General features: G+C 71.9%; 44 protein-coding genes and 3 tRNA genes. 20 read left to right on the top strand and 27 right to left on the bottom strand.

All coding sequences use genetic code 11. The features are described from left to right. Positions 1–43 precede the first annotated feature (43 nt). The 8 genes from ACFV88_RS34215 to ACFV88_RS34180 form a co-directional block, all read right to left on the bottom strand. Positions 44–1,099 carry a UDP-N-acetylmuramate dehydrogenase gene (locus ACFV88_RS34215; protein ID WP_385496053.1) on the bottom strand — a complete coding sequence of 352 codons (1,056 nt, stop codon included), beginning with the start codon at positions 1,097–1,099 and terminating at the stop codon, positions 44–46. Between the two features lie 68 nt (positions 1,100–1,167). After that, positions 1,168–2,613 (bottom strand): MFS transporter, encoded by a 1,446-nt coding sequence (locus tag ACFV88_RS34210; RefSeq protein WP_385496052.1) that lies wholly within the window; start codon positions 2,611–2,613, stop codon positions 1,168–1,170. A gap of 167 nt (positions 2,614–2,780) precedes the next feature. Beyond that, a complete protein-coding gene (locus ACFV88_RS34205; protein WP_385496051.1) occupies positions 2,781–3,353 on the bottom strand; it encodes a TetR/AcrR family transcriptional regulator in 573 nt (190 codons plus the stop codon). 119 nt (positions 3,354–3,472) lie between these two features. Then, positions 3,473–3,910 (bottom strand): MaoC family dehydratase, encoded by a 438-nt coding sequence (locus ACFV88_RS34200; RefSeq protein WP_385496050.1) that lies wholly within the window; start codon positions 3,908–3,910, stop codon positions 3,473–3,475. A gap of 2 nt (positions 3,911–3,912) precedes the next feature. Next, positions 3,913–4,365, bottom strand: a complete 453-nt coding sequence (locus ACFV88_RS34195; RefSeq protein ID WP_385496049.1) for a MaoC family dehydratase N-terminal domain-containing protein — start codon at positions 4,363–4,365, stop codon at positions 3,913–3,915. Between the two features lie 128 nt (positions 4,366–4,493). Next, entirely contained in the window at positions 4,494–4,658 is a 165-nt protein-coding gene (rpmG, locus tag ACFV88_RS34190) for a 50S ribosomal protein L33 (protein ID WP_003948671.1), read from the bottom strand. A 90-nt stretch (positions 4,659–4,748) separates the two neighbouring features. Next, a tRNA-Met gene (locus tag ACFV88_RS34185) sits at positions 4,749–4,821 on the bottom strand. 49 nt (positions 4,822–4,870) lie between these two features. Next, positions 4,871–4,943: transfer RNA gene (locus ACFV88_RS34180), tRNA-Thr, on the bottom strand. A gap of 378 nt (positions 4,944–5,321) precedes the next feature. Here ACFV88_RS34180 and ACFV88_RS34175 point away from each other — a divergent pair. Together ACFV88_RS34175 and ACFV88_RS34170 are read left to right on the top strand one after the other, a co-directional pair. Next, positions 5,322–6,587: an amidohydrolase family protein gene (locus tag ACFV88_RS34175; protein WP_385496048.1), complete on the top strand. Its 1,266-nt coding sequence runs from the start codon at positions 5,322–5,324 to the stop codon at positions 6,585–6,587. Positions 6,588–6,695: 108 nt separating this feature from the next. Beyond that, positions 6,696–7,352, top strand: a complete 657-nt coding sequence (locus tag ACFV88_RS34170) for an NAD(P)H-binding protein (protein ID WP_385496047.1) — start codon at positions 6,696–6,698, stop codon at positions 7,350–7,352. 111 nt (positions 7,353–7,463) lie between these two features. Here the strand turns inward: ACFV88_RS34170 and ACFV88_RS34165 are convergent, their stop codons facing one another. Beyond that, a complete protein-coding gene (locus tag ACFV88_RS34165) occupies positions 7,464–7,676 on the bottom strand; it encodes a hypothetical protein (RefSeq protein WP_385496046.1) in 213 nt (70 codons plus the stop codon). 404 nt (positions 7,677–8,080) lie between these two features. Here ACFV88_RS34165 and ACFV88_RS34160 point away from each other — a divergent pair, with 404 nt between their 5' ends. The 3 genes from ACFV88_RS34160 (at position 8,081) to ACFV88_RS34150 (ending at position 10,321) form a co-directional block, all read left to right on the top strand. Further along, positions 8,081–8,740, top strand: coding sequence for a DUF4360 domain-containing protein (locus tag ACFV88_RS34160; protein WP_385496045.1), 660 nt, complete (start codon positions 8,081–8,083; stop codon positions 8,738–8,740). A gap of 262 nt (positions 8,741–9,002) precedes the next feature. After that, complete coding sequence (locus ACFV88_RS34155) at positions 9,003–9,662, top strand: DUF4360 domain-containing protein (RefSeq protein ID WP_385496044.1); 660 nt, start codon at positions 9,003–9,005, stop codon at positions 9,660–9,662. Positions 9,663–9,850: 188 nt separating this feature from the next. After that, a complete protein-coding gene (locus ACFV88_RS34150) occupies positions 9,851–10,321 on the top strand; it encodes a hypothetical protein (protein WP_385496043.1) in 471 nt (156 codons plus the stop codon). Between the two features lie 118 nt (positions 10,322–10,439). On the opposite strand, the gene ACFV88_RS34145 is transcribed toward ACFV88_RS34150, so the two are convergent. Then, positions 10,440–10,521, bottom strand: a tRNA-Tyr gene (locus ACFV88_RS34145). A gap of 187 nt (positions 10,522–10,708) precedes the next feature. Between ACFV88_RS34145 and ACFV88_RS34140 the strand changes: the two genes are divergently transcribed. Continuing rightward, the gene (locus ACFV88_RS34140) at positions 10,709–11,197 is read left to right on the top strand and encodes a YajQ family cyclic di-GMP-binding protein (RefSeq protein ID WP_385496041.1); all 489 of its coding nucleotides are present in this window, start codon (positions 10,709–10,711) and stop codon (positions 11,195–11,197) included. Positions 11,198–11,355: 158 nt separating this feature from the next. Further along, the gene (locus ACFV88_RS34135) at positions 11,356–11,814 is read left to right on the top strand and encodes an NUDIX domain-containing protein (RefSeq protein WP_385496040.1); all 459 of its coding nucleotides are present in this window, start codon (positions 11,356–11,358) and stop codon (positions 11,812–11,814) included. A 72-nt stretch (positions 11,815–11,886) separates the two neighbouring features. On the opposite strand, the gene ACFV88_RS34130 is transcribed toward ACFV88_RS34135, so the two are convergent. From ACFV88_RS34130 to ACFV88_RS34075, 12 genes are all read right to left on the bottom strand, one after another. Continuing rightward, the gene (locus ACFV88_RS34130) at positions 11,887–12,282 is read right to left on the bottom strand and encodes a YccF domain-containing protein (RefSeq protein WP_385496039.1); all 396 of its coding nucleotides are present in this window, start codon (positions 12,280–12,282) and stop codon (positions 11,887–11,889) included. After that, the gene (gene htpX / locus ACFV88_RS34125) at positions 12,279–13,142 is read right to left on the bottom strand and encodes a zinc metalloprotease HtpX (RefSeq protein WP_385496038.1); all 864 of its coding nucleotides are present in this window, start codon (positions 13,140–13,142) and stop codon (positions 12,279–12,281) included. Before htpX ends, ACFV88_RS34130 begins: the two co-directional genes overlap by 4 nt. A 273-nt stretch (positions 13,143–13,415) precedes the next feature. After that, positions 13,416–15,134, bottom strand: coding sequence for an NADH-quinone oxidoreductase subunit N (locus ACFV88_RS34120; protein WP_385496037.1), 1,719 nt, complete (start codon positions 15,132–15,134; stop codon positions 13,416–13,418). Further along, entirely contained in the window at positions 15,131–16,741 is a 1,611-nt protein-coding gene (locus ACFV88_RS34115; RefSeq protein WP_385496036.1) for a NuoM family protein, read from the bottom strand. Before ACFV88_RS34115 ends, ACFV88_RS34120 begins: the two co-directional genes overlap by 4 nt. Before the next feature lie 6 nt (positions 16,742–16,747). Then, positions 16,748–18,739 (bottom strand): NADH-quinone oxidoreductase subunit L, encoded by a 1,992-nt coding sequence (locus ACFV88_RS34110; RefSeq protein ID WP_385496035.1) that lies wholly within the window; start codon positions 18,737–18,739, stop codon positions 16,748–16,750. Beyond that, positions 18,736–19,137, bottom strand: a complete 402-nt coding sequence (nuoK, locus tag ACFV88_RS34105; protein WP_385496034.1) for an NADH-quinone oxidoreductase subunit NuoK — start codon at positions 19,135–19,137, stop codon at positions 18,736–18,738. Before nuoK ends, ACFV88_RS34110 begins: the two co-directional genes overlap by 4 nt. After that, positions 19,137–19,832, bottom strand: coding sequence for an NADH-quinone oxidoreductase subunit J (locus ACFV88_RS34100; RefSeq protein ID WP_385496033.1), 696 nt, complete (start codon positions 19,830–19,832; stop codon positions 19,137–19,139). The genes nuoK and ACFV88_RS34100 overlap by 1 nt, the downstream gene beginning before the upstream one ends. Next, on the bottom strand, positions 19,829–20,527 hold the full coding sequence (locus ACFV88_RS34095; protein WP_385496032.1) for a NuoI/complex I 23 kDa subunit family protein: 699 nt from the start codon (positions 20,525–20,527) through the stop codon (positions 19,829–19,831). Before ACFV88_RS34095 ends, ACFV88_RS34100 begins: the two co-directional genes overlap by 4 nt. Before the next feature lie 3 nt (positions 20,528–20,530). Next, a complete protein-coding gene (locus ACFV88_RS34090) occupies positions 20,531–21,496 on the bottom strand; it encodes an NADH-quinone oxidoreductase subunit H (RefSeq protein WP_385496031.1) in 966 nt (321 codons plus the stop codon). Then, a complete protein-coding gene (locus tag ACFV88_RS34085) occupies positions 21,493–22,935 on the bottom strand; it encodes an NADH-quinone oxidoreductase subunit C (RefSeq protein ID WP_385496030.1) in 1,443 nt (480 codons plus the stop codon). Before ACFV88_RS34085 ends, ACFV88_RS34090 begins: the two co-directional genes overlap by 4 nt. Beyond that, positions 22,932–23,627: an NADH-quinone oxidoreductase subunit B gene (locus ACFV88_RS34080; protein ID WP_385496029.1), complete on the bottom strand. Its 696-nt coding sequence runs from the start codon at positions 23,625–23,627 to the stop codon at positions 22,932–22,934. The genes ACFV88_RS34085 and ACFV88_RS34080 overlap by 4 nt, the downstream gene beginning before the upstream one ends. After that, the gene (locus ACFV88_RS34075; RefSeq protein ID WP_385496028.1) at positions 23,618–24,019 is read right to left on the bottom strand and encodes an NADH-quinone oxidoreductase subunit A; all 402 of its coding nucleotides are present in this window, start codon (positions 24,017–24,019) and stop codon (positions 23,618–23,620) included. The genes ACFV88_RS34080 and ACFV88_RS34075 overlap by 10 nt, the downstream gene beginning before the upstream one ends. A 360-nt stretch (positions 24,020–24,379) precedes the next feature. Here ACFV88_RS34075 and ACFV88_RS34070 point away from each other — a divergent pair, with 360 nt between their 5' ends. The 6 genes from ACFV88_RS34070 to rarD all read left to right on the top strand — a co-directional run bounded on the left by ACFV88_RS34070 (position 24,380) and on the right by rarD (position 32,448). Beyond that, positions 24,380–25,633, top strand: a complete 1,254-nt coding sequence (locus ACFV88_RS34070) for a sensor histidine kinase (RefSeq protein ID WP_385496027.1) — start codon at positions 24,380–24,382, stop codon at positions 25,631–25,633. A gap of 176 nt (positions 25,634–25,809) precedes the next feature. Continuing rightward, positions 25,810–27,162: a sensor histidine kinase gene (locus ACFV88_RS34065; RefSeq protein WP_385496026.1), complete on the top strand. Its 1,353-nt coding sequence runs from the start codon at positions 25,810–25,812 to the stop codon at positions 27,160–27,162. 130 nt (positions 27,163–27,292) lie between these two features. Continuing rightward, the gene (locus ACFV88_RS34060; RefSeq protein WP_385496056.1) at positions 27,293–27,952 is read left to right on the top strand and encodes a LuxR C-terminal-related transcriptional regulator; all 660 of its coding nucleotides are present in this window, start codon (positions 27,293–27,295) and stop codon (positions 27,950–27,952) included. A gap of 233 nt (positions 27,953–28,185) precedes the next feature. Continuing rightward, positions 28,186–30,141 (top strand): 2-oxoacid:acceptor oxidoreductase subunit alpha, encoded by a 1,956-nt coding sequence (locus tag ACFV88_RS34055; protein ID WP_385496024.1) that lies wholly within the window; start codon positions 28,186–28,188, stop codon positions 30,139–30,141. After that, positions 30,134–31,213, top strand: coding sequence for a 2-oxoacid:ferredoxin oxidoreductase subunit beta (locus ACFV88_RS34050; RefSeq protein ID WP_385496023.1), 1,080 nt, complete (start codon positions 30,134–30,136; stop codon positions 31,211–31,213). The genes ACFV88_RS34055 and ACFV88_RS34050 overlap by 8 nt, the downstream gene beginning before the upstream one ends. A gap of 356 nt (positions 31,214–31,569) precedes the next feature. Beyond that, complete coding sequence (gene rarD, locus ACFV88_RS34045) at positions 31,570–32,448, top strand: EamA family transporter RarD (protein ID WP_385496055.1); 879 nt, start codon at positions 31,570–31,572, stop codon at positions 32,446–32,448. Here rarD and ACFV88_RS34040 read toward each other — a convergent pair. Then, a complete protein-coding gene (locus ACFV88_RS34040) occupies positions 32,445–33,890 on the bottom strand; it encodes an MFS transporter (protein WP_385496022.1) in 1,446 nt (481 codons plus the stop codon). The genes rarD and ACFV88_RS34040 overlap by 4 nt on opposite strands. A 121-nt stretch (positions 33,891–34,011) precedes the next feature. Between ACFV88_RS34040 and ACFV88_RS34035 the strand changes: the two genes are divergently transcribed. Beyond that, positions 34,012–34,461: a winged helix-turn-helix transcriptional regulator gene (locus tag ACFV88_RS34035; RefSeq protein WP_385496021.1), complete on the top strand. Its 450-nt coding sequence runs from the start codon at positions 34,012–34,014 to the stop codon at positions 34,459–34,461. Positions 34,462–34,529: 68 nt separating this feature from the next. Here ACFV88_RS34035 and ACFV88_RS34030 read toward each other — a convergent pair whose 3' ends face one another. Then, positions 34,530–35,231: a CGNR zinc finger domain-containing protein gene (locus ACFV88_RS34030; protein WP_385496054.1), complete on the bottom strand. Its 702-nt coding sequence runs from the start codon at positions 35,229–35,231 to the stop codon at positions 34,530–34,532. A gap of 24 nt (positions 35,232–35,255) precedes the next feature. On the opposite strand from ACFV88_RS34030, the gene ACFV88_RS34025 reads away from it, so the two are divergent. The 5 genes from ACFV88_RS34025 (at position 35,256) to ACFV88_RS34005 (ending at position 40,873) form a co-directional block, all read left to right on the top strand. Continuing rightward, positions 35,256–35,714 (top strand): VOC family protein, encoded by a 459-nt coding sequence (locus ACFV88_RS34025; RefSeq protein ID WP_385496020.1) that lies wholly within the window; start codon positions 35,256–35,258, stop codon positions 35,712–35,714. Between the two features lie 151 nt (positions 35,715–35,865). Then, complete coding sequence (locus tag ACFV88_RS34020; protein WP_385496019.1) at positions 35,866–36,822, top strand: M28 family metallopeptidase; 957 nt, start codon at positions 35,866–35,868, stop codon at positions 36,820–36,822. Between the two features lie 206 nt (positions 36,823–37,028). After that, complete coding sequence (locus ACFV88_RS34015; protein WP_385496018.1) at positions 37,029–38,096, top strand: iron ABC transporter substrate-binding protein; 1,068 nt, start codon at positions 37,029–37,031, stop codon at positions 38,094–38,096. 31 nt (positions 38,097–38,127) lie between these two features. Next, the gene (locus ACFV88_RS34010) at positions 38,128–39,765 is read left to right on the top strand and encodes an ABC transporter permease (RefSeq protein ID WP_385496017.1); all 1,638 of its coding nucleotides are present in this window, start codon (positions 38,128–38,130) and stop codon (positions 39,763–39,765) included. 25 nt (positions 39,766–39,790) lie between these two features. After that, positions 39,791–40,873, top strand: a complete 1,083-nt coding sequence (locus tag ACFV88_RS34005; RefSeq protein WP_385496016.1) for an ABC transporter ATP-binding protein — start codon at positions 39,791–39,793, stop codon at positions 40,871–40,873. Positions 40,874–40,900: 27 nt separating this feature from the next. On the opposite strand, the gene ACFV88_RS34000 is transcribed toward ACFV88_RS34005, so the two are convergent. Genes ACFV88_RS34000 through ACFV88_RS33990 form a run of 3 tightly spaced genes read right to left on the bottom strand, consistent with a single transcriptional unit; the run spans position 40,901 to position 43,819 of the window. Further along, positions 40,901–41,842 (bottom strand): ABC transporter permease, encoded by a 942-nt coding sequence (locus ACFV88_RS34000; protein WP_385496014.1) that lies wholly within the window; start codon positions 41,840–41,842, stop codon positions 40,901–40,903. Next, entirely contained in the window at positions 41,829–42,815 is a 987-nt protein-coding gene (locus ACFV88_RS33995; RefSeq protein WP_385496013.1) for an ABC transporter ATP-binding protein, read from the bottom strand. Before ACFV88_RS33995 ends, ACFV88_RS34000 begins: the two co-directional genes overlap by 14 nt. Positions 42,816–42,874: 59 nt before the next feature. Next, complete coding sequence (locus tag ACFV88_RS33990; RefSeq protein WP_385496012.1) at positions 42,875–43,819, bottom strand: alpha/beta fold hydrolase; 945 nt, start codon at positions 43,817–43,819, stop codon at positions 42,875–42,877. 196 nt (positions 43,820–44,015) lie between these two features. On the opposite strand from ACFV88_RS33990, the gene ACFV88_RS33985 reads away from it, so the two are divergent. Next, positions 44,016–44,963, top strand: coding sequence for a helix-turn-helix transcriptional regulator (locus ACFV88_RS33985; protein ID WP_385496011.1), 948 nt, complete (start codon positions 44,016–44,018; stop codon positions 44,961–44,963). The last annotated feature ends 91 nt before the right edge of the window (positions 44,964–45,054 follow it).

Genomic DNA, 45,054 nt, shown 5'->3' with positions numbered 1-45,054 from the left:
GCCCTCGACCGGGCCCGCACCTCCCGTTTCTGCGTGCGGGGAGCTAGAGCCGGACGCCGACCAGCACGGGTTCGTTGACCAGGGTGACGCCGAACGCGTCCCGGACCCCGGCGACCACCTCGCGGGCCAGCGTCAGCAGGTCCTCGGTGGTGGCCGCGCCCCGGTTGGTGAGGGCGAGGGTGTGCTTCCCGGAGATCCGGGCGGCGCCGCTCCCGTACCCCTTGGTGAAGCCGGCGCGGTCGATCAGCCAGGCCGCGGAGGTCTTGGTGCGGCCCTCGCCCGTCGGGAACGCGGGCGGGGCGGCGTCGGGGCCGAGTCGCTCGGCGACGCGCTCGCGGAAGGCGGCGAACTCGGCCGCGTCGAGGATCGGGTTGGTGAAGAACGATCCTGCGGACCAGGTGTCGTGGTCCTCGGGGTCCAGCACCATGCCCTTGCCCGCCCGCAGTTTGAGCACGGTCTCGCGGGCCCGCTCCAGCGGCACCCGGTCGCCGACCTCGACGCCGAGCACCCGGGCGGTCTCGCCGTACCGGATCGGCGCCGACAGTCCGTCCGCGTCCTCCAGGTCGAAGCGGACGCGCAGGACGACGTACCGGTCCGGCTCGGCCTTGAAGCGGCTGTGCCGGTAGGAGAACCCGCACTCCTCGCCGGTGAGGGTGACCGTCTCGCGGGCGCGGCGGTCGTAGGCGACGACTTCGCTGATGACGGAGGCGACCTCCTGGCCGTAGGCGCCCACGTTCTGGATCGGGGTGGCGCCGACGGAGCCGGGGATGCCGGCCAGGCACTCGATCCCGGCGTGTCCCGCTTCCACCACCCGGGCCACGGCGTCGGTCCAGACCTCGCCCGCGGCGAGCTCCCACCGGGTGCCGTCCCGTTCGCAGCCGCGGGTCGCGATGCGCAGGGCGGTCCCCTCGAAGCCGCGGTCACCGATCACCAGGTTGCTGCCGCCGCCGATGAGGAGCAGCGGGGTGCCGGTGTCGTCGGCGGCCCGGACCGCGTCGACCACCTCGGCGTCCGTGGTCGCGGTGAGCAGCGTGGCGGCGGGCCCGCCGAGCCGGAACGTCGTCAGCGGGGCGAGCGGGGTGTCGTGGGTCTGGAGCACCCGACCAGACTACGGGGCGACGGGTGCGGTCCCCGGCCGTCGGCCGGGGACCGCAGGGTGTCGGGGGGTCAGGCCAGCACCTTGTCCTGCCCGGACGGGCCGGTGGCGTCGACCGGCTCGGTCTCGTCCGGGGCCTCGGCCGGGCGGCGCGGGATGATGAGCACGGCGATCGCTGCCAGGGCCACCGCGCCGGACCCGAGCCACAGTGCGGGGACGAGTCCGTCGACGAACCGCTGTCCGCTCTCGTAGCCGCCCCGGGCGGAGAAGACCGAGGCCAGCACGGCGACGCCGAGCGCTCCGCCGAGTTCCCGCAGTGCGTTGTTGGCGCCGGAGGCGATGCCCCGCTCCTCGACGCGCACGCTGGACATCACCAGGTGCGCGGCGGGCGCGAAGTACATGGCCATGCCGACCCCGCCGACGATCAGGGCGGGCAGGTGCGCCGCGTAGGAGGCGTCCGGGCCGACGGCGAACGCGAACAGGGCGAGTCCGACGGCCTGGAGGAAGAGTCCGGTGGCGACGACGGGACGTCCCCCGATCCGGTCGGAGAGGTACCCGGCGATCGGTGCGACGAACAGCGGCATCGCGGTCCACGGCAGCATGCGCAGGCCCGTCTCGGTCGGCGAGTAGCCGCAGACCCCCTGGAAGTACTGGCTGAGCAGGAAGATGGAGCCGAACATCCCGAGGAACATCAGCAGGCTCGCGGCGTTGATGCCGGAGAACGCCCGGCTGCGGAAGAGGCGCATCGGCAGCATGGGGCGGTCGGTGCGCTGCTCGTAGCGGACGAAGGCGATGAGCAGCACCGTTCCGGAGATCAGCCCGGTGAGGACGGCCGGGTCGGTCCAGCTGTGCGAGTTGACGGTGACGAGCGAGTAGACGATCCCGAAGAGGCCGAGGCTGGCGAGCAGGGTGCCGGGGATGTCGATGCGGGCGCCGGGTGCGTAGGACTCGGCCAGCCGCATCCGGGACAGCGGCAGCAAGGCGAGGCCGATCGGGACGTTCAGCCAGAAGATCCACTGCCAGGCAACGTGTTCGGTGAGTCCGCCGCCCACCAACGGGCCGAGTGCGACGGCGAGCCCGTTGACCGCGCCCCACACCCCGAGCGCCATGCCGCGGCGGGCCACCGGGACGGCGGCGATGAGCAGGGTCAGGGTGAGCGGCATCATGATCGCGGCGCCGATGCCCTGGACGGCTCGGGCGCCGATGAGCGAGTCGATGCCGGGGGCGAGGGCCGCGGCGGCGGAGGCCCCGGTGAAGACGGTGAGCCCGACGATGAACAGCCGGCGTCGTCCGAAGCGGTCGCCGAGCGCGGCGCCGAGCATCAGGAGCACGGCGAAGGTCAGCGTGTAGGCGCTGACGGTCCACTCCAGCTCTTCGAGCCCGCCGCCGAGGTCCTCGCGGATCGAGGGCAGTGCGGTGGTGACGACGAGGTTGTCGAGCGCCGCCATGAACCCGGCGGTGCTGGTGATCACGAGCGTCCACACGGTGCCGCCGCGCCGGGCGGTCTGCTGGTCCATTGGTCTCCCCTGGTTCCTCTGTACCCATGTGTCGGTGTGGGTGTCGGTCTGACATTGATCGGGTAGTTATTGATCACTAATTTCTCTGGACGGAGGCGTGCCGCCCCTCCCCCCAGAGGGCCCGCGCCGACTCCCCCGACCGCGCACGCCGGGGCGGTCGGCGCGGATCAGTCGGTGGACCCCTCCGGACCGCTGGGCGGAACGTGCAGGCCGTCCCAGATCCGGTGGTCGGGCGGGAAGCCCATCAGGGCCACGGAGTTGATCAGGGTGCCGTGCGCCATGAAGTGCGTGACGCTCTGCCCCGCGGAGTCGCCGAGCAGTGTGCTGACGGTGTCCCAGAGGCCCATCCAGCCCTCGCGGACCGCCTCACCGAACTCCGTGTCCCCCTCCGCCTCGGCCGCACCGACCGAGACGTAGATCTGCATGATCATGTGGAGCTGTTCCGGATCGTCCGTGATCAGCCGGTAGTACTCGGCGGCCATCGCCTTGAGCGCGGCATCGCCCTCCAGCCCCTCGGCGGCGACCTCGAAGCGGCGCTTGACGTTCGCCATGCACCGCATGGCCGCCGCACGGAAGATCGCCTTCTTGCCGGGGAAGAGCCGGAAGAGGTACGGCTGCGAGACGCCCACCCGCTTGGCGATCGCCTCCGTGGAGGTGCCGAAGTAGCCGCCCCGGGAGAACTCGGTGACGGCCGCCGCGATGACGGCCTCGCGGCGTTCTTCTGCGCTCATCCTGACCATGGAGGGGAAGTTAGTACTCAATCACTAAGTTGGCAAGCGGGGTGCGGGGGTGCATGCGGAACAGGTCCGGGCCGCCGTCCGGGAGGGGACGGCGGCCCGGGGTGCCGGGGGTGCGCCGGTCAGGGCAGGCGCACGACCGCGCGGGACATGCCGAGGACCTTCAGGCCCGCGGAGGTGGCGGTGAGGTCGACGCGGACCAGGCCGTCGTCCAGTTTGGCACCCACCTTGGCGCTGACCTCGATGGTCGCGCCCTCGTCGTCGTCGGGGACGACGACCGGCTTGGTGAAGCGGACGCCGTACTCGACGACCGCGCCCGGGTCCCCGGTCCAGTCGGTGACGACCCGGACCGCCTCGGCCATGGTGAACATGCCGTGCGCGATCACGTCCGGCAGGCCCACGCCCTTGGCGAAGCGCTCGTTCCAGTGGATCGGGTTGAAGTCGCCGGAGGCACCCGCGTAGCGCACGAGGGTGGCGCGGGTCACCGTGAAGGTGGCCGCGGGCAGTTCCGTACCGACCTCGACGTCCTCGTAGGACGGTGCCGTGGTGTTCGCCGTCATCGTCACGCCTCCTCGGCCGCGCGGGACACGAGCTTGGTCCAGGCGGTGACCACGTGCTCGCCGGTCTCGTCGTGGACCTCGCCCCGGATGTCCAGGATGTCGTTGCCCGCGAGGGACTTGATGCCCTCGATGGTGCTCGTGACCGTCAGCCGGTCCCCGGCCCGCACCGGCCGCCGGTAGGTGAAGCGCTGGTCGCCGTGGACGACCCGGCTGTAGTCGAGGCCGAGCTGAGGATCGGCGATGACCTGGCCGGCGGCCTTGAAGGTGATCGCGAAGACGAAGGTCGGCGGGGCGATCACGTCCGGGTGGCCGAGTGCCTTCGCTGCCTCGGGGTCGACGTACGCGGGGTGCGGGTCCCCGATCGCCTCCGCGAACTCCCGGATCTTCTCCCGGCCCACCTCGTACGGTTCGGTGGGCGGGTAGCTCCGCCCCACGAAGGACTGATCGAGCGCCATGGGCGCGGCACCTCCTGGTCTTCCGTCACACGGGCCGACCCCGTGGGCCGCACCGGTGAACCTGGGCTGGAAAACGCCGCGAGGCCGCCCCCGGAACGTGGGGACGGCCTCGCGAACGAGCCTGAAAACTATCGCGTTTCGCGATGCGCGGTGTGCGCATTGCAACGCGGGCAGTGCTTCTTCATCTCCAGTCGATCCGGGTTGTTACGCCGGTTCTTCTTGGTGATGTAGTTCCGCTCCTTGCACTCCACGCAGGCCAGCGTGATCTTCGGGCGGACGTCGGTGGCAGCCACGTGAGTGCTCCTTGACGAACGGATTGAATGGCATTAACACAGGAAAGAGTAGCCGACTGAAGGACCGACCCCGCAATCGGCTACTGTTAGTAGCGGTGACCGGACTTGAACCGGTGACACAGCGATTATGAGCCGCTTGCTCTACCGACTGAGCTACACCGCTGTGATGCGCTGTGGAACCCCGCCCGAGAGCGGGGAACCTCACACACCAGAGCCCCAAAACGGAATCGAACCGTTGACCTTCTCCTTACCATGGAGACGCTCTGCCGACTGAGCTATTGGGGCGAGCGATGAAGACATTACACGGTCGCCCGCCGTTCGCCCAAATCCGTTTCCCGGCGCGCGCAAGAGGGCGGAGAGCCGTTTCCGCCGGGCCCACCACCGCCCCCAAAACGCGCGCCCCACCGGTCGCCCGACATCTCCCCCACCCCCTTGCCCACCGGCTCCCCCGCTGGTCACAGCCGTGCACGCACCGTCGCTCCGCCCTGCCGCGCCGGCGCCCGGCGAAGCGCCACAGCCGACGAAGGCGCACCGTCCGGGGCCGGTTTCACCGGGCGCACCACAATCAGTACGACTATTGCGCTCCTCCCCGGAGCTTTCCGGCTGCCACCCTAGGCTCGACTCACGCTGTGTGATCACGACGGCCGAGCACTCAGGAGAGCGATGCCCGACAGCCAGCCGCAGCAGCCGTCCGCCGGCTCTCCCCGGCCCTCCGGCGACGAGGGCGGCGCGGCCGACGGCACGGGACTGCTGCTGTGTGACGCCCGTCTCGCGGACGGCAGGACCGTGGACGTGCGGATCGTCGGCGGCCGGATCGAAGCCGTCGGCACCGCGGGCAGCCTCACCGCGTACGCCTCCACCCGGATCGACCTGGACGGGTACCTGCTGTTGCCGGCGCCCGCCGAACCCCACGCCCACGGGGACACCGCCCTGTCGGCCGACGCCGAGGGTCCCGTCTCGTACGACCCCCACGACGTCCAACGGCGGGCCACCGAAGCCGCGCTGCTCCAACTCGGCCACGGGGCGACGGCCCTGCGGACCCATGTGCGCATCGGGGACGTGCCCGGGCTGGGGGCGCTGGAGGGGGCGCTCCGGGCCCGGCGGGCCCTGCGGGGGCTGGCCGACCTGTCCGTGGTGGCGATGCCCCGCCTGCTGACCGGGGCGGCGGGCGCGGACGGGCTCGCCCTGCTGCGCGACGCGATCGGGATGGGGGCCTTGGTGGTGGGGGGCTGCCCGGACGTCGACCCCGACCCGCCGGGGTACGTCCAGACCGTGCTGGAACTCGCCGCGGAGTACGGGTGCGCCGTCGACCTCCACACCGACGGGGACGACCCCGCCCGGCTCGCCCGGCTCGCGGCGATGGCCGGGGGGCTGCGGCCCGCGGTCACCCTCGGACCCTGCGGCGGACTCGCGCGGCTGCCCGCGGAGGCGGCGGGGCGGGTCGCGGACCGGCTGGCGGCGGCCGGGGTCACGGTGGTCTGCCTGCCGCAGGGCGGCTGCGTGGGCGCGGAGCGCCGGGAGACGGCGCCGGTGCGGCTGCTGCGGGCCGCGGGGGTGCGGGTGGCGGCGGGGAGCGGGGCGCTGCGGGACGTGGGCAACCCGGTGGGGCGGGGGGACCCGTTGGAGGCCGCGTACCTGTTGGCCTCGCGGTACGGGGTGCGGCCCGAGGACGCGTACGCCACCGTGTGCGGGGCGGCCCGCGGGGTGCTCGGACTGCCCGAGGTGCGGGTGGAGGCCGGATTCCCCGCGGAGTTGCTCGCGGTGCGGGGGGAACGGCTGGGGGCGGTGCTGTCGTTGGGGTACAGCCGTGTCGTGGTGCACCGGGGGCGGGTGGTCGCCCGGACGAGTGCGGTGCGGGAGTACTGCGACTCGGCCGTGGCTGCGGCCCTGGACCTCCCCCGGCAGGGACGGCCGCCCGCCCGGGGCTGAACCGCGCGGCGGTCGGCGGTCGGCGGTGGATTGCAGATCGCGGGCCGTGGGTCGCGGGGCGCGGATCGCGGGCGTGCTCCGCGTGGGAGGTGGGCGTACCGTCGGGGTATGCGCATTGTCATTGCCGGAGGACACGGTCAGATCGCGTTGCGGCTGGAGCGGTTGCTCGCCCGACGGGGGGACGAGGCGGTGGGGCTCATCCGACGCGCCGAGCAGGCGGACGACCTGCGGGCGGCCGGTGCGGAGCCCGTCGTCTGCGACCTGGAGTCGGCCACCGTCGACGAGGTCGCCGCGCACCTCGCGGGGGCCGACGCGGCGGTGTTCGCCGCGGGCGCCGGCCCGGGCAGCGGCACCGCCCGCAAGGACACGGTGGACCGGGGCGCGGCGGTGCTCCTCGCGGATGCGGCCGAACGCGCCGGAGTCCGCCGCTTCGTGATCGTCTCCTCGCTGAGCGCGGACCCCGCGCACCCCGGCGACGAGGTGTTCGACGTGTACCTGCGGGCGAAGGGCGCGGCCGACGCCGAGGTGCGGTCCCGGCGCGGTCTGGACGTGACGGTCCTACGGCCCGGCCGGTTGACGGACGACGCCGGGACGGGGCTCGTCCGACTGGAGGCGTCGACCGGACGCGGCGCGGTGCCGCGGGACGATGTCGCCGCGGTCCTCGCGGAGTTGCTGGAGACCCCGGCGACGGCGGGGCTGACCCTGGACCTGATCTCGGGACAGGTGCCCGTGTCCGTCGCGGTGAAGGCCGTCGCCGGCAACTAGGGCCCCTGGCGGGCGGGGTGACGGAGCGTCACCCCGGTGCTCGGGGTGACGGCGCTGCGCTCGGCGGGGGCGTCGCCCGTCGGTGAGGCGTCCCCGTCGATGGGGGCGCGCTCAGAAGAGGGGGAGCTGTCCGGGGAACTCCGGGAGCGCATAGCCGTCCAGATGAGGTTGCGCCGCCCCGAGTGGGGCGTCTCGGCGCGAGCCCGGGCAGGACAGCAGGGAACCGGCACCGCGCGCCCCCGGCGGGTCGTGCCGGGCGAAGCGGCCCGCCACAACGGCGATTTCGCGGCGACACTCGGGGCAGGTTCTGCGGCGCGAGGACATCCCACCAGTGTGCCCCGGACCACCGACAACAGCGCCCGGCACACCCGTGCGTCATGTGCCCCCGAAGGCTGCGCGACGGCTCCCCCGAGGGCCGATGTTGGCCGAGATCCGCCGCCGGGCCGGTGCGGGCGGATTCCCCTCGCCCTCGCGTTTGCGCAGATGGGGGTCGTCGGCCTGACTCACGGTCAATGGTTGACATGTGCACGACTCACGTGGTTCTCACTTCCTCATACGGCTCCAATGCCCGGTGTGCATGCTGCGTGCCGCACACCCCCGAGGCCGACGTCGACGCGCCGGCCCGGCCGACCGTCCCGTGCCCAGCGGGCGGTCACGACCACCCCCCACCCGCGCGGCGGCGCACGCTCCACGCGCCGTCGCGGGGCCAGGCATTGGACAGGAGAACCATGGCTCGTGCTCTGCTCGCCTCCGGTGTGGCGGCTGCCGCGCTCCTCGTGGCGGCGCTGCCCGCCCAAGGCGCCAGCGCATCCGTTTCGACCATCGAGGCCCCCCCGGACAAGATCGTGATCGAGGTCGCGACGGTCAACGGCTCGGGGTGTCCGGCGGGCACCGCCGCCGTCGCCGTGTCGCCCGACAACACGGCCTTCACGGTGACGTACAGCGACTACCTGGCCAAGGTCGGAGGCACCTCGCTCCCGACGGACTTCCGGAAGAACTGTCAGCTCAACCTGATCGTGCACGTGCCGCACGGGTTCACCTACGCGATCATGAGCACCGACTACCGCGGCTTCGCCTCCCTGGAGCCCGGATCGTCCGGCGTCGAGAAGGCCTCGTACTACTTCCAGGGCTCGCCGGCCACCGCGTTCCGTACGCACACCTTCTACGGTCCCCTCGTCGAGGACTGGCAGGCGACCGACACCACGGAGTGGCCGAACCTCGTCTGGGCGCCGTGCGGGGTCAAGCGCAACCTCAACATCAACACCGAACTGCGCGTGAACGCGGGCACGTCGGACCGCACCAAGACCAGCTTCATGACCATGGACTCGACGGACGGCAACCTCGACACCGTCTACCACCTGGCGTGGCGGGAGTGCCCCGCGCCGTGACCCCGGTGTCCCCGTCACGGACCGTCCCGGGACGCGTCGGCCCCTGACGGAACCGCCCGACCCCGGTGCCCTCCCGCCCGTGCGGGAGGCACCCGCCCGGGGCCGGGCGACCCGGGCCCGCCGCAACGGACCCCGTTCGGCGACCACCCGCCCCCAGCTCTTCCGCCCGACCGGTCGCCCCCTGCGGACGGCCGCCCCCCACCCACCGACCGCGGCACCGCACCGGCGCCGCGGCGGTCCTCACGCAACGGACAGGAGAACCATGGTTCGCGGATTGCTCGTCTCCAGCGCGGTCGCCGCACTCTTCGCCGCGGTCATCCCCGCGCAGAGCGCCACCGCCCAGGTCGCCACCGCCAGTAGCCCGCCCCCGGGCAAGGTCACCGTGGACGTCGTCACCGTCAACGGCTCCGGCTGCCGGGCCGGAACGGCGGCCGTCGCCACCTCGCTCGACAACACCGCCTTCACCGTCACCTACAGTGACTACCTCGCCAACGCGGGCGGCACCTCGTCGCCGACCGCGTTCCGGAAGAACTGTCAGCTCGGCCTGCTCGTGCACGTCCCGCAGGGCTTCACCTACGCCATCAGCAGCGCCGACTACCGCGGGTTCGCGTCGCTCGAAGCCGGGGTGACGGGCGTCGAGAAGGCGTCGTACTACTTCCAGGGCTCGTCCAACACCGCAGCCCGGACCCACACCTTCCACGGCCCGATGGCGGAGGACTGGCAGGCCACGGACTCGACCGACTGGGCGCAACTGGTGTGGGCGCCCTGCGGAGTGAAGCGCAGCGTCAACGTCAACACGGAGCTGCGGGTGCTGCTCGGCGACTCCGACCCGGGCAAGACCAGCTTCATGACGATGGACTCCACGGACGGCAGCATCTCCACCGTCTACCACCTGGCGTGGAAGGAGTGCCCGGCCGCCTGAGCCGGGCGCCCACCGGCCGCTGACGCCTGCCCGGCGCCCGGCCGCTCATGGACGTCGTCGGCCCACGGGTGAGCGGGTCGGCGGCCACCGGGAGGGTTCCGCCACGCCTTGGTCACGGCGGGGCGGGGCCCTCCCTTGCCGTGTGCGCACGGCTACCCGGACGGGCGGCCCGCGTCTAGGCTGCTTCGATGCGGATCCCTTCCGTCACCGTCGTCCACCACGTCGTCCAGTGCCTGTCGACGCACGGCATGGAGCCGGCGCTGGGCGGGTCGGGCCTGCTCGTCGCACTGGGACTCGCCGACACCGCCCACGACTGGGACCTGACCGTCGACTCCCCGGGCGATGTGGTGCGCGAGGCGCTGGACGACGGCGGGTTCTCGTTCCTGGACGCGACCGGTGGTGATCCGGTGTACGCGACCCACCGGCGGTACCTCATCGACGGCGGCGACCATTCCATCGACTTGCTGGTGGGATTCGCCCTCCGGACCGCGGACGAGGTCGTGCCCCTGCCCTCACGGGTCACCGGATCGTGGAGCGGGCTGCCGCTGGCTGATCCGAAGGTGTGGGAGCGGGCGTACGTCCTGCTGGGGCGGCATCACAAGGCAGCGTTGCTGCGGCAGTGGCTGCACGAGGGGCTCCGCGCCGGATCGGGCAACTGACCGCACGGACCGCCTCCACGCGAACGCGTAGAGCACCGGAGGTCCTGCCTTCCCCCGGACACGAAAGAACCCCCTGACCTGCTGTATCAGCGTGGTCAGGGGGTTCCTTACCCAAGTGTGGCGGCGCCAGGATTCGAACCTGGGAAGGCTGAGCCGGCAGATTTACAGTCTGCTCCCTTTGGCCGCTCGGGCACACCGCCTGGGTTGCTGCTGGAGATCAGCTTGACCGCTGGACTCTCCGGCAACGACGTAAACGATACCCGATGTGCGGGGGTGCTCCGCCACTCGATTGAGCGGCACCCGACGCGCGGCGGTGGCTAGGCTTTGCGGATGCGGTCAGGGATTCGTGGCCGCTCCCACGCAACCCGATCCAAGGAGCCACAGCACATGGCCGACTCCAGTTTCGACATCGTCTCGAAGGTCGAGCGGCAGGAGGTCGACAACGCCCTCAACCAGGCGGCGAAGGAGATCTCACAGCGCTACGACTTCCGTAACGTCGGCGCGTCGATCGCCTGGTCCGGCGAGAAGATCCTGATGCAGGCCAACTCCGAGGAGCGCGTGAACGCGATCCTCGACGTCTTCCAGACCAAGCTGGTCAAGCGCGGCATCTCGCTGAAGGCGCTCGACACCGGCGAGCCGCAGCTCTCCGGCAAGGAGTACAAGCTCTTCGGCTCCATCGAGGAGGGGATCTCCCAGGAGAACGCGAAGAAGGTCGCGAAGATCATCCGGGACGAGGGCCCCAAGGGCATCAAGGCCCAGGTGCAGGGCGACGAGCTGCGGGTCAGCTCGAAGAGCCGTGACGACCTCCAGGCCGTCATCTCCCTCCTGAAGTGCCAGGAGTTCGACTTCGCGCTCCAGTTCGTGAACTACCGGTGATCGGGGTCCACGACCTGCACGACGCTCCCGGGTGAGCCCTGCGGGGCCGGTGGGGCACGACGGGGGCGCGTCGCCGAGCACCGTCTCGGCCGGCGCGCCCCCGGTCGGCGTGAGCGCCGGCCGTGGCCGGTGGCCGACGCCCTGGCAGGAGGCATGACGTGAAGCGACTGATCGCCCGGCTGTGGCGCAGCATCCGTGGCCCGGTGCAGTGGCGGCTGATGTGGATCGCGCAGGCGAAGTTCATGGTCGGTGTGACCGGTGTCGTGCGCGATGACGCGGGGCGCGTCCTGCTGCTGCGCCACCGCATGTGGCCCGAGGGGCGGCAGTGGGGTCTGCCCACGGGCTACGCCCTCAAGGGCGAGGAGTTCAGCGCCACCGTCGTGCGGGAGGTGCGCGAGGAGACCGGGCTGGACGTCCGGACCGGCCGGCTGGTCCGACTCAGGAGCGGTTACCGGCTCCGCATCGAAGTGGCGTACGAGGCCACCCTGGTCGGCGGCGATCTCACGATCGACCCGTTCGAGATCCTGGAGGCGCAGTGGTTCTCCCCGGACGCACTGCCAAAGGGCCTCCAGGAGTCGCACCGGCCCCTGATCCTGGGGCGGTCGACCCCCGACTGACCGGGGCCCTGCTCGCCGGCGTCCCGTGAGCGCGGGTGAGGCGCGCGGTGGACTCCACCGCGCGGGACGTCGTCACCAGCGGCCGACGAAGGGCTGGTCGGTGTCGACGATCTCCTTGCCGAGCGGCATCAGGGACACCGGTATCAGCTTGAAGTTGGCTATGCCCAGGGGGATGCCGATGATCGTGAGGCACTGGGCGATGCCCGTGACGATGTGCGTCAGGGCCAGCCACCAGCCCGCGAGGACGAGCCACAGCACGTTGCCCACGCAGGACGGGGCGCCCGCGTCCGGACGTTCCACCACCCGGTGGCCGAAGGGCCACAGGGCGTAGACGCCGATGCGGAGCGCGGCGACCGCGAAGGGTATGCCGATGATGGTGATGAAGAGGAGGCACGCCGCCAGCAGATAGCCGAGGAACAGCCAGAATCCGCTGAAGACCAGCCAAATGACGTTCAGGATTGTTTTCACTGGTGTCGACCTGCCATCTGTTCGAGACGGGCGATGCGCTCTGCCATCGGCGGGTGCGTGGAAAACATCTTGGAGAGGCCCTGGCCCGGGCGGAACGGGTTGGCGATCATCATGTGACTCGCCGTCTCGATGCGCGGCTCGGGCGGCAGCGGCAGCTGCTTGGTGCCGGCGTCCAGCTTGCGCAGGGCGCTCGCGAGGGCCAGCGGGTCACCGGTCAGCTGGGCCCCGGACGCGTCCGCCTCGTACTCCCGGGAGCGGCTGATGGCGAGTTTGATCACGGACGCGGCCAGCGGGCCCAGGATCATGATCAGCAGCCAGCCGAGGATGCCGGGGCCCTCGTCGTTGTCGGAGCGGCCGATCGGGATCAGCCAGGCGAAGTTGACGAGGAACATGATCACCGAAGCGAGTGCGCCGGCGACCGACGAGATGAGGATGTCCCGGTTGTAGACGTGGCTCAGCTCGTGGCCGATCACCCCGCGCAGCTCGCGTTCGTCGAGGATGCGCAGGATGCCCTCGGTGCAGCACACGGCGGCGTTGCGTGGGTTGCGGCCGGTCGCGAAGGCGTTGGGGGCCTCGGTGGGCGAGATGTAGAGCCGGGGCATGGGCTGACGGGCCTGCGTGGACAGCTCACGGACCATGCGGTAGAGCGCGGGGGCCTCGAACTCGCTGACCGGGCGGGCCCGCATCGCGCGCAGGGCCAGCTTGTCGCTGTTCCAGTACGCGTAGGCGTTGGTGCCCAGAGCGACGAACAGGGCGATGATCAGCCCCGTACGTCCGAAGAGGCTGCCGATGACGATGATGAGTGCCGACAGTCCTCCGAGGAGAACGGCGGTCTTCAGCCCGTTGTGCCGGCGGTGCACAGTAAGCCCTCCTGGTGTTACGGCAGGGGAACCCTCTGCTCCTTGGTGCTCTGTCGCGGTGGTGCGGTCGTGCGGTGGTGCCGGAGCTCCTCCACCGTCCAGTGGACCTTCCCTTACTGGTCAACGCCAGGCGAGCGGGACTAGTTCCCTGGTGCGCGGGCCGCGGCGTGTCGGCCGACCGGGTGACGGCACGACGGCGGCACCCCCCGCGGACGGGGGGTGCCGCCGTCGGACGGCGGGCCGGTTCCGGACCCGGTGGGCCCGCCCGGCCCGTCAGAACAGGACCGTGTCCGCGAAGCGCAGGACCAGCTGGGGGGCTCCGGACAAGGCGATGCCTAGGAGGGCCGTCAACGCGATCGCCGCGGCGATCGGGACCGGTACGGCGGCCACGGGGGACGTGCTCAGCGGGGCGGACGGGGCGGGCTCCGCGGTGACCGTGGCGGTCGTTGCTGTTGCGGCTGTCGTGGCGGCTGCGGCTGCTGCGGCTGCTCCGACGGCTGCGGGGACCTCGGCGGGCGGTGCGGGGGCTGCGGCGCTCCCGGTGGCCTCTGTGGCCTTGGTGGCCTCCGTGGCTTCGGGGGCCCGTTCCGGTGCCTGGAAGAGGAGCGCCGTCCAGCGGAGGTAGTAGTACAGGGCGATCACGACGTTGACGGCCATGACGACGGCGAGCCAGCCGAGGCCCGCGTCGACCACCGACGAGAACACGGTGACCTTGGCGAACAGGCCGATGATGCCCGGCGGAAGTCCGGCGAGGCAGAGCAGGAAGAACCCCAGCACCAGGGCGGTCAGCGGACGCTCGGCGTACAGCCCGCGGTAGTCGGTGAGGCGGTTGAGGGGCCTGGTACGGGCGACCAGCGCGGCGACGGCGAAGGCCCCGAGGTTCACGGCCGCGTACATCAGGGCGTACGCCACGGTGAAGCCCACGGCGCGCTGCGGGTCCTTCGCGTAGGCCGCGGCGGCGATCGGGACCAGCAGGTACCCGGCCTGCCCGACGGAGGACCAGGCCAGCAGGCGGACCGCGCTGAACGCGTGCGCGGAGCGCTGGCGCAGGGCCGCGGCGTTGCCGATCGTCATGGTGAGGGCGGCGAGCACGGCGAGCGCGGGGCCCCAGACGTCCGCGTACGGGGGGAACGCGATGACGGTGACGAGGATCAGCCCGGTGAAGCCGACGGCCTTGCCGATGACCGACAGGTAGGCGGCGACGGGCAGCGGTGCACCGACGTAGGTGTCGGGCACCCAGAAGTGGAACGGGACGGCGGCGGTCTTGAAGGCGAAGCCGATGAGCGTGAGGGCGACGCCGGTCTGGGCGAGCGTCGCGAACCGGCCGTCCACGTCCGCGAGCGCGTCGGCGATCTCCGTGAGGTACATGCTGCCGGTGGTCGCGTACACGAAGCTGGCGCCCATGAGGGTCACGGCGGTGGCGGTGACGGACGACAGGAAGAACTTCAGGGCCGCCTCGGAGGACATCCGGTCGCCGCGCCTCAGGCCCACCAGGGCGAACGCGGGCAGGGAGGCCACTTCGAGGGCGACGATCAGGGTGGTGAGGTCGCGCGCGGCGGGCAGCAGGGCGGCGCCGGCGGCGGAGGACAGCAGCAGGAACCAGTACTCGCCGTCGGGCAGCACCCGGCCGCCCGGACGGTCGGCGTCGTCGCTCAGCAGGGTGATCGAGAGCAGCACGGCCACCAGGGCGCCGCCGATGACCAGCAGTTGCACGGCCAGGGTGAACTGGTCGGCGGTGTAGCTGCACACGTCGGGGGCGGACTTGCGGCAGAACGTGGCGCGGTCGGCACCGACGAGCGGCAGCAGGGACAGCGCGGCGAGGGTGAGCGCGCCGGCGCTGGCCCAGCCGAGGAGGGCCTTGTGCCGCTCGGGCACGAACAGGTCCGCGACGAGGACGAGCAGCGCGGCGACCGCGGTGAGGGTGGGCGGCGCGATGGCGATCCAGTCGACGGACTGGACGAGGTTCCCGACGTCCGGGGCGGCGACGGTCACGACTTGCCTCCTGCGAGGAGCTGCTGCACGGCCGGATCGGTGAGGCCCAGCAGCAGTGCGGGCCAGAGTCCGGCGATCACGGTGAGGGCGACGAGCGGCGTCCAGGCCGCGTACTCGTGGCGGCGCACGTCGAGGAAGGCCCCGGCGTCCGGGGCGGCGGGGTCAGCTGGAACGGTCCCGGCGGGGGTCTTCGGGGTGCCCATGCAGATCCGGCGGACCACGATGAGCAGGTACGCGGCGGTGAGCAGGGTGCCGAGGCCGGCGAGGGCCACGAAGACCAGGTACGCGGGGCGGTTGAGGCCGGCCGCGGGGTCGAAGGCGCCGAACATCGCGAGCATCTCGCCCCAGAACCCGGCGAGCCCGGGCAGTCCCAGCGAGGCGACCGCGCCGAAGGCGAACAGCCCGCCGAAGCGGGGCGCGACGCCGTACAGGGCGGCCCCGGTGTCACCGGCGAGGGTGTCGAGGTCGGTGGTGCCGGTGCGGTCCTTGAGCGCGCCGACCAGGAAGAACAGCAGTCCCGTGATGAGTCCGTGGGCGATGTTCGCGAACAGGGCGCCGTTCACGCCGGTCGGCGTGAGGGTGGCGATGCCGAGCAGGACGAAGCCCATGTGCCCGACGGACGAGTAGGCGATCAGGCGTTTGAGGTCGCCGCCCGCTCCGGGCCGGGCGAGCGCCAGACAGGCCAGCGATCCGTAGATGATCCCGGCGACGGCGAACGCGGCGAAGTACGGGGCGATCGTGTGCATGCCGTCCGGGGTGATGGGCAGCAGGATGCGGACGAAGCCGTAGGTGCCCATCTTGAGCAGCACGCCCGCGAGCAGCACCGAGCCGACGGTCGGGGCCGCGGTGTGCGCGTCCGGCAGCCAGCTGTGCAGCGGCCACACCGGGGTCTTGACGGCGAGTCCGATGCCCACCGAGAGCACGGCGATGACCTGCACGGACGTACTGAGCGACCGGCCGTTGTCGGCGGCGAGCGCCACCATGTCGAAGGTGCCGGCCCGCAGCCCGATGAGGAGCAGGCCCAGCAGCATCACGACCGAACCGAGCAAGGTGTAGAGGATGAACTTCCAGGCGGCGGCCTTGCGGCCGGCGCCGCCCCAGCGGGCGATGAGGAAGTACATCGGGATGAGGACCATCTCGAAGGCGAGGAAGAACAGCAGCAGGTCGAGCACGGCGAAGGTCGCCAGGGTGCCGGCCTCCAGCACGAGCACCAGGGCGACGAACGCCTTCGGGGACGGGCCCGCGGGCGGCTTCGCGTAGCTGTACAGGGCGCACAGGAAGGTCAGCAGCGCGGTGAGGACCAGCAGCGGCAGCGAGATGCCGTCGACGCCGAGGTGGAGGCGGACGTCCAGTGCCGGGATCCAGCTGAGGTCCGTCGTGGCCTGCATCCTCGACGGGTCGTCGTGGTCGAAGCCCAGGGCGAGGACGAGCGCGGCGACGAGGACGGCACCGGTCACGGTGACGCCGTGGCGCAGGACGGCCTGGTCGGGCGAGGTGCCCCGCAGTCCGGGCGGGGCGGGCAGCAGGGCCGCCGCGGCGCCCAGCAGCGGAGCGACGACGACGAACGCCAGGAGGAACTGCATCACGGACTCGTTGATATCGATCACTGCGGCTCACGCTCCGACGGTGGCGACGAGGACGGCGGCGACCGCCAGGACGACGGTGCCGGCGAACAGCGCGCTCAGATAGGTCTGCGTGTTCCCCGTCTGGGCCCGCCGCGCGGCGGTGCCGAGCAGCCGGGGCAGGGCTCCCGCGCCCCGCACGTAGGTGTCGATGACCGCGCCGTCCAGGAAGCGCACCAGTCGGGCCGCCTCGATCACCGGGCGGACGAAGAGCACCCGGTAGACGGCGTCCAGGTGGAAGCCGTTCGCGGCGTGCCGGTGGAGCGGGCCGAGCAGGATCCGACCGGGGTCGGCCGGGTCGGGGTGTGCGGCCAGGTACCCGTACGCGCGCTCGTGGCTGGCGAGGGCTTCCTCCTCGACCAGCGAACCGTCCGCCTCGGGGTGGGCGACGACCGCGCCGATGGGGGCCCGGGGGACGCTGATGGTGTGCCGCCACGTGCCGTACACGAGGAGCCCGCCGATGAGGGCGGCGCCGGTGCCGAGCACGGAGGTGGTGAGGGTCGGGGTCAGGGACTGACCGCCGAGCCAGTCGGGCAGCACGCCGACGGCGAGGCCGAAGGCGAGCGAGGGGACGGCGAGCACCCACAGGACGGTGGTCATGGCCAGCGGCTGCCGGCCGTGGTCGGGGGCCTCGTCGCCCCGGCCCCGGAAGGCGAGCAGCCACAGCCGGGCCGCGTAGGCGGCGGTGAGCAGGGCGGTGAGCAGACCGGCGACCAGGACGGTCCATCCGGCGCCGGTGGGAACGCCCGCGGTGTCGCCGTGGGCGGCGTGCTCGGCGCCGACCAGCACGGCCTCCTTCGAGAAGAAGCCGCTGAAGGGCGGGATCGCCGCGAGGGCGAGCAGCGCCACGGTCATCGTCCAGTAGGCGTCCGGGATGCGGGATCGCAGATTCCGCATCCCGGACATGGCGGCGAGCGAGTTGGTGCCGGCGGCGTGGATGACCACCCCCGCGGCGAGGAACAGCAGCGCCTTGAACGCGCCGTGCGAGATGAGGTGGAAGACGGCGGCACCCGGGTCCGCGACGGCGAGCGCCCCGGTCATGTAGCCGAGCTGGCCGATGGTCGAGTACGCGAGGACGCGTTTGATGTCGTCCTGGGCGAGCGCGGCGAGCGCCGAGCCGAGCATCGTCACGGCGGCCATCACCGCGAGCACGACCAGGGCGGCGGCCGAGGCGGCGAAGACGGGCAGCAGCCGGGCGACGAAGTAGACGCCGGCGGCGACCATCGTCGCCGCGTGGATCAGCGCGGAGACGGGGGTGGGGCCGGCCATCGCGTCCGGCAGCCAGGTGTGCAGCGGGAACTGCGCCGACTTGCCCGCCACGCCCGCGAGCAGCAGCAACGCGATCACCGTGGGGTGGTCGAGGCCGCCCGACGCGACGGTGTGCAGGACGGTGGAGATCCGGAACGAGCCCGCGTCCGCGGCGAGCGCGAACAGTCCGATCAGGAAGGGGACGTCACCGAGCTTGGTGACGAGGAACGCCTTCAGCGAGGCGGCGCGGGCCTCGGGCGTCTCCCAGTAGTGGCCGACCAGGAAGTACGAGCAGATGCCCATGACCTCCCAGCCCACCAGCAGCACCATCAGGTCGCCCGAGTAGACGACCAGGAACATCGCGGCGGTGAACAGGGACACGAGCGCCGCGTACGAGGGGTAGCGGGGGTCGTGGCGCAGGTACGCCGTCGAGTAGACCTGCACGCAGGTGGCGACCACGCCGACGAGGACGGCGACGAGGGCGGCGAAGCCGTCGATGCGCAGCGCCAGGTCGATGGGGACCGAGCCGGTGGGGGTGAGTTGGGTGGCCGCCTCGATGGTCGCCCCGCCGCCCTGGCGCACGGCGACGAACACCGCGAGCACCAGTGCGGCCACGGTCGGCAGGATCGCCAGGGGGCGGACGAAGCCGGGCGCGGTGCGGCCGAGGAACAGTCCGGCGGCGGCACCGAGGAACGGCAGGACGGGGACGAGTACGGCGAGGGTCGTGGTGGTCACGCGGCGGCCTCTGTGGTGGGTGCCGTGGCGGGGGTCGCCCGGGCGCCGGGAACGTCCGGACCGCCGTCCGGTCCCGGTCCGTCCTCGGCGGTGTCGCGGAGCTTGTCGATGTCCGAGGTGCCGCGGTTGCGGTACACGGCGAGGACGATCGCGAGGCCGATGCCGATCTCAGCGGCGGCGATGGCGATGGTGAACAGGGTCAGCGCCTGTCCGGAGTGCAGGGTGTCGCGGGCAGCCTCGCTGAGCCAGACGTCGAAGGCGACGAGGTTCAGGTTGACGGCGTTGAGCATCAGCTCCACGGACATCAGCACCAGGATCGCGTTGCGGCGGGCCAGTACGCCGTACAGGCCGGTGCAGAAGAGGAGGACCGAGAGGACCACGGGGTAGGCGAGGTGCATCAGTCGTTCTCCGTCCGCTGCGCTGGGCCGGGGCGCGGTGCGGTGCCTGGACGCGGCGCGGTTCCTGGACGCTGTGTGCCCGGGGAGGTGCGGCGGGGGCGCGCGGTCTTGGCGGGTTGCTCCGGCGGCTTCTCCTTGCGGGAGAGGACGATCGCGCCGACCAGGGCGGCGAGCAGCAGCACCGACAGCGCCTCGAAGGGGAGCACCCAGTTCTGGAACAGGCTCGCGCCCATCACGTCGGTGGAGCCCTGGGCGGCACCGTCCAGTTCGAGGCGGGTGGTGCGGAACGCGTCCACCACCACCCAGACCAGGGCGGCGGCCGAGGCCACGGCGACCGCCAGGGCGACCCACCGGTTGCCCGAGTCGGCGTCCGGGGACGGTCCGATGGGCGCCCGGGTGAGCATCAGCCCGAACAGCAGCAGCACGACGACGGAGCCGACGTAGATGAGGACCTGTACCCAGGCGATGAACTCCGCGGTGAGCAGCAGGTACTCGACCGCGATTCCGCCGAGGGCGACCACCAGCCACAGCGCGGCGTGCACGAGCTGTTTGGTGGTGACGGTGATGACCGCGGCGCCGAGGGTGACCACGCCGACGAGGAGGAAGGCGATCTCGACGCCCGTCGGGGAGAGGAAGCCCGCGGTCTCGGCGGCGAGCGGAACGGGGTGCGCGGGAAGCGTCGTGAGGGGGGTCACCGGGGTCCCTCCTGCTCGGGAGCGGGGCCGTCACCGGAATCGGGGGCGGGGGACGGGGCGGGGGCGGGGCCCGGTGCTGCCGGGGGCTCGGCGCTCTCGGCGGCTTCGGCGGCCTGGGCGGCCTCAGCGGCCTCAGCGGCCTCAGCGGCCTCAGCGGCGATCTTCTCCGCCGTCTTGCGGGCGGCGGAGAGTTCCTTGGGCTCCTCGGCGGCCGGGTCCAGCGCGGGCGGCGCCGGAACCGTCCACATCCACTCGCGGAGCTTGTCCCGCTCGTGGGTCAGCTCGCGGATGTCGGTCTCGGCGTACTCGAACTCCGGCGACCAGAACAGCGCGTCGAAGGGGCACACCTCGATGCAGATGCCGCAGTACATGCACAGCGAGAAGTCGATGGCGAACCGGTCGAGCACGTTGCGACTGCGCTCACGGCCGCCGGGTGCGGCGGGCGGCACCGTCTCCTTGTGGGAGTCGATGTAGATGCACCAGTCGGGGCACTCGCGGGCGCACAGCATGCACACCGTGCAGTTCTCTTCGAACAGGCCGATGACGCCCCGGGTGCGGGGCGGCAGTTCGGGCTGGACGTCGGGGTAGCGCGCGGTGACCGACTTGCGGGTCATCGTCCGCAGGGTGACGGCCAGCCCCTTGGCCAGACCGGACCCGGGGAACTTGCGCGGGGTGCGCGCGGGCGACTCGGCCATGGATCACATCACCACCTTGACGACGCCGGTGAGGGCGATCTGGGCGAGGGCGAGGGGGACGAGCGTCGTCCAGGCGAGGCGCTGGAGCTGGTCCTCCCGGAGCCGGGGGTAACTCACGCGCAGCCAGATGATGACGAACGCGAGGACGGAGATCTTCAGCAGGGTCCACACCCAGCCGAGGCCCTCCGCTCCGAACGGACCGTGCCAACCGCCCAGGAAGAGGACAGTGGTCAGGGCGCACAGCACGACGATCCCGGCGTACTCGGCGAGCAGGAACAGCGCGAAGCGCAGTCCGGTGTACTCCGTGTACGCGCCGAAGATGATCTCGGAGTCGGCGACGGGCATGTCGAACGGCGGCCGTTGGAGTTCGGCGAGTCCGGCGACGAAGAAGACGAGCGCACCGACGATCTGCCAGGGCAGCCACCACCACTCGAACGCTTCGACGATCCCCGGCAGCGAGACGGTGCCGGCGGCCATCGCCACCGACGCGGCGGCCAGCAGCATCGGCAGTTCGTAGGCGAGGAGTTGGGCGGCGGTGCGCAATCCGCCGAGCAGGGAGAACTTGTTCGCCGACGCCCAGCCGGCCATCAGCGAGCCGAGGACGCTGACGCCCATGACCGCCAGGGCGAAGAAGACGCCCGCGTCCAGGACCACCCCGACGGCGCCCTCTTGGGGGCCGATGGGGATGACCACGAGGACGAGCAGGTACGGCAGGAGCGCGACGGCCGGGGCGAGCTGGAAGATCCGCCGGTCGGCCCGGGCGGGGACGATGTCCTCCTTCTGGGCGAACTTGACGCCGTCGGCGACCAGCTGGGCCCAGCCGTGGAACCCGCCCGCGTACATCGGGCCGAGGCGGCCCTGCATGTGGGCCATGACCTTGTGCTCGGTCTGCCCGATGACCAGCGGCAGTACGAGGAAGACGGCGAAGACGACGAGGAGTCGCAGGGCGACGTCTAGCGCGTCGTTCACTGCGGGCCTCCTGGGGGGGTGTCCTCGGTACGGGGACGACGGGTACGGGGACGTTCGGCGTCGTCGGGAGTGGCTTCGTCGGGGGCGGCTTCGTCGGCCGGGTCGGAGCCTTCCGCCTGACCGGCGGGTTTGTCCGGGTCGACGGGTGCGTCCGGGTCGACGGGTTTGGCCGTGGCCCCTTCGCGTTGCTCCGAGGGCTCGACCGGCTGCGGCTGCTCGACCGGCTGCGGCGGTTCGCTCACCGCGGCGGCCTCCGGCGACCCGGACTCGGTGGTGCGGGGCTCCCCGCCCGGCGCCGCCGCCTCGTCGAAGGCCGGACGCGCGTGGTGCCAGGGCGCGTCGGAGGAACCCCGGGTGGGCGCGCCGGCCGCGGCGTCCGGACGTACTGCGGCACCGTCGCCGTCGCCGGTCCCGTCCTCGGACCGGGTGCCCTCGTCCGGCTGGCCGGTGGGTTCTGGTGCGGTGGCTTTGCCAGGCTCAGTGGCCACACTGGGCTCGGTGGCCGCGCCGGGTTCAGTGGTCGTACCGGGCTCCGTAGCCGCGCCGGGCTCCGTGGCGGCCCGCTGCGAGGCGGAACCGCTCTCCGCGGACCGGGCCCGACGGGCCGGCCGGGCGGCCTGCGCCCCGGCCGACGGAGCGGCACCCTCCGGGGCGCCCGCGCCGGTGACCGGCGGAGATTCCGCACCGGCCCCGCCGGCCGGACCAGCCGCTTCGGCCGGACCCGACTGACTCGCCGACCCGGCGGCAGCCGTACGCGTGCGCCGCACCGGCCGGTCACCGGCGGCACGCCCCACGGCGCCCGCACCGGCGCGACCGGCAGCGCCCGCGCGCCCCGCCGCACCCGCACGCCCGGCGCCGCGCGCCGGCGCGGGAGGCAACGTCCCCTTCAGGGGCCCCCACTCGTTGGGATCGGGCACCCCCGGCGGCAGCATCTGGCGGCGCTTGGGTCCCCCGTGCTCGGACTCGCCGGGCTCCTTGGCGCCGGGCCACGCCTTGACCACCCGGGCCGCGAGGACGAAGTCCTTGCGCAGCGGGTGGCCTTCGAAGCCCTCGGGCAGCAGCAGGGGGTCGAGACCCGGGTGGCCGGTGAAGTCGACGCCGAACATCTCGTGGGTCTCCCGCTCGTGCCAGGCGGCCCCCGCGTACACCCCGATCGCGGAGGGCAGCACGGCGGCGTCCCGGGGCACGGTGGTCCGCACCAGTACCTTGCGCACCGGATCGAGGGCGACGACGTGGGCCGAGACCCGGAATCCGGCCTCGGTCTCGTCGACGGCGCTCAGCCAGTCGAAGAAGGTGCAGCCGAGGGTCGTCCGCGCGGTCTCCAGGGCGGTGAGCCAGGCGGCGGCGGGTACGTCGACGGTGAGGACGTCGTAGGACTCCTCGGCGGTGGCCTCCGGACCGAACAGGTCCGTGACGGACTCGGGCAGCCAACCGGTCACCGGTCGTTCCCCTCTCCGGCGACCGGGGCGGAGCCGGCGGCGGTCGTGGAGCCGGGCGCGGCGGGCGGACGGACGAGGTCGCTCTGGAGCGCGGCGGCCGACGGGCGGCCCCCGGTCGCGTACCGCTCGCCCAGGGACTCGCGGGCGATCTTCTCCTGGAGCTTGAGGATGCCCTGGAGCAGCGCCTCGGGCCGCGGTGGGCAGCCGGGCACGTACACGTCGACGGGGATGATCTGGTCCACGCCCTTGGTGACGGAGTACGAGTCCCAGTAGGGGCCGCCGCAGTTGGAGCAGGCACCGAAGGAGATCACGTACTTGGGCTCGGGCATCTGTTCGTACAACCGCTTGACGGCCGGGGCCATCTTGTCGGTGACGGTGCCGGAGACGATCATCAGGTCGGCCTGCCGGGGGCCCGGCGCGAAGGGGATCACCCCGAGGCGGATGAAGTCGTGGCGGGCCATCGACGCGGCGATGAACTCGATGGCGCAGCAGGCGAGTCCGAAGTTGAAGACCCACAGGCTGTAGCGGCGGCCCCAGTTGAGGACCACCTTCATCGGCTCGGGGGCGAGCCGGGCCAGCGTGCCGAGCCTGCGCGGCTCGGGCAGGAACACGGGACCGGGCGCGGCGGCGGGGTCGGTGTCGGACGCGGGCGTAGCGGGGTCCGCGTCGGACGCGGACGGGATCACGCCCATGTCAGGACGCCCTTCTTGTACGCGTAGAGCAGGCCCACGGCGAGGAAGCCGAGGAAGATGAACATCTCCACGAGGGTCGTCGACCCGTATCCCTGCTCCGCGAAGACGGTGGCCCAGGGGAACAGGAAGATCGAGTCGACGGCGAAGATCACGTAGAGGAACGAGTAGACGTAGTAGCGCACCTGGGTGTGCGCCCAGCCCTCGCCGACGGGGTCGACCCCGCACTCGTAGGTGAGGAGTTTCTCCGGGGTCGGCACGACCGGGCGCAGCAGTCGTCCGGCGCCGAAGGCGACCGCGACGAAGAGCACCCCGATCAGGGCGAGTAGTCCCACGACGGAGTACGACTGGAAATAGCTCTCCGAGCCCTCCGCGAGAACGGTCGGTTCCGGCACGTCCGCCCCTCGCTCCTTGCCTCGTGCGCCCCATGGCCGCACCGACCCGGACGCCGGGCGGCGGAGCGGGCGGGACGCCAGTGAATGCGCGGTGTACGACGTTCTCTACGCACGGGAGTCTAGGCCCTGCTAAAGGAGGGGTAAGCAGCCCGTCACCGGTCAGGAGGGTTCCGAAGGGCCCCCGGGCCCGTCACGAATCGGACCTGCCGGACCCCGGACGCGCTGCGGCGGGGGCCGTCCGGGAGGCCGGGACGCCCGGTTCCGGGGCCGGGGGCGAACGGCCGGGGGTGGGGATATCCACAGGGCGAGAAGGCGGTCCACCTCATGGCGCCGACCGCGGTGACCAGGCACGCTCTAGACATGACCGCACGAATGACCACTTCCGCCCGGGGCCGGGACGCGACCGACGCGGCCGAGCCGGTGGCCGGTGCCGTGGGCACCGAAGAGGCGCTGCCGCCCGCCCGCTTGGCGTACGGGGCTCAGACCTGGCGGGAAATAGCGCATCTCCTGCTGAATCTGCCGATGGGTTTGATCGGCTTCGTGTACGTGGTGACCTCGCTGGCGATCGGCGTCGGCCTGGCCATCACGGCCGTCGGGCTGCCGTTGCTGGCGGTGAGCCTGTTGGGTGTGCGGCACTTCGGGCGGGCCGAGCGGGCCCGGGCCCGGGCCCTGCTCAGGGTGCGGGTCGAGGAGCCCAGCCCGCTGCCGCTGCGGGGCCTGCCGTGGCTGACGCGGCTGCGCACCTGCGTGGCGGACCCGGTGGCGTGGCGGGCGGCGCTCTACGAGGTCATACGGCTGCCGTGGGGGGTGTTGACCTTCGTGGTGACGTTGGTCTCGCTGTTCGTGCTGTGGCCGGTGCTGCCGTTCATCGCCCGGGCGTTGACGGACGTCGACCGGATGTTGGTGCGCGGGCTCCTCTCCCCGTCCGACGAGTTGGAGCGGCGCATCGCCGAGTTGGAGTCGGACCGGGGGGTCGTGGTGGACACCGCGGCGGCGGACCTGCGACGCATCGAACGGGACCTGCACGACGGGGCTCAGGCCCGGCTCGTCAATCTGGCGATGGGGCTCGGGCTGGCGAAGGAGAAGCTGCTGGAGGACCCGGACACGGCCGCGGTGATGGTCGAGGAGGCCCACGGTGAGGTGAAGCTTGCCCTCCAGGAACTGCGGGACCTGGCCCGGGGCATCCACCCGGCGGTCCTCACCGACCGCGGACTGGACGCGGCCCTGTCCTCGGTGGCCTCCCGGTGCACGGTGCCCGTGCGGGTGACGGCGGATCTGGGGAGCCGGCCGGCGGCGGCGATCGAGGGCATCGCCTACTTCACGGTCTCGGAGCTCCTCCAGAACGTCAGCAAGCACAGCCGGGCCCGGTCCGCGGCGGTGGAGGTCTGGCGATCGGGCGAGCGGCTGCTGATCCAGGTCACGGACGACGGGGCGGGCGGCGCGAGCCTCGACGGCGGTACGGGCATGGCGGGGCTCGCCGACCGACTGGGCGCGGTCGACGGCCTGTTCGTCGTCGACTCCCCGGTGGGCGGCCCGACGACGGTCACCGCGGAGCTGCCCTGGCGGGACCGGGAACGCGGGGCTGACGGGCGGGGCGGTGTCGCCGGGGGGTAGGGAAAACCCCCGGTCGGAACGGAGACGTGCCACATGGTGGGGGGCGCCCCGCTCGGGGAGCCTGGAGGTACTTCGGCGGGCCGCTCCGACGGCCCGCCGACGAGCGGGGACGGGACGACCGGGTGTCACCGGCCGTGCGGGGCAGCAGCGAGCGACACGAGAGAAGGACGACGAGGATGGCCACGGAGTACGGACAGGGTTACGGGCGGCAGGGCCGGCCCGAGTTCGACGGCGCGGGGTCCGGGCGGCGGCACCTGCTCCCGGCGGGGCTGCGCGAGCCGTTCACGGCCCGCACCTGGCGCGAGTTCGGGTTCACCCTGCTGAGCCTCCCGATCAGCATCATCGCCTTCACGTTCAGCGTGACGATGCTCTCGGTCGGGGCGGGGCTGCTGGTCACCTTCCTCGGCGTACCGGTGCTCGCGGCGACCCTGTCCGCGGCGCGGGGGTTCGCCGCGTTGGAGCGGGGGCGGGCGCGGACGCTGCTCGGCATGGACATCGGTGACGCGGAGCCGCTGCGGGTGGCCCGGCCGGGTCTCATGGCGTGGATCGGCGCGGTCTTCAAGAGCGGCTCCTCCTGGCGGAACCTGTTGTACACGCTGCTGCACTTCCCCTGGGCGGTGTTCACCTTCACCACGGCGCTGACCCTGTGGGCGGTCTCCTGGGGACTGTTGACCTACCCGCTGTGGCACTGGGTGTTCCCCACCTACGTGAACCAGGACGGCATACAGCTCTACGGGGACGAGAACAGCGCGATCCACCTGGACAACGCCTTCGAGCTGACGGTGACCGCGCTGACCGGCCTGGTGCTGACGCTGGCCACGCCGTGGGTCGTCCGGGGGCTGACGATGGTGGACCGGCTGCTGATCCTCGCGCTGCTGAGCCCGTCCCGGCTGGCCTCCCGGGTGGTCGAGCTGGAGTCGGACCGGGGGGTCGTGGTGGACACCGCGGCGGCCGACCTGCGGCGCATCGAACGGGACCTGCACGACGGGGCTCAGGCCCGGCTCGTCAGCCTCGCGATGGACCTCGGTCTCGCCAAGGAGAAGATGACGGAGGACCCGCAGGCGGCGGCGCGGATGGTGGACGAGGCGCACGGCGAGGTGAAGACGGCGCTCCAGGAACTGCGGGACCTGGCCCGGGGCATCCACCCGGCGGTCCTCACCGACCGCGGACTGGACGCGGCCCTGTCCTCGGTGGCCTCCCGGTGCACGGTGCCCGTGCAGGTCGAGGTGGACCTGCCGGCCCGTCCGGCGCCCGCGATCGAGGGGATCGCCTACTTCACGGTCTCGGAGCTCCTCCAGAACGTCAGCAAGCACAGCGGGGCGAACCGGGCGAGCGTGGACGTGTGGCGGGTGGAGAGCCGGCTGCTCATCCAGGTCACGGACAACGGCATGGGCGGAGCGACGGTCAGCGGCGGTACGGGGCTGGCGGGCCTCGCCGAGCGGCTCGACGCGGTGGACGGCATCCTCGTGGTCGACTCCCCGCCCGCCGGCCCGACCCGGATCACCGCCGAGCTCCCCTGGCGCACCTGACCCGCACCGCCGTAGCGCCGTAGCGCAGTGCATCGGAGTGCCCCCGTACCCCGCGGGGGCACTTTGCTGGAATGCTGGACCTAAGGGACAGCAAGCGTTACATGGGGGGCCAGCAAGCGTGGAGACAAGGGTGAAGGTCGTCATCGCCGAGGATTCGGTCCTGCTGAGGGAGGGCCTGACCCGGTTGCTGACCGACCGGGGGCACGACGTGGTGGCGGGGGTGGGCGACGCGGAGGCGCTGATCAAGACGATCACGGACCTCGCGGGCACGGGGGACCTCCCGGACGTGGTGGTGGCCGATGTGCGGATGCCCCCGACGCACACGGACGAGGGGGTGCGCGCGGCGGTCCGGCTCCGCAAGAGCCACCCGGGGCTGGGGGTCCTGGTCCTCTCCCAGTACGTGGAGGAGCGGTACGCGACGGAGTTGCTCGCGGGGTCGAGCCGGGGTGTGGGGTACCTGCTGAAGGACCGGGTGGCCGATGTCCGCGAGTTCGTGGACGCGGTGGTGCGGGTGGCGCAGGGGGGCACCGCGCTGGACCCGGAGGTGGTGGCCCAGTTGCTGGGACGCAGCCGCAAGCAGGACGTCCTGGCGGGGCTGACCCCCCGGGAGCGCGAGGTGCTGGGGCTGATGGCGGAGGGACGGACGAACTCGGCGGTCGCCCGGCAGCTGGTGGTCAGCGACGGGGCGGTGGAGAAGCACGTCAGCAACATCTTCCTGAAGCTGGGACTCTCCCCGAGTGACGGGGATCACCGGCGTGTCCTGGCCGTTCTCACCTATCTGAACTCATGAGTCACCCGACCGCCCCGCACACCGCGCGCGGCGTTGCGGGAGCGGCGCCGCGCCGCGCGAGGGGGTGCGGGTGATCATGGAACCAGCGGGCCGCGCACGGCCCGAAGCGTCTCAAAAGTACGTCCATCATACGAACAGCCGAAGGAAGGCGACCCTTACCGAAGTAGGGTGGGCCTGGGAAGACCGGTGTGCTGGTCCTTCCCGAAGAGCCGCGCCGAGGGAGGTCCAGTTCAGTGACCAGCCAGGTCAGTAGCCCAGCCGAGCCAGCCGACGGGACCGTCGTGGAACACGTGGGCGAACAGCGCACACCGCCGACCGGATCACCAGGCGGTGAGAAAGAGGTCCGCAGACTGGACCGAGTGATCATCCGCTTCGCCGGTGACTCGGGCGACGGCATGCAGCTGACGGGCGACCGCTTCACTTCGGAGACGGCGTCGTTCGGCAACGACCTGTCGACGCTGCCGAACTTCCCCGCCGAGATCCGCGCGCCCGCAGGCACCCTGCCGGGCGTGTCGTCGTTCCAGCTGCACTTCGCCGACCACGACATCCTGACCCCGGGCGACGCGCCCAACGTGCTCGTCGCGATGAACCCGGCCGCACTGAAGGCCAACATCGGTGACGTCCCGCGCGGCGCCGAGGTCATCGTCAACACGGACGAGTTCACCAAGCGGGCCATGCAGAAGGTCGGGTACGACACGTCCCCGCTGGAGGACGGTTCGCTGGACGGCTTCAGCGTCCACCCGGTGCCGCTGACCACGCTGACGGTCGAGGCCCTCAAGGAATTCGACCTGTCGCGCAAGGACGCGGGCCGCAGCAAGAACATGTTCGCGCTGGGGCTGCTGTCCTGGATGTACCACCGCCCGACCGAGGGCACCGAGAAGTTCCTGAAGTCGAAGTTCGCCAAGAAGCCGGAGATCGCGGCGGCGAACATCGCGGCGTTCCGCGCCGGCTGGAACTTCGGCGAGACCACCGAGGACTTCGCGGTCTCCTACGAGGTCGCCCCCGCGTCGAAGGCGTTCCCGACCGGCACCTACCGGAACATCTCCGGCAACCTCGCCCTGTCCCTCGGGCTGGTCGCCGCCGGTGAACTGGCGGACCTGCCGCTGTACCTCGGTTCGTACCCCATCACCCCCGCGTCCGACATCCTGCACGAGCTGTCCAAGCACAAGAACTTCGGCGTGCGGACCTTCCAGGCCGAGGACGAGATCGCGGGCATCGGCGCGGCACTGGGCGCGGCGTTCGGCGGCTCCCTCGCCATCACCACGACCTCGGGTCCGGGCGTGGCGCTCAAGAGCGAGGCGATCGGCCTCGCGGTCTCCCTGGAACTGCCGCTGGTGATCGTGGACATCCAGCGCGGCGGCCCCTCCACCGGTCTGCCCACCAAGACGGAACAGGCCGACCTGCTCCAGGCGATGTACGGCCGCAACGGCGAGGCCCCGGTGCCGATCGTGGCGCCGCAGACGCCGGCGGACTGCTTCGACGCGGCGATCGAGGCCTCGCGCATCGCGTTGGAGTACCGCACGCCCGTGTTCCTGCTCAGCGACGGCTACCTCGCCAACGGGTCCGAGCCCTGGCGCATCCCGGAGACCGGCGAGCTGCCCGATCTGCGGGTCCAGTTCGCCACCGGCCCGAACCACACGCTGGAGGACGGCACCGAGGCGTTCTGGCCGTACAAGCGCGACCCCGAGACGCTGGCCCGACCCTGGGCGGTCCCGGGCACGCCGGGCCTGGAACACCGGATCGGCGGCATCGAGAAGCAGGACGGCACGGGCAACATCTCGTACGACCCGGCCAACCACGACTTCATGGTGCGCACCCGGCAGGCGAAGATCGACGGGATCGCGGTGCCGGACCTGGAGGTCGACGACCCCTCGGGCGAGGCGAAGCTCCTGGTGCTGGGCTGGGGCTCCACGTACGGGCCGATCACGGCGGCGGCGCGGCGGCTGCGGACGGCCGGCGAGCACGTCGCCCAGGCGCACCTGCGGCACCTCAACCCGTTCCCGCGGAATCTGGGCGAGGTCCTGGCGCGTTACGACAAGGTGGTGATCCCCGAGATGAACCTCGGCCAGCTCGCCACCCTGGTCAGGGCCAGGTATCTGGTCGACGCCCGGTCCTTCACCCAGGTCACGGGTCTGCCGTTCAAGGCCGAGCAGCTCGCCACGGTTCTCAAGGAGGCCATCGATGGCTGACGTCACCACCGAAGGCCCGGGGGGCATCAAAGCGCTCTCCCTGGTCCCGAAGGCCACCGCCAAGCAGTCCATGAAGGACTTCAAGTCGGACCAGGAAGTGCGCTGGTGCCCCGGCTGCGGTGACTACGCGGTCCTGGCGGCGGTCCAGGGCTTCATGCCGGAGCTGGGGCTGGCCAAGGAGAACGTGGTCTTCGTCAGCGGCATCGGGTGCAGCTCCCGTTTCCCGTACTACATGAACACGTACGGGATGCACTCCATCCACGGCCGGGCGCCCTCCATCGCCACCGGGCTCGCCTCCTCGCGGCAGGACCTGAGCGTCTGGGTGGTCACCGGTGACGGCGACGCGCTGTCGATCGGCGGCAACCACCTGATCCATGCGCTGCGACGCAATGTGAACCTGAAGATCCTGCTGTTCAACAACCGGATCTACGGCCTCACCAAGGGCCAGTACTCGCCGACCTCCGAGGTCGGCAAGATCACCAAGTCGACGCCGATGGGTTCGCTGGACGCGCCCTTCAACCCGGTGTCGCTGGCGGTCGGCGCCGAGGCGTCGTTCGTGGCGCGGACGGTGGACTCCGACCGCCAGCACCTGACGAGCGTGCTGCGGGAGGCCGCCGCCCACCCCGGTACGGCCCTGGTGGAGATCTACCAGAACTGCAACATCTTCAACGACGGCGCCTTCGAGGTCCTGAAGGACCGCCAGCAGGCCCTGGAGGCCGTGATCCGGCTGGAGCACGGCCGGCCGATCCGGTTCGGCGTGGACGACGCCAAGGGCGTGGTCCGGGACAGCCTGACCGGCGACCTCAAGGTGGTGGACGTCACCGAGGAGAACCAGAGCCAGATCCTCGTGCACGACGCGCACAACCCGTCGCCGACCACCGCCTTCGCCCTGTCGCGGCTCGCGGACCCGGACACCCTGCACCACACCCCCATCGGCGTCTTCCGGTCGGTGGACCGCCCGGTCTACGACACCTTGATGGCGGACCAGCTCGACGCCGCGGTGGAGCGGTACGGCAAGGGCGACCTCAGCTCGCTGCTCACCGGGGGCGACACCTGGACGGTCGTCGGGTAGTCCCCGTCCGACCCCCGACCCGGGCCCGGGGTGCGGAACGTACGGCGTACGTTCCGCACCCCGGGCCCTTCGGCGTACCGGGGCACCGGGGCACCGACGGCTGTCATGACCGTATGACGGTACGGGCATGACAGCCGGGGGTGCCCGGCGCTACCGTCGGGGAACGCGCGCCGACCGGGGTGCGACCGTGGCGAGGAGGAGCCTTGGCGGCGTCGGAAACGGGAACCGCCGGGACGGTCCCCACAGCGGCGGCGGGTCCGCCGACCCCGGGCGCGGCGGGCGGCGGCCGGGCGACGGACCGGCCGCGCGGCGGACCGCAGGGGGACCGGCCGGCCCGCGGCGAAGCGCGGGTCGGGCTGTTGAACGGGGTCGCCGCGTACGGCATGTGGGGGCTCGTCCCGCTGTTCTGGCCGTTGCTCAAGCCCACCGGGGCGGTGGAGATCCTCGCCCACCGGATGGTGTGGTCACTGGTCGCGCTCGCCCTCGCCCTGCTCGTCGTACGGCGTTGGGCGTGGATCGGGACGCTGCTGCGCCAGCCGCGGAAGCTGGCGCTGATCGCGGTCGCGGCGGTCCTCATCGCCGTCAACTGGGGCGTGTACATCTGGGCCGTCAACACCGGGCACGTGGTGGAGGCGTCGCTCGGCTACTTCATCAACCCGCTGGTGACCATCGCCATCGGGGTGCTACTGCTGAAGGAACGGTTGCGGCCCTGGCAGTGGGTGGCGGTCGGCACGGGGCTCACGGCCGTCGTGGTGCTCGCCGTCGGATCCGGCCGGCCGCCGTGGATCTCGCTGTGCCTGGCGTTCTCGTTCGCCGTGTACGGGCTGGTGAAGAAGAAGACGGGACTCGGCGGACTGGAGTCCTTGGCCGCCGAGAACGCCGTCCTGTTCCTGCCGGGCCTCGCGTACCTGGTGTGGCTGGGCTCGCGGGGCGAGGGGACCTTCGGGGCCGAGGGCGCCGGGCACGCCGCGCTGCTCATGGCCACCGGAGTGGTGACCGCGGTGCCCCTGGTGTGCTTCGGGGCGGCGGCGATACGGGTTCCGCTGTCCACGTTGGGCCTGCTCCAGTACCTGGCGCCGGTGTTCCAGTTCGGACTCGGGGTGCTGTACTTCCGGGAGGCCATGCCGGTGGAACGGTGGGTCGGCTTCGGTCTGGTCTGGGCGGCCCTGTCGATCCTCACCTGGGACGCGGTCCGCACCGCCCGCCGAGCCCGCAAACGGCTCGCCCTGGGTTAGGCGCGTGCGGCCAGCCGTCGGCCTCGCGGGGCGGGGTCACCGACGGACGGTGCCTTCGGCGGACGGCTCCGGTACACCCCGTACAGCGCGAGGGCCAGCCCGACCAGCGCCATGCCCAACGGCACCGTGAGCGCCCAGCGGAACGCGCCGAGCCGTGCGTCCCCGCCGGCGAGCCCGTACACCGCGGTCACCGAGGAGATGCCGATGGCCGAGCCGAACTGCACGCACGTGGTGAGCAGCCCCCCGGCCAGCCCCTGTTCCGAGGAGTCGACGCCGTCGGTCGCCGCGACGGTCAACGGCCCGAAGACGAAGGCGAAGGCGATCCCGGTCATCAGCAGCCCCGGGAACATCGCGGCGTACGACCAGTCGCTCCCGATCCGCAGGGTCAGCCCGTAGGAGAGGGTCGCGAGGACGAACCCGCCGAGCACCACCCGGGCGTTGCCGAACCGGCGCACCAGCACCGGAGTGAGCGTCGGTGCGAGGACCGCGTCCACCCCCATCGCGATCAGGGCGAACGCCGTCTGGAGCGTGGACCAGCCGCGCAGTTCCTGGAGATAGAGGGTGAGCACGAACTGGAAGCCGAAGAAGGAGCCGACGAACAACAGGGCGCCCAGGTCGGCCCGGACCATCGCGGCCCGGCGGAAGATCCCCAGCCGGACCAGCGGACGGGCCGCGCGCCGCTCCACCCGGACGAACACCACCGCGCTCAGGGCGCCCACGGCCAGCACCGCCACGGTCAGCGGCCACCCGTGGAACCCGTGCTCGAAGCGGACCACCCCGTAGGCGGTCAGCAGCATCGCCCCGGCCGCCGTGACCGCGCCGAACACGTCGAAGGACCCGGTGCCCCGCGGCGGGCGCGGGGGGTCGACGGGGACCAGCCAGAGGGCCGCGGCCAGCAGGGCCGCCGCGAACAGGACGGGTGCGAAGAACACCCACCGCCACCCCAGCGCGGTGAGCAGCCCACCGGTCACCAGGCCGAGGGAGAAACCCGCGGCGTTGGCCCCGGCGTAGATCATCAGCGCCCTGGTGCGCGCCGGCCCCTGCGGGTACGAGGTGGTGATCAGTGAGAGGGCCGCCGGGGTCATGAACGCGGCGGCGACCCCGGTCACGAAACGCGCGGCGACGAGCATCCAGCCTTCCGTGGCGAAGCCGCCGAGGCCGGAGAAGGCGACGAAGACGGTGAGCCAGAGCAGGAACATCCGACGCCGACCGAGTAAGTCAGCCGCGCGCCCGCCGAGCAGGGTGAAGCCCGCGTACCCGAGGACGTAACCGCTCATCACCCAGGCCGCCGTGCCGGTGCCGAGACCGAGGTCGGCGCGGATCGTGGGGACCGCCACGCCGAGCATGGCGACGTCGGCACCCTCCAGGAAGATCGTTCCGCAGAGGACGAGCAGGAGGGCCCAACTCCGTCTGCTCATCGGGGGGGTGGTCTGCGCGCCCATGGCGGGCTCCTTCGAGGGGTCGCTGTGCCGCGCACCCGTCGGGGCACGTCCGGTCGGGTTACCGGTGTGAGGGTCAGTTCCCTCTTGTAACCACCTTGATCGTGCGGCACCCTCGGGAGTTGTGGAAGAGGGCACTTCGAAGTCACCGAGTAACCCGGACGGCACCGTGGGCGGCGCGCGCCCCGACCCCGATCCGTTCCAGTGGGACACCCGCGAGGACTGCGAGGTCCGGCAGATCCTCGACCGGATCGGCGACAAGTGGTCGCTCCTGGTCATCGCGCTGCTCGACGGGCACCGGATGCGGTTCACGGAACTGCGCCGGGAGATCGACGGCATCAGTCAGCGGATGTTGACGGTCACCCTGCGGCAGTTGGAGCGCGACGGCCTGGTGCTGCGTACGGTGTACCCGGTGGTGCCGCCGCGCGTGGAGTACGAACTGACCGCGCTGGGCCGCACCTTGCACCAGACGGTCCATCTGCTGGTGGAGTGGACCGAGGAGCACCGCACCGAGGTGGCCGCGGCCCGCGCCTCGTACGACGAGCGGGCCGCAGCGGAACAGGGCGACCGCTGACCCCCTGACGGGGCGGGCGACCGCTCACCGCTGACGGGGCGGGAGAGGCGGGGCGGGGCGCGCGGGGCTCACCGAGGGGCGGGCGCGGTCTGCCGTGCGCGGTGGGCGCGGACCTTGTGGCGGTTCCCGCAGCGCTCCATGGAGCACCAACGGCGCCGACCCGGGCGGGAGGTGTCCACGAACAACAGGGAGCAGTTGTCCGTGGCGCACTCCCGGACCCGGTCGGCGTGCGGGCCGGTGAAGAGGTCGATGGCGTCCCGGGCGACCGTCGACAGCAGGTGGGGCGCGGTGGCGCCGGGGGCCCAACCGCGCTCGCCCCCGGGGGTGAAGCACACCGCGAGGGGGGCGTGGGCCGCGGCGGCATTAACGACCCGGTACGCGGCGGCATTAACGACCCGGTACGCGGCCGGATCCGGCTGACGCCCGTTCACCCGGTCGGCGGCGATGCCGTGGAGTGCGTCCCGCAGGGTGCGGGCGGCGGGCAGGTCGTCCTCGGTGACGGGGAGGTCGAGGCCCCCGGGGAGGCGGCTCAGGGCGGCCCAGCGGATCAGGTCCGCCGGTTGGTGCAGCACCTCGAACCGGGCGAGCCAGCCCGGGCCGCCGGTGAGCAGCAGTTCCAGGCAGAGCGCGCCGGGGTCGAAGTGGAAGGTCGTTCCGACCCGGTCGCGCAGGGTGAGGCCGTCCCCCGGAGCGCGCCGCGGGGCATCCAACTGGAGTCCGTTCACCACTACTTCGGCCGTCGGGCCCTGGTCTGTGCTTGCCGTCTCCATCACCTAACCACTATAACTGGTTACATGACTTCACGGACACTGCACTGGAAGCTCGTCGTCGACGCCGGCGACCCCCACGCCCAGGCCGCCTTCTGGGCCGCGGCCCTCGGGTACGAGATCGAGGACAACAGCGCTCTCATCGAACGGCTGCTGGGGTTCAACGCGGTGACCGAGGACCAGACCGTGGAGTCGGGAGGGCGCCGCGCCTGGCGGGACCTCATCGCCGTACGGCACCCCGACGACCCGTTCGACGGGGACACCGGGGCGGGGCTCGGTCGTCGACTGCTGTTCCAGCGCGTACCGGAACCGAAGACCGTCAAGAACCGGCTACATATCGACGTGCACACGCCAAGCGGGGAGCGGGCGACGGAAGAGGCGCGACTGATCGCCCTGGGTGCGTCGGTCCTGCACCGGGTGACGGAACCCGCAGGTGGATGGGTACTGATGGCCGACCCGGAGGGGAACGAGTTCTGCCTGCACTGACGGACCGACCCCCCGGGCGCACGGGCCGGGTCCGCTTACCGGACGGTCCACCGCTATCCGAACACCAGTGTCCAAATAGCGCCCTTGAGGGAATCCCTGATTCCGCTGACCATCGGGCTCCCCCGTCCCCACGGAATCCGGAGCCCCCTCCATGCCCTCCACCCTCACCCGGGCCGCCGTCGCACGACGCGCCCTGACCGCCGCCCTCGCCGCCGGGGCCACCCTGCTGACCAGTGGTTTCGTCACCGGGACCGTCGCCGCGCCGAGAGTCGCGGCGCCCGACATCCCGGTGACCGCCCTCCAGGCCCATCTGACCCAGTTCCAGTCCATAGCCAATGCCAACGGCGGCAACCGGGCCCACGGCAGGCCCGGCTACCGCGCCTCGCTCGACTACGTGAAGGCCAAGCTGGACGCCGTCGGGTACACCACCTCCATCCGGACCTTCACCTCGGGCGGTCGCACCGGCTACAACCTGATCGCCGACTGGCCGGGCGGCGACCCGAACCAGGTGGTCATGGCCGGGGCCCACCTCGACAGCGTCGCCGCGGGCGCCGGCATCAACGACAACGCCACCGGCTCGGCGGCCGTCCTGGAGACCGCGCTCGCCGTGGCGCGCACCCAGTACCGGCCCACCAAGCACCTGCGGTTCGCCTGGTGGGGCGCGGAGGAGTCGGGGCTGGTCGGCTCCCGCAACTACGTGAACGGGCTGTCGGCGGCGGACCGCTCCGTCATCAAGGGCTATCTGAACCTCGACATGGTCGGCTCCCCCAACCCGGGCTACTTCGTCTACGACGACGACCCCGTCATCGAGCAGACCTTCAAGAACTACTTCACCGGGCTCGGCGTCCCCACCGAACCGGAGACCGAAGGCGACGGCCGCTCCGACCACGCCCCGTTCAAGAACGTGGGCATCCCGGTCGGCGGACTGTTCACCGGCGCCAGCTACGCGAAGACCGCCGCCCAGGCCGCCAAGTGGGGCGGGACCGCGGGGCTGGCCTTCGACCGCTGCTACCACCGGGCGTGCGACACCACCGCGAACGTCTCGGCGACCGCCCTCGACCGCAACAGCGACGCCCTCGCCCACACCCTGTGGGCACTCTCCTCCTGACGGACCCCGGGCGGGAGCCGTCGCGCTGATGACGACGGCTCCCGCCCGGTCGGAGCTCCCGCCGAGAACGAGCAGTACGACCAAAAACGACCAGCCACTGACCAAAAATTGACACTGAGGCAAGCCTCACCTATTCATTAGGGCGTCCGAAAACACGTTCCCGCAGGTCGTCGGTGCATCGACCCCGGGTTGCTCAGGAGGCCCTCATGCGTCGCCCGCTCGTCCGTCGCGGTACCGCCCTAGCCCTTTCCGCCCTGCTCCTCCCGGCGCTCGCCGCCTGCGGTTCGAGCGACGGCGACGACAAGGCCGAGACCAAGAAGGGCGGCGACTCCCAGGCGAAGGCCGCGGACGAGCTGGTCATCTACTCCGGCCGCAACGAAGAGCTGATCGCCCCGATCATCGACAAGCTGGAGAAGGCCACCGGCACCAAGGTCGAGGTCCGCTACGGCGACAGTGCCGAACTCGCCGCCCAGATCCTCGAAGAGGGCAGCCGGACCAAGGCCGGACTCTTCTTCTCGCAGGACGCGGGTGCGCTCGGCGCGCTCTCCGGGGCCGGGCTGCTCGCCGACGCGCCGGCGAAGTCGCTGAAGAAGGTCGACAAGGCGTTCCGCGGCGCCGAGAACGACTGGGTCGGCGTCTCCGGCCGCTCCCGGGTGATCGCGTACAACCCGAAGCAGACCACCGAGGTCCCCGACAGCGTCAAGGAGCTCACCGAGCCGAAGTGGAAGGGCAAGGTCGGCTACGCGCCCACCAACGCCTCGTTCCAGGCGTTCGTCACCGGCATGCGCGTCCTGGAGGGCGACGCGGCCACCCTGAAGTGGCTGAAGGGCCTCAAGGCCAACGGAGCCAAGCAGTACGCCAAGAACGGTGCGATCCTCGACGCGGTGGACGCCGGTGAGGTCTCCCTCGGCCTGATCAACCACTACTACTGGTACGAGAAGGCCGCCGAGGTCGGTGCCGACAAGGTCAACGCGAAGATCCACTTCCTCCCCGGCGGCGACCCGGGCGCGCTGATCAACGTGGCCGGCGTCGGAGTCCTCAAGAACGGCAAGCAGCAGGCCGCCGCCGGGAAGGCCGTCGACTACCTGCTCTCCGCCGAGGCGCAGAAGTACTTCGCCGAGGAGACCAAGGAGTACCCGCTGGCCTCCGGCGTGACCTCCACCGTGAAGGACCTGCCCCCGCTCGCCTCCCTGGACGCCCCGGAGATCGACCTCGGTGAGCTGGAGTCGCTCCAGAAGACCCTGGAGATGCTCAAGGAAGCCGGGCTGGTCTGACAGCCGCACGGCAGGAACACCGGACTCCACGGTGAACGACAGCGTGACCGCGCGGACCGCCGCGCGGGAGCGGGGCGCCGCTCCGCCGCACCCGGACGAACCGTCCCGGGCGCGGCGGGGCGGCTCCGCCCGTTCCTCGGCCCCCGGCTCCGTACTCGCCGCCGCCCGGCGACGGACGCCGCCGCTCGTCCTGTTGCTGCCCGCCACCGTCGCAGCACTCGTCGCCCTGCTCCCGCTCGGCTACCTCGGGGTGCGCGCCCTGGAACGGGGGTGGGGCTTCGCCTGGGACATCGTGTCCGAACAGCGCACCCTCGAACTGCTCGGCCGCAGCCTCGGGCTGACCGCGATCGTGGTGGGCGCGTCCCTGGTGCTCGGGATCTCCCTGGCCTGGCTGACCGTGCGGACCGATCTGCCCGGCCGCAAGGCATGGGCGGTGCTCGCGACGCTGCCCCTCGCCGTGCCCAGCTACGTCGCGGCGTTCACCTGGATCTCCGCGGCGCCCTCGCTCGCGGGGCTGACCGGGGCGTCGATCACCCTGACCTTCGCCTGCTTCCCCTACGTCTACCTCCCCGTGGCCGCGGTGCTGCGGGGCATCGACCCGGCGCAGGAGGAGGCGGCGCGGTCGTTGGGCAGCGGCGCACTGGGAGCCTTCCTGAAGGTCACCCTCCCGCAGCTGCGGCCCGCGGCGGCCGGCGGCGCGATCCTCGTGGCGCTGTACGTCCTGTCGGACTTCGGTTCGGTGTCGATCACCCGGTACGACACCTTCACCCGGGCCATCCACACCTCGTACCAGGCGAGTTTCGACCGCACCCCGGCCGCCGTGCTCGGCTGCGTGCTGGTCGCCATGACCGTGCTGCTGGTCCGGGCGGAGAACCGCACCCGGGGCCGGGCCGGCCACGCCCGCACCGGCCGGGGCAGCGCCCGGCCACCGGTCCGGCTGCGGCTCGGCGCGTGGACCGCTCCCGCGCTCGTCTGGTGCACCGCCGTCGCCGGTGCTTCCGTCGCCTTCCCGCTGGCGACCCTCGGCTACTGGCTCACCGTCGGCACCTCCGGCTTCGACGGGGAGAAGTTCTGGCCCGCGGTGCTCGCCACCCTCGGCGTCGCCGCCGTGGGCGCCGCCGTCACCACCCTGCTCGCCCTCCCGGTCGGGGTGCTGTCGGCCCGCTACCGGGGGCGGCCCGCCCGACTCCTCGAACAGTCCGTGTACGCGGGGCACGCCGTCCCCGGGATCACCGTCGGACTGGCCCTGGTGTTCTTCTCGATCCGGTACGCCTATCCGCTGTACCAGGAGTTCCCGCTGCTCATCGTCGCGTACGTGGTGCTGTTCCTGCCCGTCGCCGTCGCCTCGGCCCGCGCCGCGGTGCTCCAGGCGCCGCCGGTGCTGGAGGACATGGCCCGCTCGCTGGGCCGCAGCCCCCTCCAGGTGCTGCGGGAGGTCACCGTGCCGCTCGCCGCACCCGGCATCGGGGCGGGCGCGGCCCTCACCTTCGTCGTGATCATGAAGGAACTCCCGGCGACGCTGCTGCTGCGGCCCACCGGGACGGACACCCTCGCCACCCGGCTGTGGACCGAGACCGGCGCCGGCGCCTTCGCCGGCGCCGCGCCCTACGCCGCGGCCATCGTGCTGCTCGCCGCCGTCCCCTCCTACCTCCTCGGAAGGCGCTCATGACCTCCGCCCCGCTGGTCAGGCCCCTGTGACCGGGCTGCGCATCACCTCGGTGTCCAGCTCGTACGGACCGGGCGACCCGGTGCTCGACGGGGTGGACCTCACCGTGCCCGAGGGCGAGGTCGCGGCCCTGCTCGGCCCCTCCGGCTGCGGCAAGACGACGCTGCTGCGGGTGATCGCCGGGTTCCTCGATCCGGACGCCGGTGAGGTCTCGGTCGGGGGCCGGACCGTGAGCGGACCGGGCGTACGGATACCGCCACAGCGGCGCGGGATCGGCCTCGTCGCCCAGGAAGGGGCACTGTTCCCGCACCTGAGCGTGGCACGGAACGTCGCCTTCGGGCTGCGCGGTGCCCCCCGCGGCGAACGGCGGTCGCGCACCGCCGAGATGCTGGAGCTGGTGGGGCTCGGGGACTTCGGCGAGCGGATGCCGCACGAACTGTCCGGCGGACAGCAGCAGCGGGTGGCACTGGCCCGGGCCCTCGCGCCCCGCCCCGCGCTGGTCCTGCTCGACGAGCCGTTCAACGCGCTCGACAGCGGGCTGCGGGCGGGACTGCGCTCCGACGTCCGGACGGCGCTCCGGGCCGCCGGGGCCACCGCGTTGTTGGTCACCCACGACCAGGAGGAGGCCCTGTCCTCGGCCGACCGGGTCGCCGTGCTGCGGGCCGGCCGGGTCGTGCAGTGCGCGCCTCCCGAGGAGTTGTACGCCCGGCCCGCCGACCCGTGGGTGGCGTCCTTCGTCGGGGCGGCCGTACGGCTGCCCGGCACGCTCGACGCGGTCGACGCGGACGGTGCCGGGGTCGGGGTCGGGCGGGCGGTCACCGCGCTCGGGCCCGTCACGGTCACCGACCCGGACGCCGGGGCTGCTGAGCGGGTCGGCACGGTCGTCCTGCGCCCGGAGCACCTGCGACTGGTGCCGTCCGCGGAAGCCGGGCCGGACACCCCGACGGGACGGGTCACGGAGGTCCGCTTCCACGGGCACGACGCGCTGGTCCTCGTCGCCGTCGCGCAGACGGGCACGGTCACCGTACGGGTGCCCGGCCCCGTCACGGTGCGCCCCGGTGACGTGGTGGGCGTACGGGTCGCCGGGAACGGCACCTTCCACCGCGGATGACGGGGGCCGTTACGGGTGACGGGACCGTTACGTCGTGACGTCCTTCGTGGTGAACCGCGCCCACGCCGCCGACCCGAACACCGCCGCGTACAGGGCCTGCACGCCGAGGTTCCTGACGATGTCGTCCCAGTACACCGGGGCGCGCATCACATCGGCGAACGACAACCAGTGGTGCGAGAACAGATACGGGTGCAGCACGTCCAGTTGGGGTATCTGGTCCAGGATCTGCACGGTGATCAGCAGCCCGACGGTGGTCGCCATCGCGGCGATCCCACTGCTGGTCAGCGTGGAGACGAACAGCCCCAGCGCGGCGACCCCGAGGAGCGACACCGCGACGAGCAGCGCGATGAACACCGCCCGGACCAGCCCCTCGGCGAACCCGATCCGGGTGCCCGAGATGGTGGTGACCTCGCCCATCGGGAACAGCAGCGCCCCGACCGCGAGTGCCGACACGGCCACCACCAGGGTCGCCACCAGGCAGAACGTCATCGTCGTCGCGTACTTGACCAGCAGCAGTCGGCTCCGGCCCGCCGGTGCGACGAGCAGGTAGCGCAGGGTGCCGGCGCTCGCCTCGCCCGCGATCGCGTCCCCCGCGACCACGCCGACCGCCATGGGCAGGAAGAACGGCAGGGTCGCGGCGAGTCCCGCGAACACCAGGAACAGCCCGTTGTTGGTGACCTGGGCGAGGAACGCGGGGCCCGCCTCCCCGGAGCCGCCGCCCGCCGTGGAGCCGCCGCCCGTCTCCACCCGGATCGCGATGCCGATCAGGATCGGCACCGCCGCGAGCACGGCCAGCAGCGCGAGGGTGCGCCAGCGCCGGAACGTGGTGCTCAGTTCGGACCGCAGCAGCCCGAACGTCCAGGTCCACCGTGCGGTGCGCTCCCCCGGCGCCACCCCGTCCGGGAGCGCACCGGTCGTGGCAGTCGCGCCGCTCGTGGGGGTGGTGGCGGTGGTTTCACTGGGCGACATCGAAGCCCTCCCCCGTGAGCGCGACGAACGCGTCCTCCAGCGATCCCCGCTCGATCCCGAAGCCCCGCACCCGTACGCCCGCCGCCACCAGCGCCGCGGTGACCTCCGCGGGGTCGCCCTCGGGGGGCTCCGCCAGCACCCGGTCCCCGTCGGCGGAGACGTCCGTGAGCCCCCGTTCCTTCAGCACCCGCACTGCCTCCCCCGGGTCGGGGGTGGTGACGACGAGTTGGCCGCGGGCGCCCGCGGCCAACTCCGCGACCGGGCCCTGGGTGATCAACCGGCCCCGGGCCATCACCGCCGCATGGGTGCACACCTGCTCGATCTCGTCGAGCAAGTGCGAGGAGAGGAACACCGTCGTCCCGTCCGACGCCAACTCACGCACCAGGGCGCGGATCTCCCGCATGCCCTGCGGGTCGAGGCCGTTGGTCGGCTCGTCCAGGACGAGGAGGCGGCGGGGTCGCAGCAGCGCCGCCGCGAGCCCCAGCCGCTGCTTCATCCCGAGGCTGTAGGCCCGGGCCCGTTTCCCCGCGGCGGCGGTGAGCCCCACCCGGTCCAGGGCGGCGCCGACCCGGGTCCGACGGCTGCGGGGATCGGCGGTGGGATCCGCCGCGTCGTACCGCAGGAGGTTGTCCCGCCCGCTCAGGAAGCCGTACAGCGCGGGGCCCTCGATCAGGGCGCCCACCCGGGGCAGCACGGTGCGCGCGGCGCCGGGCATGGAGTGCCCCAGCACCTCGGCGGACCCCCCGGTCGGCTCGATCAACCCCATCAGCATGCGGATCGTGGTCGTCTTCCCCGAGCCGTTGGGCCCGAGGAAACCGAAGACGGTCCCCTCGGGCACGCTCAGGTCCAGCCGGTCGACGGCGAGTTGCCCGCCGCGGTACCGCTTGGTGAGACCCCTCGTCTCGATCACCACGCCCCGCGCCCCGTCGACACGCGTCCCCTCGATCCGATCCGTCACGCGCCCCACCTCCATCCCTGACGCTACCCGCCCCGCACGGGGTGTCGCCGGTCCCGCCGGAGGATCACGAGACGCTAATCGGCGTCCTGCTGTTCCAGCCACTTCGTCATCACCCGGTTGGTCTCTTCCGGCTTTTCCTGCTGGATCCAATGACCGCAGTCCAGACTGACCACTTCCACCTGGGGCACGAACTCCGGCAGCCTCTCCGACTTCTGGATCGTGTCCCGGTCGCCGTAGATCATGAGCGTGGGCTGCCGGATGATCGGGTCCGCGTCCGCCAGCAAGCGCCAGTTGCGGTCAAGGTTCCGGTACCAGTTCACACTGCCCGTGAACCCGGTCGATTCGAAGGCGGAAACGAAAACGGCCAGTTCGCCGTCGCTCATGACGGGATCACCGAGCGGCGTTTCCTCCCTGGCGAGATCGATCAGCGCCATACCCGGCTGAGGCTCCTTGGGAGGCTCGTTCTTCCGGTACAGGTTGCGAAGGAACTGGAAGGTGTTCTCGTCGAACACGGCGTCCGCGACGCCCGGCTGCCGATTGAAGTGGACGAAGTAGAAGTCGCCGCCGAGCACGGCTTCCATGAACTCGATCCAGGGCGTTCCTCCGCGCTCCTGGTAGGGCAAGCTCAGGTTGATCACCTTGTTCACCCGGTTCGGATGCAGCAGGGTCAGGCCCCAGACGACCATCGCACCCCAGTCATGACCGACGAAGGTGGCGTCCTCGTACCCGTAGTGATCGAGCAGTGCGACGAGATCACCCGACAGGTGCTCGATGTCGTAGTCCGTCACTTCGGTCGGACGGGACGAATTTCCGTAACCCCGCTGGTTCGGAACGATGACGTGGTAGCCCGCTGCGGCGAGGGCGGGAATCTGATGGCGCCAGGAAAAGGCGTGCTCCGGCCAGCCATGACAGAGCACGATGGGATTTCCGGCGTTCTGCCGGCCCGCTTCGAAGACTTCCAGCTCCACACCGTTGACCGGAACAAGGGTGGGCTCGGGGAAATCAGCTGGATCGAACATGGCTTTGCCTCTCTTGCTTTTCGGGGTGATCAGGCCCAGACGGCGGAGGTTCCCAAAGAATGCGCCGGCACACCCCCCGGGCGGGCCGGGGGCCGATACGGCTCTGGGCAATGGGGCTCGCCGGTGAGGCCATGTCGCCATCCTGCCGACCTAAACCGGTCACCCCATGACCGGTTTTCATGGAAGTGTCATCGGCATGCGAACCGATCGGCTGGTGGCCGTCCTCCTCCTGCTGCAACGACGCGAGCAGGTGACGGCAGCAGAGGTCGCCCGAGAGCTGGAGGTCTCCGAGCGCACCGCCCGCCGTGACCTCGACGCCCTGGCCATGGCCGGGGTGCCCCTGTACTCCCTCCAGGGCCGAAGCGGCGGCTGGCGCCTCGTGGGCGGCGCCCGCACCGACCTGTCCGGGCTGACCGCCAGCGAGGCCCGCGCCCTGTTCCTGGTCGCCGGCCCGGCCTCGACCGCGACCCCGACGGTGAAAGCAGCCCTGCGCAAGCTCGTCCAAGCCCTGCCGGAACCCTTCCGGCTCCAGGCCGAGGCAGCAGCGTCGTCGCTGGTCACGGACCCGCAGCGATGGGGGGCGAGCCGGATCGAGCAGCGCCCGCCCCGCTTCCTCGACGCACTCCAGGACGCGGTGATCCGCGGTGTCCAGGTGCGGCTCGGCTACGTCGACGGCAAAGGCGTCGAAACCGAGAGGACCGTCCACCCGCTGGGCATCGTCGCCAAAGGCCCGTCGTGGTACCTCGTCTCCCACACCGAGGCCGGCCGGCGGACCTTCCGCATCGACCGCGTCTCGTCAGCCGACCCGACCGACGATCCCGTGCACCGACCCGAGGACTTCGACCTCGCCGAGAGCTGGCACGAGATCGCCGACGAGATCGAGCGCAGACGAGCACCCCTCGAAATCCAGGCGTTGTGTGAGCCTCACGGGATGTACCTGCTCCGGATGATGCTCGGCAGTCGGCTCCAGGTGGGGGGTTCCACGACCGACGGACGGATCGAGGTCCTGATCCGCGGCCACAACGAGTACGCACTCGCCGGTGAGCTCGCCGGGCTGGTCGAATGGCTGGAGGTGACCGGCCCTCCGGGCGTGCGGGACCAGCTGGCCTCGATCGGCACCGCGCTCGTCGAGCGGTACGGCTGAGAAAGTGTTGGGTAACCGGGTGATCACTCGTTCTTGAGATCGTCGGCGAGGCGGCGGGCTGCTTCGGTCTCGATGGGGCCGCGTGGTTCGA

This window comes from Streptomyces sp. NPDC059816, from assembly GCF_042732055.1.
In the GTDB taxonomy this organism is placed as follows: Bacteria; Actinomycetota; Actinomycetes; order Streptomycetales; family Streptomycetaceae; genus Streptomyces.
The sequence above is the reverse complement of the archived record's forward strand: the minus strand, read 5'-3'. Positions and strand labels throughout refer to the sequence as shown.

Excerpts from the sequence above, each read along its gene's own strand:
- ACFV88_RS34210 (WP_385496052.1), bottom strand. The coding sequence starts at position 2,613 with ATGGACCAGCAGACCGCCCGGCGCGGCGGCACCGTGTGGACGCTCGTG.
- ACFV88_RS34205 (WP_385496051.1), bottom strand. The coding sequence starts at position 3,353 with ATGGTCAGGATGAGCGCAGAAGAACGCCGCGAGGCCGTCATCGCGGCG.
- ACFV88_RS34200 (WP_385496050.1), bottom strand. The coding sequence starts at position 3,910 with ATGACGGCGAACACCACGGCACCGTCCTACGAGGACGTCGAGGTCGGT.
- ACFV88_RS34195 (WP_385496049.1), bottom strand. The coding sequence starts at position 4,365 with ATGGCGCTCGATCAGTCCTTCGTGGGGCGGAGCTACCCGCCCACCGAA.
- ACFV88_RS34175 (WP_385496048.1), top strand. The coding sequence starts at position 5,322 with ATGCCCGACAGCCAGCCGCAGCAGCCGTCCGCCGGCTCTCCCCGGCCC.
- ACFV88_RS34170 (WP_385496047.1), top strand. The coding sequence starts at position 6,696 with ATGCGCATTGTCATTGCCGGAGGACACGGTCAGATCGCGTTGCGGCTG.
- ACFV88_RS34165 (WP_385496046.1), bottom strand. The coding sequence starts at position 7,676 with ATGTCCTCGCGCCGCAGAACCTGCCCCGAGTGTCGCCGCGAAATCGCC.
- ACFV88_RS34160 (WP_385496045.1), top strand. The coding sequence starts at position 8,081 with ATGGCTCGTGCTCTGCTCGCCTCCGGTGTGGCGGCTGCCGCGCTCCTC.
- ACFV88_RS34155 (WP_385496044.1), top strand. The coding sequence starts at position 9,003 with ATGGTTCGCGGATTGCTCGTCTCCAGCGCGGTCGCCGCACTCTTCGCC.
- ACFV88_RS34150 (WP_385496043.1), top strand. The coding sequence starts at position 9,851 with ATGCGGATCCCTTCCGTCACCGTCGTCCACCACGTCGTCCAGTGCCTG.
- ACFV88_RS34140 (WP_385496041.1), top strand. The coding sequence starts at position 10,709 with ATGGCCGACTCCAGTTTCGACATCGTCTCGAAGGTCGAGCGGCAGGAG.
- nuoK (WP_385496034.1), bottom strand. The coding sequence starts at position 19,137 with ATGCACCTCGCCTACCCCGTGGTCCTCTCGGTCCTCCTCTTCTGCACC.
- ACFV88_RS34095 (WP_385496032.1), bottom strand. The coding sequence starts at position 20,527 with ATGGCCGAGTCGCCCGCGCGCACCCCGCGCAAGTTCCCCGGGTCCGGT.
- ACFV88_RS34080 (WP_385496029.1), bottom strand. The coding sequence starts at position 23,627 with ATGGGCGTGATCCCGTCCGCGTCCGACGCGGACCCCGCTACGCCCGCG.
- ACFV88_RS34070 (WP_385496027.1), top strand. The coding sequence starts at position 24,380 with ATGACCGCACGAATGACCACTTCCGCCCGGGGCCGGGACGCGACCGAC.
- ACFV88_RS34065 (WP_385496026.1), top strand. The coding sequence starts at position 25,810 with ATGGCCACGGAGTACGGACAGGGTTACGGGCGGCAGGGCCGGCCCGAG.
- ACFV88_RS34050 (WP_385496023.1), top strand. The coding sequence starts at position 30,134 with ATGGCTGACGTCACCACCGAAGGCCCGGGGGGCATCAAAGCGCTCTCC.
- ACFV88_RS34040 (WP_385496022.1), bottom strand. The coding sequence starts at position 33,890 with ATGGGCGCGCAGACCACCCCCCCGATGAGCAGACGGAGTTGGGCCCTC.
- ACFV88_RS34030 (WP_385496054.1), bottom strand. The coding sequence starts at position 35,231 with ATGGAGACGGCAAGCACAGACCAGGGCCCGACGGCCGAAGTAGTGGTG.
- ACFV88_RS34025 (WP_385496020.1), top strand. The coding sequence starts at position 35,256 with ATGACTTCACGGACACTGCACTGGAAGCTCGTCGTCGACGCCGGCGAC.
- ACFV88_RS34020 (WP_385496019.1), top strand. The coding sequence starts at position 35,866 with ATGCCCTCCACCCTCACCCGGGCCGCCGTCGCACGACGCGCCCTGACC.
- ACFV88_RS34015 (WP_385496018.1), top strand. The coding sequence starts at position 37,029 with ATGCGTCGCCCGCTCGTCCGTCGCGGTACCGCCCTAGCCCTTTCCGCC.
- ACFV88_RS34000 (WP_385496014.1), bottom strand. The coding sequence starts at position 41,842 with ATGTCGCCCAGTGAAACCACCGCCACCACCCCCACGAGCGGCGCGACT.
- ACFV88_RS33995 (WP_385496013.1), bottom strand. The coding sequence starts at position 42,815 with ATGGAGGTGGGGCGCGTGACGGATCGGATCGAGGGGACGCGTGTCGAC.
- ACFV88_RS33990 (WP_385496012.1), bottom strand. The coding sequence starts at position 43,819 with ATGTTCGATCCAGCTGATTTCCCCGAGCCCACCCTTGTTCCGGTCAAC.
- ACFV88_RS33985 (WP_385496011.1), top strand. The coding sequence starts at position 44,016 with ATGCGAACCGATCGGCTGGTGGCCGTCCTCCTCCTGCTGCAACGACGC.